60 protein-coding genes and 2 pseudogenes (1 of these 62 cut by a window edge) are annotated in these 55414 nt (G+C 67.1%); 31 read left to right on the forward strand and 31 right to left on the reverse strand.

The features are described from left to right. The first annotated feature begins 136 nt into the window (after positions 1–136). Positions 137–1555, forward strand: coding sequence for an alpha/beta hydrolase (locus AC5Y4S_RS25590; protein ID WP_500035379.1), 1419 nt, complete (start codon positions 137–139; stop codon positions 1553–1555). A 55-nt stretch (positions 1556–1610) separates the two neighbouring features. On the opposite strand, the gene AC5Y4S_RS25595 is transcribed toward AC5Y4S_RS25590, so the two are convergent. From AC5Y4S_RS25595 to AC5Y4S_RS25605, 3 genes are all read right to left on the reverse strand, one after another. Further along, positions 1611–2786 carry an acyl-CoA dehydrogenase family protein gene (locus AC5Y4S_RS25595; protein ID WP_500035380.1) on the reverse strand — a complete coding sequence of 392 codons (1176 nt, stop codon included), beginning with the start codon at positions 2784–2786 and terminating at the stop codon, positions 1611–1613. Beyond that, a complete protein-coding gene (locus AC5Y4S_RS25600) occupies positions 2770–3768 on the reverse strand; it encodes an acyl-CoA dehydrogenase family protein (protein ID WP_500035381.1) in 999 nt (332 codons plus the stop codon). The genes AC5Y4S_RS25595 and AC5Y4S_RS25600 overlap by 17 nt, the downstream gene beginning before the upstream one ends. Before the next feature lie 96 nt (positions 3769–3864). Next, complete coding sequence (locus AC5Y4S_RS25605; protein ID WP_500035382.1) at positions 3865–4515, reverse strand: nitroreductase family protein; 651 nt, start codon at positions 4513–4515, stop codon at positions 3865–3867. Positions 4516–4583: 68 nt separating this feature from the next. On the opposite strand from AC5Y4S_RS25605, the gene AC5Y4S_RS25610 reads away from it, so the two are divergent. Continuing rightward, on the forward strand, positions 4584–4964 hold the full coding sequence (locus AC5Y4S_RS25610; protein WP_500035383.1) for a carboxymuconolactone decarboxylase family protein: 381 nt from the start codon (positions 4584–4586) through the stop codon (positions 4962–4964). Positions 4965–4973: 9 nt separating this feature from the next. Beyond that, complete coding sequence (locus AC5Y4S_RS25615) at positions 4974–5876, forward strand: NAD(P)-dependent oxidoreductase (RefSeq protein WP_500035384.1); 903 nt, start codon at positions 4974–4976, stop codon at positions 5874–5876. Between the two features lie 141 nt (positions 5877–6017). Here AC5Y4S_RS25615 and AC5Y4S_RS25620 read toward each other — a convergent pair whose 3' ends face one another. After that, positions 6018–6677, reverse strand: a complete 660-nt coding sequence (locus tag AC5Y4S_RS25620; RefSeq protein WP_500035385.1) for a hypothetical protein — start codon at positions 6675–6677, stop codon at positions 6018–6020. Positions 6678–6944: 267 nt separating this feature from the next. On the opposite strand from AC5Y4S_RS25620, the gene AC5Y4S_RS25625 reads away from it, so the two are divergent. From AC5Y4S_RS25625 to AC5Y4S_RS25640, 4 genes are read left to right on the forward strand one after another with little or no spacing between them, the layout of a single operon-like run. Beyond that, positions 6945–8036 carry an amidohydrolase family protein gene (locus AC5Y4S_RS25625; protein ID WP_500035386.1) on the forward strand — a complete coding sequence of 364 codons (1092 nt, stop codon included), beginning with the start codon at positions 6945–6947 and terminating at the stop codon, positions 8034–8036. 38 nt (positions 8037–8074) lie between these two features. Then, the gene (locus AC5Y4S_RS25630; RefSeq protein ID WP_500035387.1) at positions 8075–9220 is read left to right on the forward strand and encodes an amidohydrolase family protein; all 1146 of its coding nucleotides are present in this window, start codon (positions 8075–8077) and stop codon (positions 9218–9220) included. Between the two features lies 1 nt (position 9221). Continuing rightward, the gene (locus AC5Y4S_RS25635) at positions 9222–9635 is read left to right on the forward strand and encodes a Rieske (2Fe-2S) protein (protein ID WP_500035388.1); all 414 of its coding nucleotides are present in this window, start codon (positions 9222–9224) and stop codon (positions 9633–9635) included. Between the two features lie 11 nt (positions 9636–9646). Further along, a complete protein-coding gene (locus AC5Y4S_RS25640) occupies positions 9647–10513 on the forward strand; it encodes an alpha/beta fold hydrolase (protein ID WP_500035389.1) in 867 nt (288 codons plus the stop codon). Positions 10514–10518: 5 nt separating this feature from the next. On the opposite strand, the gene AC5Y4S_RS25645 is transcribed toward AC5Y4S_RS25640, so the two are convergent. After that, positions 10519–11001: a hypothetical protein gene (locus AC5Y4S_RS25645; RefSeq protein WP_500035390.1), complete on the reverse strand. Its 483-nt coding sequence runs from the start codon at positions 10999–11001 to the stop codon at positions 10519–10521. Positions 11002–11032: 31 nt separating this feature from the next. Between AC5Y4S_RS25645 and AC5Y4S_RS25650 the strand changes: the two genes are divergently transcribed. From AC5Y4S_RS25650 to AC5Y4S_RS25690, 9 genes are all read left to right on the forward strand, one after another. Further along, positions 11033–12313 (forward strand): NADH-ubiquinone oxidoreductase-F iron-sulfur binding region domain-containing protein, encoded by a 1281-nt coding sequence (locus AC5Y4S_RS25650; protein WP_500035391.1) that lies wholly within the window; start codon positions 11033–11035, stop codon positions 12311–12313. Positions 12314–12321: 8 nt separating this feature from the next. Further along, entirely contained in the window at positions 12322–12618 is a 297-nt protein-coding gene (locus AC5Y4S_RS25655; protein ID WP_500035468.1) for a ferredoxin, read from the forward strand. A gap of 56 nt (positions 12619–12674) precedes the next feature. Then, entirely contained in the window at positions 12675–13553 is an 879-nt protein-coding gene (locus AC5Y4S_RS25660; protein ID WP_500035392.1) for a PE family protein, read from the forward strand. A gap of 127 nt (positions 13554–13680) precedes the next feature. Continuing rightward, positions 13681–15336 carry a thiolase C-terminal domain-containing protein gene (locus tag AC5Y4S_RS25665; RefSeq protein ID WP_500035393.1) on the forward strand — a complete coding sequence of 552 codons (1656 nt, stop codon included), beginning with the start codon at positions 13681–13683 and terminating at the stop codon, positions 15334–15336. Beyond that, a complete protein-coding gene (locus AC5Y4S_RS25670) occupies positions 15333–16220 on the forward strand; it encodes an alpha/beta hydrolase (protein WP_500035394.1) in 888 nt (295 codons plus the stop codon). The genes AC5Y4S_RS25665 and AC5Y4S_RS25670 overlap by 4 nt, the downstream gene beginning before the upstream one ends. After that, positions 16220–17035, forward strand: a complete 816-nt coding sequence (locus AC5Y4S_RS25675) for an NAD(P)-dependent oxidoreductase (protein WP_500035395.1) — start codon at positions 16220–16222, stop codon at positions 17033–17035. Before AC5Y4S_RS25670 ends, AC5Y4S_RS25675 begins: the two co-directional genes overlap by 1 nt. After that, on the forward strand, positions 17032–17832 hold the full coding sequence (locus AC5Y4S_RS25680; protein WP_500035396.1) for an NAD(P)-dependent oxidoreductase: 801 nt from the start codon (positions 17032–17034) through the stop codon (positions 17830–17832). The genes AC5Y4S_RS25675 and AC5Y4S_RS25680 overlap by 4 nt, the downstream gene beginning before the upstream one ends. 105 nt (positions 17833–17937) lie before the next feature. After that, positions 17938–19143, forward strand: coding sequence for a cytochrome P450 (locus AC5Y4S_RS25685; protein ID WP_500035397.1), 1206 nt, complete (start codon positions 17938–17940; stop codon positions 19141–19143). 11 nt (positions 19144–19154) lie between these two features. After that, entirely contained in the window at positions 19155–19355 is a 201-nt protein-coding gene (locus AC5Y4S_RS25690) for a ferredoxin (RefSeq protein WP_500035398.1), read from the forward strand. Here the strand turns inward: AC5Y4S_RS25690 and AC5Y4S_RS25695 are convergent. The 9 genes from AC5Y4S_RS25695 to AC5Y4S_RS25735 all read right to left on the reverse strand — a co-directional run bounded on the left by AC5Y4S_RS25695 (position 19352) and on the right by AC5Y4S_RS25735 (position 27031). Then, on the reverse strand, positions 19352–19648 hold the full coding sequence (locus tag AC5Y4S_RS25695) for a DUF1330 domain-containing protein (RefSeq protein WP_500035399.1): 297 nt from the start codon (positions 19646–19648) through the stop codon (positions 19352–19354). The genes AC5Y4S_RS25690 and AC5Y4S_RS25695 overlap by 4 nt on opposite strands. Before the next feature lie 30 nt (positions 19649–19678). Further along, positions 19679–19867, reverse strand: coding sequence for a ferredoxin (locus tag AC5Y4S_RS25700; RefSeq protein ID WP_500035400.1), 189 nt, complete (start codon positions 19865–19867; stop codon positions 19679–19681). Continuing rightward, complete coding sequence (locus tag AC5Y4S_RS25705; RefSeq protein WP_500035469.1) at positions 19864–21126, reverse strand: cytochrome P450; 1263 nt, start codon at positions 21124–21126, stop codon at positions 19864–19866. The genes AC5Y4S_RS25700 and AC5Y4S_RS25705 overlap by 4 nt, the downstream gene beginning before the upstream one ends. Before the next feature lie 132 nt (positions 21127–21258). Continuing rightward, positions 21259–21786, reverse strand: coding sequence for a hypothetical protein (locus AC5Y4S_RS25710; protein WP_500035401.1), 528 nt, complete (start codon positions 21784–21786; stop codon positions 21259–21261). Next, the gene (locus AC5Y4S_RS25715) at positions 21783–22397 is read right to left on the reverse strand and encodes a TetR/AcrR family transcriptional regulator (protein ID WP_500035402.1); all 615 of its coding nucleotides are present in this window, start codon (positions 22395–22397) and stop codon (positions 21783–21785) included. The genes AC5Y4S_RS25710 and AC5Y4S_RS25715 overlap by 4 nt, the downstream gene beginning before the upstream one ends. Positions 22398–22501: 104 nt before the next feature. Next, positions 22502–23647, reverse strand: a complete 1146-nt coding sequence (locus AC5Y4S_RS25720) for a thiolase family protein (protein WP_500035403.1) — start codon at positions 23645–23647, stop codon at positions 22502–22504. Continuing rightward, complete coding sequence (locus tag AC5Y4S_RS25725; protein WP_500035404.1) at positions 23640–24455, reverse strand: enoyl-CoA hydratase/isomerase family protein; 816 nt, start codon at positions 24453–24455, stop codon at positions 23640–23642. The genes AC5Y4S_RS25720 and AC5Y4S_RS25725 overlap by 8 nt, the downstream gene beginning before the upstream one ends. Continuing rightward, the gene (locus tag AC5Y4S_RS25730) at positions 24452–25618 is read right to left on the reverse strand and encodes an acyl-CoA dehydrogenase family protein (RefSeq protein ID WP_068107463.1); all 1167 of its coding nucleotides are present in this window, start codon (positions 25616–25618) and stop codon (positions 24452–24454) included. The genes AC5Y4S_RS25725 and AC5Y4S_RS25730 overlap by 4 nt, the downstream gene beginning before the upstream one ends. A gap of 114 nt (positions 25619–25732) precedes the next feature. Then, a complete protein-coding gene (locus tag AC5Y4S_RS25735) occupies positions 25733–27031 on the reverse strand; it encodes an amidohydrolase family protein (RefSeq protein WP_085184236.1) in 1299 nt (432 codons plus the stop codon). Between the two features lie 282 nt (positions 27032–27313). Between AC5Y4S_RS25735 and AC5Y4S_RS25740 the strand changes: the two genes are divergently transcribed. Genes AC5Y4S_RS25740 through AC5Y4S_RS25770 form a run of 7 tightly spaced genes read left to right on the forward strand, consistent with a single transcriptional unit; the run spans position 27314 to position 32966 of the window. Continuing rightward, positions 27314–27847, forward strand: a complete 534-nt coding sequence (locus AC5Y4S_RS25740) for a carboxymuconolactone decarboxylase family protein (RefSeq protein WP_500035405.1) — start codon at positions 27314–27316, stop codon at positions 27845–27847. 4 nt (positions 27848–27851) lie between these two features. Beyond that, positions 27852–29129, forward strand: a complete 1278-nt coding sequence (locus AC5Y4S_RS25745; RefSeq protein ID WP_500035406.1) for an aromatic ring-hydroxylating oxygenase subunit alpha — start codon at positions 27852–27854, stop codon at positions 29127–29129. After that, entirely contained in the window at positions 29113–29436 is a 324-nt protein-coding gene (locus tag AC5Y4S_RS25750) for a hypothetical protein (protein WP_500035407.1), read from the forward strand. The genes AC5Y4S_RS25745 and AC5Y4S_RS25750 overlap by 17 nt, the downstream gene beginning before the upstream one ends. Positions 29437–29439: 3 nt before the next feature. Next, entirely contained in the window at positions 29440–30654 is a 1215-nt protein-coding gene (locus AC5Y4S_RS25755; RefSeq protein WP_500035408.1) for a metal-dependent hydrolase family protein, read from the forward strand. Beyond that, positions 30638–31060, forward strand: a complete 423-nt coding sequence (locus AC5Y4S_RS25760; RefSeq protein ID WP_068107451.1) for a nuclear transport factor 2 family protein — start codon at positions 30638–30640, stop codon at positions 31058–31060. The genes AC5Y4S_RS25755 and AC5Y4S_RS25760 overlap by 17 nt, the downstream gene beginning before the upstream one ends. Positions 31061–31070: 10 nt before the next feature. Continuing rightward, positions 31071–32168, forward strand: coding sequence for an acyl-CoA dehydrogenase family protein (locus tag AC5Y4S_RS25765; protein ID WP_500035409.1), 1098 nt, complete (start codon positions 31071–31073; stop codon positions 32166–32168). Between the two features lie 51 nt (positions 32169–32219). Then, positions 32220–32966, forward strand: coding sequence for an acyl-CoA dehydrogenase family protein (locus AC5Y4S_RS25770; protein ID WP_500035470.1), 747 nt, complete (start codon positions 32220–32222; stop codon positions 32964–32966). Position 32967: 1 nt separating this feature from the next. Here the strand turns inward: AC5Y4S_RS25770 and AC5Y4S_RS25775 are convergent, their stop codons facing one another. Further along, positions 32968–33477, reverse strand: a complete 510-nt coding sequence (locus AC5Y4S_RS25775; protein WP_500035410.1) for a DinB family protein — start codon at positions 33475–33477, stop codon at positions 32968–32970. A gap of 24 nt (positions 33478–33501) precedes the next feature. On the opposite strand from AC5Y4S_RS25775, the gene AC5Y4S_RS25780 reads away from it, so the two are divergent. After that, positions 33502–33765 carry a DUF4190 domain-containing protein gene (locus AC5Y4S_RS25780; protein WP_068107480.1) on the forward strand — a complete coding sequence of 88 codons (264 nt, stop codon included), beginning with the start codon at positions 33502–33504 and terminating at the stop codon, positions 33763–33765. On the opposite strand, the gene AC5Y4S_RS25785 is transcribed toward AC5Y4S_RS25780, so the two are convergent. Both AC5Y4S_RS25785 and AC5Y4S_RS25790 read right to left on the reverse strand, forming a co-directional pair. Then, positions 33762–34286, reverse strand: coding sequence for an acyl-CoA dehydrogenase family protein (locus tag AC5Y4S_RS25785; protein ID WP_500035471.1), 525 nt, complete (start codon positions 34284–34286; stop codon positions 33762–33764). The genes AC5Y4S_RS25780 and AC5Y4S_RS25785 overlap by 4 nt on opposite strands. Beyond that, positions 34284–34937: pseudogene (locus AC5Y4S_RS25790) on the reverse strand (acyl-CoA dehydrogenase family protein); the annotation flags it as partial. The gene AC5Y4S_RS25785 and the pseudogene AC5Y4S_RS25790, both read right to left, overlap by 3 nt. Before the next feature lie 219 nt (positions 34938–35156). Between AC5Y4S_RS25790 and AC5Y4S_RS25795 the strand changes: the two are divergent. The 3 genes from AC5Y4S_RS25795 (at position 35157) to AC5Y4S_RS25805 (ending at position 37675) form a co-directional block, all read left to right on the forward strand. Further along, positions 35157–35807, forward strand: coding sequence for a TetR/AcrR family transcriptional regulator (locus AC5Y4S_RS25795; RefSeq protein ID WP_068179042.1), 651 nt, complete (start codon positions 35157–35159; stop codon positions 35805–35807). A gap of 169 nt (positions 35808–35976) precedes the next feature. Then, a complete protein-coding gene (locus AC5Y4S_RS25800; RefSeq protein ID WP_500035411.1) occupies positions 35977–36828 on the forward strand; it encodes a mycofactocin-coupled SDR family oxidoreductase in 852 nt (283 codons plus the stop codon). A 10-nt stretch (positions 36829–36838) separates the two neighbouring features. Further along, positions 36839–37675: an SDR family NAD(P)-dependent oxidoreductase gene (locus AC5Y4S_RS25805; RefSeq protein ID WP_500035412.1), complete on the forward strand. Its 837-nt coding sequence runs from the start codon at positions 36839–36841 to the stop codon at positions 37673–37675. Here AC5Y4S_RS25805 and AC5Y4S_RS25810 read toward each other — a convergent pair. The 9 genes from AC5Y4S_RS25810 to AC5Y4S_RS25850 all read right to left on the reverse strand — a co-directional run bounded on the left by AC5Y4S_RS25810 (position 37608) and on the right by AC5Y4S_RS25850 (position 47158). Next, positions 37608–38078, reverse strand: a complete 471-nt coding sequence (locus tag AC5Y4S_RS25810) for a hypothetical protein (RefSeq protein WP_500035413.1) — start codon at positions 38076–38078, stop codon at positions 37608–37610. The genes AC5Y4S_RS25805 and AC5Y4S_RS25810 overlap by 68 nt on opposite strands. A 62-nt stretch (positions 38079–38140) precedes the next feature. After that, positions 38141–40570, reverse strand: coding sequence for a CaiB/BaiF CoA transferase family protein (locus AC5Y4S_RS25815; protein ID WP_500035414.1), 2430 nt, complete (start codon positions 40568–40570; stop codon positions 38141–38143). Next, positions 40567–41688 (reverse strand): M24 family metallopeptidase, encoded by a 1122-nt coding sequence (locus AC5Y4S_RS25820; RefSeq protein ID WP_500035415.1) that lies wholly within the window; start codon positions 41686–41688, stop codon positions 40567–40569. The genes AC5Y4S_RS25815 and AC5Y4S_RS25820 overlap by 4 nt, the downstream gene beginning before the upstream one ends. Continuing rightward, the gene (locus tag AC5Y4S_RS25825) at positions 41678–42919 is read right to left on the reverse strand and encodes a M24 family metallopeptidase (RefSeq protein WP_500035416.1); all 1242 of its coding nucleotides are present in this window, start codon (positions 42917–42919) and stop codon (positions 41678–41680) included. Before AC5Y4S_RS25825 ends, AC5Y4S_RS25820 begins: the two co-directional genes overlap by 11 nt. Positions 42920–42929: 10 nt before the next feature. Further along, positions 42930–43991 (reverse strand): amidohydrolase family protein, encoded by a 1062-nt coding sequence (locus AC5Y4S_RS25830; RefSeq protein ID WP_500035472.1) that lies wholly within the window; start codon positions 43989–43991, stop codon positions 42930–42932. A gap of 160 nt (positions 43992–44151) precedes the next feature. Next, on the reverse strand, positions 44152–45396 hold the full coding sequence (locus tag AC5Y4S_RS25835) for a cytochrome P450 (protein WP_500035417.1): 1245 nt from the start codon (positions 45394–45396) through the stop codon (positions 44152–44154). 1 nt (position 45397) lies between these two features. Further along, positions 45398–45592 carry a ferredoxin gene (locus tag AC5Y4S_RS25840; protein ID WP_500035418.1) on the reverse strand — a complete coding sequence of 65 codons (195 nt, stop codon included), beginning with the start codon at positions 45590–45592 and terminating at the stop codon, positions 45398–45400. Between the two features lie 10 nt (positions 45593–45602). Further along, positions 45603–46280, reverse strand: a complete 678-nt coding sequence (locus AC5Y4S_RS25845; protein WP_500035419.1) for a TetR/AcrR family transcriptional regulator — start codon at positions 46278–46280, stop codon at positions 45603–45605. Between the two features lie 68 nt (positions 46281–46348). Then, positions 46349–47158, reverse strand: coding sequence for an SDR family NAD(P)-dependent oxidoreductase (locus AC5Y4S_RS25850; protein ID WP_500035420.1), 810 nt, complete (start codon positions 47156–47158; stop codon positions 46349–46351). Positions 47159–47295: 137 nt separating this feature from the next. Here AC5Y4S_RS25850 and AC5Y4S_RS25855 point away from each other — a divergent pair, with 137 nt between their 5' ends. The 4 genes from AC5Y4S_RS25855 to AC5Y4S_RS25870 all read left to right on the forward strand — a co-directional run bounded on the left by AC5Y4S_RS25855 (position 47296) and on the right by AC5Y4S_RS25870 (position 51363). Then, complete coding sequence (locus AC5Y4S_RS25855) at positions 47296–48063, forward strand: SDR family oxidoreductase (RefSeq protein ID WP_500035421.1); 768 nt, start codon at positions 47296–47298, stop codon at positions 48061–48063. Positions 48064–48086: 23 nt separating this feature from the next. After that, entirely contained in the window at positions 48087–48830 is a 744-nt protein-coding gene (locus tag AC5Y4S_RS25860) for an SDR family NAD(P)-dependent oxidoreductase (protein WP_500035422.1), read from the forward strand. A 7-nt stretch (positions 48831–48837) separates the two neighbouring features. After that, complete coding sequence (locus AC5Y4S_RS25865; protein WP_500035423.1) at positions 48838–49704, forward strand: ABC transporter substrate-binding protein; 867 nt, start codon at positions 48838–48840, stop codon at positions 49702–49704. An 81-nt stretch (positions 49705–49785) separates the two neighbouring features. Beyond that, complete coding sequence (locus AC5Y4S_RS25870; protein ID WP_500035424.1) at positions 49786–51363, forward strand: multicopper oxidase family protein; 1578 nt, start codon at positions 49786–49788, stop codon at positions 51361–51363. A gap of 3 nt (positions 51364–51366) precedes the next feature. Here the strand turns inward: AC5Y4S_RS25870 and AC5Y4S_RS25875 are convergent, their stop codons facing one another. The 5 genes and pseudogenes from AC5Y4S_RS25875 to AC5Y4S_RS25895 form a co-directional block, all read right to left on the reverse strand. Next, the gene (locus AC5Y4S_RS25875; protein ID WP_500035425.1) at positions 51367–52188 is read right to left on the reverse strand and encodes an alpha/beta fold hydrolase; all 822 of its coding nucleotides are present in this window, start codon (positions 52186–52188) and stop codon (positions 51367–51369) included. A 13-nt stretch (positions 52189–52201) separates the two neighbouring features. Then, positions 52202–53194: a cyclase family protein gene (locus tag AC5Y4S_RS25880; RefSeq protein WP_500035426.1), complete on the reverse strand. Its 993-nt coding sequence runs from the start codon at positions 53192–53194 to the stop codon at positions 52202–52204. Further along, positions 53182–54009 carry a coniferyl-alcohol dehydrogenase gene (locus AC5Y4S_RS25885; RefSeq protein WP_500035427.1) on the reverse strand — a complete coding sequence of 276 codons (828 nt, stop codon included), beginning with the start codon at positions 54007–54009 and terminating at the stop codon, positions 53182–53184. The genes AC5Y4S_RS25880 and AC5Y4S_RS25885 overlap by 13 nt, the downstream gene beginning before the upstream one ends. A gap of 20 nt (positions 54010–54029) precedes the next feature. Further along, positions 54030–55334 carry an LLM class flavin-dependent oxidoreductase gene (locus AC5Y4S_RS25890; protein ID WP_500035428.1) on the reverse strand — a complete coding sequence of 435 codons (1305 nt, stop codon included), beginning with the start codon at positions 55332–55334 and terminating at the stop codon, positions 54030–54032. Positions 55335–55337: 3 nt separating this feature from the next. Then, positions 55338–55414, reverse strand: a pseudogene (locus AC5Y4S_RS25895) (FAD-binding protein) (it continues 1676 nt past the right edge of the window).

Consider the following 55414-nt stretch of genomic DNA (forward strand, 5'->3'; position numbering starts at 1 on the left):
CCGCGTGGTGAGGGGCTTTTGTGTCTCCTCGCGGCCTGGGCCGGGGCTCCAAGAATTCGTAGAGGCTTCGTAGAGGCCGACGTCTAATCCTTCTCTCACACGCGCCGATCGCTGGCCGCCGGGAGGAGGAATCACGATGCAGCTCCTGAGTAACCACATCTCGTTGATGCACGGCTGGCTGCCGTTGACGGTCGATGCCGCCACCGCGCTCGCGCTGGGGCTCGCCATCGCGCGGCGATCACGCCGTTGGCTCCTGTGCTGGCTGCCCGTGGCCGTCGTCGCGGGCGGCGTGGCGGCCGCCGGGGCGCACTGGCACATCGGCCGTGTGGCAACCGAGCAGGCGCCGTCCGCGCTGTACGTGTGGATCGCACTGGCCGGAACGGCCGTGGCCGTCGTGATCCTGGGCTGGCGCGGCGCGCGCTGGTGGCGCCGCGCCGTATCGATCCTGTGCCTGCCGCTGTGTGTGCTCTGCTCGCTGCTGGTGCTGAACCAGTGGTTCGGATATGTGCAGACGGTGCAGAGCGCATGGGACCAGCTGACCTCCGCTCCGCTACCCGGCCAGACCGACAAGGCCACCGTCACCGCGATGGCGGCGAGCGGCGCCAGGCCATCGCGCGGCCGACTGGTGCCGGTGCAGATCCCTTCCGACGCGTCGAATTTCAAGCACCGCGAGGAACTGGTGTACCTGCCGCCGGCATGGTTCTCGAGCTCTCCGCCGCCGCAGCTGCCGACGGTGATGATGATCGGCGGCATGATCAACACACCCGCCGACTGGGTGCGCGCCGGGAACGCGGTGGACACCATCGACGCCTTCGCTGCCGCGCATGGAGGCAACGCGCCGGTGCTGGTGTTCGTCGACCCGGGCGGGGCATTCGACAACGACACCGAGTGCGTCAACGGAAGCCGCGGCAACGCGGCCGACCACCTCACCAAAGACGTTGTGCCCTACATGGTCTCGAATTTCGGGGTCAGCCCCGACCCGTCGCGCTGGGGCATCGTGGGCTTCTCCATGGGCGGGACCTGCGCGGTGGACCTGACCGTCATGCACCCCACGCTGTTCAGCACGTTCGTCGACATCGAAGGCGACTTGACCCCCAACACGGGCAGCAAGGCGCAAACCATCGCCGGCCTGTTCGGCGGAAATGGAGACGCCTGGGCGGCTTTCGACCCGACGACGGTGATCAGCCGCCACGGCCGCTACACCGGAGTGTCCGGTTGGTTCGCGATCACGTCGGGCGGTGCCCCGGCGCCGCATCGCGACCTCACCGTCGTCGACAGCACCGCGATGGCAGTCGCCGGTCGCGGCGCCGCCACCGACCCGGGTAACCAGGCCGCCGCAGCGGGAGCCCTGTGCGGCCTCGGCCGGGCGAACGGCATCGACTGCGCGGTGGTCGCCCAGCCGGGAAGGCACGACTGGCCCACCGCCAGCACAGCTTTCGCCACCGCGTTGCCCTGGCTGGCCGGCCGGCTGGGCACCCCGGACGTGCCCCGGATCCCGTTGCCCGGCACGGCGTCCCCCAACCACGCCGAGGTGGTCGGTCACGACCAGCGGTAGTGGGTTAACCCACGCCGAGCGTCACGCCAGCGTGACGTTGGGCGACCTTAAGGCCTCAGCCGCGGGGCAGGCCGAGCACGCGCTGCGCAATGATGTTGCGCTGGATCTCCGAGGTGCCGCCGGCGATGGTGCCGGAAAAGCTTCGGGCATAACGCTCGAACCAGCTGGCGAAGTAGTGGTCCAGGTTCATGTGCGCGTACGGGCCGGTCTGCCCGGGGTGGATCAGCCCGTCGGATCCCGCCGACGCCAGCGCGAGCTCCATGCCGCGCAGCTCGGCCTCGGACCCGAGCAGTTTGAGCACCGAGATCGCGGCCACGTCGTCTTCGCCGCGCGACGCGCGCGCCAGGGCAACCGAACCCAACAGGCGCAGCGCCTGCTTGTCCATGATCGTGCTGGCGTACTGGTCGCGCTCGACTTCGGTGCTCGGGCGAAAGTCGTCGATCATGTTGTCGAGTCGGTCGGCGAAACCCAACCACATCATCGTGCGCTCGTGCCCCAGCGACCCGTTGGCCACCCGCCAGCCCTGGTCGAGCTCACCGACCAGGTTCTCGGCCGGCACCCGCACGTCGGTGAAGAACACCTCGTTGAAATCCAGGTCGTCGGCACCGCAGATCGAGGGAAAAGGTCTGCGCACCAGACCCGGGGTGTCGGTGGGGATGATCAGCGCGCTGATCCCCTTGTGCTTCGGCGCATCCGGATTGGTGCGCACGAACGTCAGCAGGACGTCGGCATCGTGGGCGCCCGAAGTCCACACCTTCTGCCCGTTGACCACGAAGTGATCGCCGTCCAGCACCGCGCGGGTGCGCAGCGACGCCAGGTCGGAGCCCGCGCTCGGTTCGCTCATCCCGAGCGACGCGGTGATCTCGGCCCGCAGGATCGGCACCGCCCAGCGGCGCTTCTGATCGTCGCTGCCGAACGAGAGCAGCGACGCCCCAACGATATTCACGCCCTGCGGGTTGAAGCTGTGATAGATCCGGCGGCGGCTGAGTTCCTCGAGGTAGACGAACTGCTGAATCACCGTCGCGTTGCGACCACCGAATTCCGGCGGCTGGCTGGGCAGCAGCCAGCCGTTGTCGAAAAGCAGCCGCTGCCAGTCGCGCGCCCACTGCGGCATGTGCGACACCGACCGCGGGCGCTCCAGCGTTTCGCTTGCGTCGGGCAGGTTTTCGTCGAGGAAGGCCGCGAACTCCGCCCGGAACGCCTCGACGTCGGGATCAAAAGTCAGCTGCACGGTATTCCTCTGCGATGCGCGCCCGGTGTTGCGCCGCGCCGCCGAGCATCAGCTCGCCCGCCTTGGCCCGCTTCAGCGCGAACTGCAGGTCGTTCTCCCAGGTAAAGCCCATCGCACCGAAAAGCTGTAAGCCGTGCCGGAATACGAGCGACTGGCACTCCCCCGCGGACGCCTTGGCCATCGCGGCCGCCAGCCGGCGCCGCGGATCGTCGGCGGCGATCGTCAGCGCGGCGAAGTAGGCCAGCGCGCGGGCGCGTTCGACCGCGACGTGCATGTCGGCGGCCTTGTGCTGGACGGCCTGGAACGAACCGATCGGCACCCCGAATTGCTGCCGGCTGCGGACGTGCTCGAGAACCAGGTCGAGGATGCGTTGGCAGGCGCCGACCATGGTGATCGCCATGCCCGTCAGCGCGACGTGCTGGGCCCGTTCGGCGTCGACGGTGAGCCGCGCGCTGTCGGGTACCCGGACCTCGCCGAACGACAGGTCGGCGACGTGCAGGACGGGGTCGAATACCGCCGACCGGCGCGTCGACACCTGGTTGGCCGCGACGACGAACACCCCGGCGTCGGTCACCACCGCCAACCGGTCGACGCGATCGCCGTCGAGAACGTGGCGCGCCGTGCCGTCCAGCACCCAGCCGTCGGCGTCCCGGTGCGCCCACACCCCGCCGTACACCGCGGTTCCGGCCTCGTGCGGGTCGAATCGATCCTCGGCCAGCGGGGCGAACTGGCTCATCGTCGCCAGGAACGGGGTGGGATCGGTCGCGCGCCCCAACTCCTCGAGCACGATGGCCAGCTCGACGGCGCTGGCCGCATCGTTCAGCTCCGTCCAGCCCTGGTCGACGTAGGACTTCCACAGCGGGCTCGGATCCACGCCGTCCTCAGCCACGCTGCGCACCAGCGACGGCGGGCACTGTTTGGCGACGACGTCGCGAACGGTCTGCTGCCACAGCCGCTGATCAGCATCGAACTCCAACAGCATCCGGGCCGCCTCCTGTCGTCACCGCCAATCGCGAGAATATCATTCTCCCTGTCGGAAGTAATAATCTCGGAAAGCGGTTACGAGGTGTCCGAACGCCTACCCGGCACCCAGCAGCGCATCGGCCGGCTGGCCCCAGCGATCCAGGTTGACGAACTCGGAAAGCGGTCGTCGGCGCAGCGGCCCGTGCTTGCCCTTGGGCCAGCCGACCACGACGTGGCCGGCGACCAACCAGTCCTCGGGTATGCCGATGGCTTCGCGCAGCGGCCGCTCGCCGCCGTAGGAGGCCCAGCTGGTGAGGCATGCCCCCAACCCTTGGGCGCGCGCGGCCAACAGGAAGTTCTGCATGGCGGGAAAGATCGACCCGCCCAGCAGCAGCTCGGAGGCCGTCGGGTAGTGCTGTTGCGCGAACAGGACCGACGTGAACTCGCCTGCGCGGTCGTGCAATTCGTACGTGGCGCGGTAGGTGCGGGCGCGGCGGCTGTTGTCGCCGTCGGCGGGCCGGCTCATCCCATAGACGGGTTCGATCACCTCGAGGGCGTGGGCGGCCGCCTTGGCCACGACCGCGCGTTGCTCGGGCGAGCGCAGCACGACGAAGCGCCAGCCCTGCGCGTTGGCGCCCGACGGGGCCCACCGGGCCGCCGCGAGGCAGCGCGTGAGGGTCGCGTCGTCGACCGGCTCGTCGGTGAACCGCCGGATCGTCCGGGCGGTCGCCATGACTTCCCAGACGTCGCTGCTTGCGCCGGTCATTGCGTCTCCCTCGAGGCTGGGCTGTTACACAAGGTCTATCAGGATCACGTGGCGTAAGGAGAAGACCATTGGACGGCGAAACCTACCAGCGCGGGCTTGAGATCCGCTCGGCCGTATTGGGAGAAGAGTATGTCAGTCAAGCGCTGGCCGGCGCGGACGACTTCACCAAGCCGCTGCAAGACCTCGTCACCGAGTATTGCTGGGGCGCGGTCTGGGGACGCGACGGATTGGCCCTCAAGACCCGCAGCATGCTCAACCTGGCGATGATTTCGGTTCTGAACCGCCCCAACGAATTACGGACGCACATCAAGGCGGCGCTGACGAACGGAGTCACCCGCGATGAAATCCGCGAGATATTCCTCCAGGTCGCGATCTACGCCGGCGTACCGGCCGCCGTGGACAGCTTTCGCATCGCGCGCGAGGCGTTCGCCGAAGTGGACCAGGGCTAGGAGTCGGCGATGGAGCTCGGGTTCGTCGGGCTGGGAAACATGGGCTTTCCCATGGCGCGTCGCCTCATCGAAGAAGGCCACCATGTCGTCGCCTTCGACACCAACGCCGCTGCGCTGGATCGCCTCGTCAGCGTCGGGGCGCAGCCCGCGTCCTCGTCGAAAGAGGTCGCCGATCGGGTTGAGACGGTCATGGCCAGCCTGCCGACGCCGGCCGCGTCCGTGGAGGTGGCCACCGGCGCCGGGGGCGTGATCGAGGGTTCGCGCGTCAAGCGCTATGTCGACTTCTCAACCGTCGGCAGCCGAACGGCGGTACACATCCGCGACGCGCTGGCGAAACGGAACATCGTGGCGATCGACAGCCCGGTCAGCGGCGGCGTCGGCGGAGCCGAGAAGGGTTCGCTCGCAGTCATGGTGTCCGGGCCGCGCGACGAATTCGACGTGATACGAACCGCTCTCGAGGCGATCGGGCGACCGCTTTACATCGGGGAGAAACCCGGCTCGGCGCAGACGATGAAGCTTGCCAACAACATCTTGGCGGCCAACGTGTTGGTCGCGACGGCGGAGGTCGTCGCGATGGGCGTGAAGGCCGGTCTCGACCCGGGCGTGATGATCGAAGTGCTCAACGCGGGTTCGGGTGCGACGAGCGCGAGCCGCGACAAGTTCCCTCGCGCGATCCTGCCGCGCACCTTCGACTACGGCTTCGCCACCGGGCTGATGGTCAAGGACGTGCGGCTGTATCTCGACGAAGCGAAAGCGCTCGGCGCGCCGGCCGACGTCGCCGAAACGGTGGCCCGGCTCTGGGAGGCGGCCGCGCTCGAGGAGGGCCCGGATTCCGATTTCACGACGGTGATCAAGCCGTTCGAGAGGTCCGCCGGTGTCATCGTGGGTCCGGTGGGGCCGCTTCCGGGCTAATCGCGCTGAGTGTGCAGGGACGGCTTTGATTGTGTACCAGCTGAGGGAATTCGGCGATTTTTCCTGCCACGATTCACAGGCCAGGTCCACAGTTCACACGCGACGCCCGAAGGCCCGCTAGCGCTTGAATTTACTTGGCGATCACTGAATTTGGCTCTGCGGCTGGCGCGGGGGCCAGCCGAAAAGCCAGGCCGCCACGAGGAAGCACAGCGCGCCGAAGAACGTGCCGATGTTGGCCCACACCAGGCTGACGTCGGCCCCCGATTGCAGCACCAGCGCGCCGACGGCCGAGGCGAAAAACAGGACGGATCCCGCGAAGTTGAGGAAGGCGATGCGCTGCGAGGCGCTGGCAACGTGGGAGTGCCGCCGGGCCCGGACCTCGGGAACGATCGCGATCGCCGACGAGGCCAGGAACGCGACGGAGCCGACGATGTCGGGCACCCACACGTCGACGTCGATGAGCCCCGGGCGGGCACCGATGGTCACGGCGGCGTCCACCGTGTTGACGTTGAACAGCGCGGTGCCCACCAACTGAATGGCCGCGGACAGCCAGTCGGTCGTGCGCGCCCGCAGCGGCAGCGAGTGCTGCTCGGCCTCGGGCAGCTCGCGGCGAGCGAGGATCAGCTGAAGCGTTGCGGCCGCGGTGAAGAACGCCGCCCCCACCGCATAGGTCAACGCCGAGAGCAGCGGTGGCAACGCGGGAAGGAGCGAGAGCAGAACGCCGAGCGCGAATAGTGCCGCGCCGATGACGAACAGGAGGCCGATCCAGCGCACTATGGACGCGTGCACGGCCCTCACCACGCGACGGATCGTACCGTCCGCCGCAGGCCCGCTTCCGCGCTCGGCATCCACCGGTCGCCGTCCACCGACAAACGCGAGAATGCTATTATCCTTATCCAAGAACGCTACTTACCCGAATAACAGCAATACCGTTGCCTACCAGGGCCGATGATTAACCGAGACGCTTACCGAAAACACCGTTGATTGGCGACCGACGAGAATGTTAGTTTATCTATCAGATGCCCCCATCGGGCTCACTTTGGCTTCCCGAGCCGAGGGACGGCTTACTTGATCAAACACGCTGACGGAACCCGCACCCCGCTGATCGACGCGAGCGTGCACGTCTTCTTTTCGTCCAACAAGGACCTGCGCTCCTTCCTGCGCGAGCCCTTCAAGAGCCGTGGCTTCCCCGACTACGAGATGGACTGGTACGGCGCCCCGGGCGGCGAATACGCGCCGAACACCGAGGGACCGGACCGCCAGTATCCCGGCTCGGATCCGGAATTCGTTGGCAACGAACTGTTTTCGAAGCGCGGCGTCGACGTGGCGATCCTGCATCCGATGGGACGCGGAATCATGCCCGACCGTCACCTGGGCACCGCGCTGCACGCCGCCCACAACGAGATGATGGTGTCGCGCTGGCTGGAGTCGGCCGAGTTCGGCGAGCGTTTCCGCGGCACTATCCGCGTCAACCCCGACGACATCGCCGGCGCCCTGCGCGAAATCGAGAAGTGGCGTACCCACCCGCGCGTCGTCCAGATCGGCGTCCCGCTGCAATCCCGCGAGCTGTACGGCAAGCCCCAGTTCTGGCCGCTCTGGGAGGCCGCCGCCGACGCGGGGCTTCCGGTCGCCGTGCACATCGAAACGGGCGAGGGCATCGGCTTTCCCCCCACGCCGTCCGGGCACACCCTGACCTACGAGCAGTACGTCAGCTTCATGGCGCTGAACTACCTGTATCACCTGATGAACATGATCGCCGAGGGTGTGTTCGAGCGCTTCGCGAACCTGAAGTTCGTCTGGGCCGACGGCGCCGCGGACTTCCTCACGCCGTTCATCTGGCGGATGGACACGTTCGGCCGGCCCCACCTCGAACAGACGCCCTGGGCGCCGCGAATTCCGAGCGACTACATCCCCGGCCACGTGTATTTCGTGCAGGGCAGCCTCGACGGCCCGCCCGACGCCGACTTCGCCGGCGAGTGGTTCGGCTTCACCGGCAAGGAAGACATGGTGATGTTCGGCTCGAGCTATCCGCACTGGCAGAGCAACGACGTCGGCCGGGTGCCGGCATCGCTGTCCGCCGAACAGCGCGACAAGCTGTGCTGGCGCAACGCGGCCAACTTGTACGGGATCGACATTTCGGTCGACCTGGCAGCGGGCTAGTCGCAGAATTAAGGACAAGGGAGACGGAGGAGACCGAGATGACGCTGACTCACATACACGAACGGGTTCCCGCCGCCGAGCGCATAGCCGTCCGGTGCGTCGACTCCGACATCCACCCGGTGCCCCGGCGCGGCGAACTCACCCAATACATCCCGGAGCCGTGGCGCAGCAAGTTCTTCCTGGACCACAAGGTCGGCGAGCTGATCTACTACGACGCCCCGGATTACGCGCACACGTTCGCCATGCGTGCAGACGCCTTCCCACCGGACGGCGAGTTCGCCTGCAGCGACCCGGACATGGCTTTCCGGCAACTGATCATGCAAGCGGGCTCCGACATCGCGATCCTGGAACCCGGCGGGCGCACACCGCGGCTGGCCGAGGCGCACCAGGCGTTCTCGACCGCCCTCAACCACTGGCAGGCGAACCACTGGCTCGACAGCCACAACAACTGGCACGAGCGCTGGCGCGGTTCGATCTGCGCGGCGATCGAGGACCCGGAGGGGGCGGCGCGCGAGATCGAGACGTGGGCCGGCCATCCGTACATGGCGCAGATCCTGATCAAGGCCGAGCCGCGGCCGTCATGGGGCCACCCGAAGTACAACCCCATCTGGGAAGCCGCCACCAAGCACGACATCACGGTGAGCTGCCACCTGTCGCGCAGCAACTACGAGATGCTGCCGACGCCGCCGGTGGGTTTGCCCAGCTACAACCACGATTTCATGGTGACCTACTCGCTGCTGGCCGCCAACCAGGTGATGAGCCTGATCTTCGACGGCGTCTTCGACCGATTCCCGACCCTGCGCATCGTGTTCGTCGAGCACGCGTTTTCCTGGATCCTGCCGCTGATGTGGCGGATGGACGCGCTCTACGAAGCCCGCAAGTCGCGGATGGACATCAAGCGCAAGCCATCGGAATACGTCAAGGAACACATCAAGTTCACCACCCAGCCGCTGGACTACCCGGAAGACAAGACCGAGTTGACCCGGGCCCTGGAGTGGATGGAGTGCGACAAGATCCTGCTGTTCTCCTCCGACTATCCGCACTGGACGTTCGACGACCCGCGCTGGTTGGTCAAGCACCTTCCGAAGGCGGCCCGGGACGCGGTGATGTACAAGAACGGGATCGCGACCTACCACCTCCCGGAGACCGTGCCGGTCCTCGAGGGCCAGACCCGGGTGTTCTGAGTTGGGGTCAGAACAAGACGGGGCAACCACCAGGCCGCCCCAGCCCCGACTCGCTCAGGGTCGCGAACACGTCGTGGCAACCGTGGACGAAATCCCGCCCGGCAGCCACAAACTGGTGCCGATCGGACGACACGGCGTCGGCGTCTACAACGTCAACGGCGTTTTCTACGCCATTGCGAATTACTGCCCGCACCAGGGCGGTCCGCTGTGCTCGGGACGTGCCCGCGGGCGCACCATCGTCGACGAGACCGCCGCCGGTGACTCGGTCATGGTGCGCGACCTGGAGTTCATCTACTGCCCCTGGCATCAATGGGGTTTCGAGCTGGCAACCGGCACGACCGCGGTCAAGCCGGAGTGGAGCATCCGCACCTACCCGGTGCGAGTCGTCGGCAACGACGTTCTGGTGATGGCGTGACGGGAGCATCTGTGTCGACATTCGAGGTGAATGGCGGAAACGTTGTCTACGAAATCCTCGGTGATACAGGCGATCTCATTGCCCTGACGCCGGGCGGTCGGTTCAGCAAGGAGATCGAGGGCCTGCGCCCGCTGGCCGACGCGTTGGCCGCCGGCGGCTATCGGGTGCTGCTGTGGGACCGGCCCAACTGCGGGGCCTCGGATGTGCAGTTCTACGGCCAAAGCGAATCGCACATGCGGGCCGAGACGCTGCACAAGCTGGTGACGGGTCTGGGCTTCGAGCGCTGCATCCTCGCCGGGGGCTCCGGCGGCGCAAGGGATTCCATGCTGACGACGATGCTCTACCCCGAGATGGTAACCAAACTCGTGGTGTGGAACATCGTCGGCGGCATCTACGGCACCTTCGTGCTGGGCTCCTTCTACATCATCCCGAGCATTCTCGCGGTGCGCGGCACCGGAATGGACGGCGTGATGAAGGTGCAGGAATGGCGCGAGCGCATCGAACAGAACCCCGCCAACAAGCAGCGGTTCCTCGACTTTGACAAAGACGAGTTTCTCAAGGTGATGCTGCGCTGGCTCAATGCGTTCGTTTCCAAGCCCGGACAGACGATTCCGGGCGTCGAGGACGAAATGTTCGACCGCATCAAGGTTCCCACGTTGATCATTCGCGGCGGCGAGAACGACATGGATCACCCGAAGCGGACGTCGCTGGAGGTCAGCTGCCTGATCAAGGGCTCCAAGCTGATCGACCCGCCCTGGCCGGAGGACGCCTGGGAGCGGGCATCCGAAGACCGCGCGGCGGGCAGGGTGAAGCACTTCAACATGTTCGACACCTGGGTGCAGGCCGCCCCCGCCATCCTCGAATTCCTGGGTTCCTGATGCGTTTACACGGTGCGAATGTGGACCTCGCAGTTCAGCGACGCCTCGAGGGCCGTGTGAATCCGGCTTTCCGGAACGCGATCCAGGTCCGCCTCGCGCAAGGTCACGTGGACGATGTCGAAACCGTCGTCGCCGGGCGTCCGAACGATCTCGCCGGTGAGCCCGAAACCGGACAGCACGCCGTGCGCGTCATCGTCGGTTCCCCGGCTGATGAACGTCACCACGCCGGCCGCCGGCGCGACGTTGAGACCGCCAAAAGCTCTGCCGCACAACTCAAGCCCGACGCGCTTGACGGCATCGGCATCTTCCCCGGCGACGAGCACCTCCACCTCGCGCCGGCCGGCCGGCATGGCCGCGAGGTTGTTCTCGACGACTTCCAAGCCCAGCTCGCCGGCACGCTCGAGGAGTGCGGTCATGCCGCGTCCTAACTGTTCGGCCGTGAGGACGCCGGACGGATCCACGTTGACGCGCACTACCGCGGTTCGCATGTGCGCCAGACTAACGATGGGGAGCTAGGCGATGGATATCACCGTCACTTCCTGGCCCGGCTGTCCGTCGCGGCTGCTGGGCGATCGACCGGGCCACGCGAGCGAAAACTACCCGGCCTACCTCGAACTCGGCGGTTATCTTCCACTCGCCGACCCCGACGACCTGCTCGGTGAAGTCGAGCGCAGCGGGCTGCAGGGCCGGGGCGGCGCGGCCTTTCCGATGGCGGTGAAGCTGCGCGCCGTGCGCGACAACGGGCGCGCGGCGGGCGGCGCGGTCGTCGTCGCCAACGGTGAGGAGGGCGAACCCGCTTCGATCAAGGATCGATGGCTGCTGCGGCACCGGCCGCACCTGGTCCTCGACGGGCTGCGGCTGGCGGCGGCGATGGTGGCCGCCGACCGCGCCTATGTCTACCTGTCCGACGCGGAGTCGGCGCGCAGCGTGCAGGCCGCGCTGGCGGAGCACGCGCCCGGCGACGTCGCGATCGAGGTGGTCAACGTCGCCCCGGGGTACATCGCCGGCGAGGAGACCGCGGTCACCCGCGCGATCAACGGCGGACCGGTCAAGCCAACGGACAAGCCGCCGCGGCCATTTCAGCAGGGCGTCGGCGGGCAGCCCACCCTGGTGAGCAATGTGGAGACCCTGGCCAACCTGCCCTACCTGCAGCGGCACGGCTCGGCGGAGTTCCGCTCGCTCGGCACGCCGTCCTCGCCGGGCACCTTCCTGGTGACCTTGTCCGGCGGCGGCCGGCCGCCTGGCCTCTATGAGGTTCCGCACGGCCTGCCGTTCGCCGATCTGCTTGCCCTGCACGGGGTTTCGTCGGAGCGCATCCAAGGCGCGCTGCTGGGGGGCTACTTTGCCGGGCTGCTCAATCGCAGCGTGCTGGACGCCACGTTGGACCACGAGACGTTCCGTGGCCTCGGCAGCGGACTGGGCTGCGGTGCGATCGCGGTTCTCGCCGACGACTGCCCGGTGGCGGTCGCCGCGTCGGTGCTGGCCTACTTCGATCGCGAGAACGCGGGCCAATGCGGTTCGTGCTTCAACGGCACCGCCGCGATGGCCGCCGCCGCCGGGGCGCTCCGCGACGGCGCCGCCACCCCCGAGGACCTCGACCGGCTGCGCCACTGGTCGGTGACGCTGCGGGGGCGCGGAGCCTGCGCCACGCTGGACGCCGCAACCAACGTGGCCGCCAGCATGCTCGACCAGTTCCCGCAGGCGGTGGCCCAGCATCTCGACAAGTCATGTGAACCGTGCCGCGCCAACGCGTTTAGCGCCGGGCGACCCTACGAGGTGGAGGCGGTGGTCTACGCGTGAGCGAGGGCATGAGAATCCACCTGGACCGGACCCTCTGCGACGGCTTCGGCATCTGCGCCAAGCACGCGCCCGCATACTTCTCACTCGACGACTGGGGATACGCGTGCCTGATCGGCGACGGCACCGTGCCCGAGGCCGACCGCGATGCGGTCATGCGTGCCCTGATGGACTGCCCGGTGCACGCCATCATGGAAATGGACGAACGCCGACCGGACGACGTACCGCCGCAGCCGAGCACCGATGAGGACCCCGCCGCCCGCGTTAATACCGAGGCGAGCGAAGCCGAATGGGGTTTCACCCGTTGAGGGCTCGGCGACGTGCGGGTGTAGGGCCAGCCCCGGATCCGTAAGGGAGGTCAACGATGTCGTATCTCATTGCCGCGCCGGACATGTTGGCGGCAGCGGCGGCGGATGTGGCGAGCGTCGGCTCGTACCTGGCCCGGGCCAGCGGGTCGGCCGCGGCTTCGACCACCAGGGTGATTGCGGCCGGCGGCGACGAGGTGTCGGCGGCCATCGCGTCACTGTTTTCCAGCCAGGGCAAGGTGTTTCAGGCGCTCACCGCGCGGGCGGCAGACTTTCAGTCCCAGTTCGCCCAGGCCCTCAACGCGGGTGCGGGGGCCTATGCGAGCGCCGACGCCGCCGGTGCAGGGTCTATGCAGAGCGTGGCGCAGAATCTGCCCGCTCCGAATCTGGCCTTCTCGGTCGGCGGGTTCACGTTGCTCCGATTGGGCAGCGCCACCGCCATCTCGGACCCTCTCACGTGGGGCGTCGCGATCGCGTTCGGTGCCAATAGCACCGCGAGGGCCACCGGTTTTGCCGACGCACTCGCCTTCGGCACCAACAGCCTCGCCGAGGCCACCAACTTCAACCTCGCCACCGCCACCGGCGCCAACAGCGTGGCCATCGCCGATCAGGGCATCCTCAACCAGGCCAGCGCCCTCGGCCCGAACAGCGCGGCCTATGCCCGGACCGGCATCCTCCAGACCGCCAACGCCCTCGGCGCCAACACCACCGCCTACGCGGTCAACGGCGACATCGACCTCGCCCAGGCCATGGGCACCGGCAGCACCGCCTTCGCCAGCGGCGGCCTTTGGGACACCGCCGTCGCCGGTGGCGCGGGCAGCACCGCCGCTGCAGGTGGCAGCGCCGGCAATCTCGACTCCGCCGTCGCCATCGGGAACATGCTCGACGCGACGGCTACGGACACAAACTATCTCGTCAACGTCGTTTTCCAACCCTGATCGGCTGCCGACCTGGGCTTGACGGACCCGAGAACCTGGTTCGTGCCTACCCTGGAGTGATAACGTAATTCTCCAATTCGTATAACGGCCCTACCATTCAGGTCCGCACGGTTCCCCCGGAGGTGACGTGTCAGCAGCACCGGGACGCCCCCTGCCCCTGATCACTCAGGAAAACGAGTTCTTTTGGACTTCGGGCGCCGACCGCACGCTGCGGTTGCAGGAATGCCAGAGTTGCGACTCGCTGATCCACCCGCCGGCGCCGGTGTGCCGGTACTGCCGATCCCGGAACATGGGCGTGCGGGCCGTCTCCGGCCGCGCAACCCTCGCCGGGTTCACCGTCAACCATCGGTTCAGCCTGCCCGGGATGCCGGCGCCGTACGTCGTCGCCCAGGTGGCGATCGCCGAGGACCCCCGCGTGCGGCTGACCACCAACATCGTTGAGTGCGAACCGGATCGGCTCGAGCTCGGTCAGCAGGTGGAGGTGGTCTTCGAGCAGGTCGAGGATGTCTGGCTGCCGCTGTTTCGGCCGATTCCGGATGCCGCGCCGGCTCCCCTGCCGTCCGACGAGATCGCGCCTGAACGATTCGGGGAACACGTCCGCCCCATGCTCACGTCGGAGAAGTTCGAGGACAAGGTCGCACTCACCGGGATCGGCATGTCGCCGATCGGCCGCCGCCTGATGCAGCCGCCACTGGCCCTGACGGTGCAGGCCTGCGAGGCGGCGATCGCCGACGCCGGGCTCACCTTCGCCGACATCGACGGCCTGTCCACCTACCCCGGCGCGATCAACGTCGGCGGATTCGGCGAGGGCGGGGTCACCGCCCTAGAGGCCGCGCTGGGCATCCGGCCGGCATGGCACAACGGCGCCATGGAGACGTTCGGCCCGGGCGGCTCGGTGATCGCCGCGATGCTTGCCGTCGCCTGCGGCCTGGCCCGTCACGTGCTGTGCTTCCGGACGCTGTGGGAAGCCACCCACGGCGAGCTGATGAAGCAGGGCAAAATCGCACCCTCGATGGGGCGCATGGCCGGCTGGACGTTCCCGTTCGGCGCCACCTCGGCCGCCCACACGCTGGCGATAAACGCGCAGCGCCACTTCCACCGTTACGGCACCACGAAAGAGACGCTGGGCTGGATCGCCTTGAACCAGCGCGCCAACGCCGAACTCAACCCGACCGCCATCTACCGCACCCCGATGACGATGGACGACTACCTCAACGCGCGTCCCATCACTACGCCGTTTGGGCTCTACGACTGCGACGTGCCGTGTGACGGCGCGATCGCCGTGATCGTCTCGGCCGTCGACGCGGCCCGCGACCTGGCCAAGCCGCCCGTGCTAGTGGAGGCGATCGGAACCCAGATCGTCGAGCGAATCGATTGGGACCAAAGCACTTTGACGCACGAGCCGCAGGTGCTGGGCCAGGCGGCGCATGTGTGGACCCGCACCTCGTTGCGGCCCACCGATGTCGACGTCGCCGAACTCTACGACGGGTTTTCCTTCAACTGCCTGTCCTGGATCGAGGCGCTGGGATTCTGCGGCATCGGCGAGGCCAAGGAATTCCTGGACGGCGGCAAGAACATCGCGCGCGACGGACAATTGCCGCTCAACACCCACGGCGGCCAGCTCTCGCACGGCCGCACCCACGGCATGGGCCTGCTGCACGAAGCGGTCAGCCAGCTGCGCGGCGAGGCCGGTGACCGGCAGGTGGCCGACGCCCGCGTCGGCGTCGTCAGCAGTGGCGGCCTCACCCCCAGCGGCGTGCTCCTCTTGCGGGCAGACGCATGACGAGCGTCCGTCCGCGGCTGGTGATCGTCGACGGCGTGCCGATGTCGGCCCTGGTCGCCGAGGCCGACGAGCCGACGGCGGTGATCGTCGCCATCCACGGCGGAGGCACCACCGCGCTATATTTCGACTGCCCGGGCCACCCGTCCTATTCGTTGTTGCGCACGGGTGCCGAGGCCGGATTCACCGTGGTGGCCCTCGACCGCCCCGGCTACGGCAGCTCCGCGCCGTATCCCGAAGCGATGGCCTCCGGCGACCAGCGGGTCAACCTCGCCTACGGCGCGGTGGAACGCATCCTCGGCGAACGACCGCGTGGCGCAGGCGTATTCGTGTGGGGCCATTCCGGCGGCTGCGAATTGACGATGCGGATGGCCGCCGACGCGCGCGGCGCCGAGCTGCTCGGCATCGAACTGGCCGGCACCGGTCGCCACTACCACCCCGCGGCCAAGGAAATACTGAAAACCGCCACCCGCGAACGCCGCCCACCGGGCATGCGGGACCTGCTGTGGAGCCCCGCGGAGCTGTACCCGCCCGAGGTTCTCGGCGGCGCAACGGTTTCCCCCTCGGCGCCGGAGTACGAGGACCAAATGGTCTCCGATTGGGCGCGGCAGACCTTCCCGGAGCTGGCGCCCGCCGTGCGCGTCCCCGTGCACTTCAGCATCGCCGAGCACGAAAAGGTCTGGCAGGCCGATGACGCGGCGGTGACCCAGATCAGTGCGCTGTTCTCCGCGGCACCGCGATTCGTGGTACATCGCCAATCTGGCGCCGGGCACAACATCAGCCTCGGCCACACCGCCCCCGACTACCACGCGAAAGTCCTTGCGTTCGTGGCGGAATGCGCGGGTGAGCGGTCAACGGATTCGGAAGCCGATTTGGAGGCCGGTTGATGCGGGTTGGGTTCATCGGATTAGGCAGTCAGGGCGGCCCCATGGCGCGCCGGATCATCGAGGGCGGCTACGAGACGACGCTATGGGCGCGCAGGCCCGCGTCGCTAGAGCCGTTCGCCGACACGCCGGCCAAGATCGCCCCGACGCCGGCCGATCTGGCCACGGCGAGCGATCTCGTCTGCCTGTGCGTCGTCGGCGACGCCGACATCGAAGAACTCACCAGCGGCGGGGACGGCCTGCTGGCGGCCATGACAGGAGGCAGCGTCATCGCGGTGCACAGCACCGTCCACCCCGACACCTGCCGCGAGCTCGCCAAACAGGCTGAGGCTCATGGGGTTTCGATCATCGACGCGCCGGTCAGCGGCGGCGGCCCGGCGGCCGTGGAGGGCCGGCTGCTGGTGATGGTCGGCGGTGACGGCGATGTCGTCGAGCGCTGCCGGCCGGTCTTCGAAACCTACGCCGACCCCGTCGTGCACCTGGGCGACCTCGGATCCGGGCAGACCACCAAACTGCTCAACAACCTGCTTTTCACCGCCAACTTGGGCACCGCGGCCGCCACCCTGTCGCTGGCCGACGAGCTGGGCGTGTCGCCGGATCGCCTCATCGAAGTCGTCTCGCGCGGCAGCGCAAACAGCTTCGCGCTCAACGCCCTTGGCGGCATCGGCGGCCTGGACCGGCTGGCCGGCCTCGCGGGGACGCTGCTGCAGAAGGACGTCCGGTTGATCGTCGAACTCGCCGAGCGGGCTGCGGCCCGCGGGGGCGCCGTGCTCGACGCGGCCGACGCCACCCTGGCCCAGATGGGGCACCCCCGATGAAAGTCGGCTTTATCGGCGTGGGTCGGATGGGACGCCCCATGGTGGTCCGGCTCATCGACGCGGGCCACGACGTCCGGGCCCTGGCCCGGTCGGACGAACAGCGCCGCGATGTCGCGTGGCTCGGTGCCCACGCGGTGGGCGAGGTGGGTGAGCTCGGTCCGTGGGCCGACGTCGTGGTGGTCTGCGTGTTCACCGACGAACAGGTGCGGCAGGTCTGCCTGGACGGCGCCCTGCTACCCACGATGCGGCCGGGTTCCACGCTGGTCGGGCATACCACCGCGAGCCCCGAGACGATCGAGGCCATTGCCGCCCGCGCCGCCGACGTGGGCGTGGTCGACGCCCCGGTCAGCGGGGGCCCGCACGACATCGCCGCCGGCATGCTGACGCTCTTCGTCGGCGGCGCCGACGCCGCGGTGAACCGAGTGCGAACCGTGTTGGGCTGCTACGGCGATCCGGTCCTGCACGTCGGGCCGATCGGCGCCGGCCAGAAGGTGAAACTGGTCAACAATGCGCTGTTCGCAGGCCATATCGGGCTGCTCGCGGCGGCCATCCGGTTGGGCGAAAGCCTGGGCGTCCCGGAATCGACGCTGCTGGAAGCCCTCCCCCAGGGCAGCGCCACCAGCCGGGTGCTGGACATCGTCGCCGCCCGGGGCTCCGTCGGCTCGTTCATCGAGGTAGCGGGCGGATTCGTGGCCAAAGACGTGGCGGTCGTGCGTGACGTCGCCGCGGGACTGGGCGGTGACCTGGGCGCGCTGGAGCAAGTGATCAAAGTCGGCGGGGTTGGCGGGAAGGTCTGACCTGGTGGTGTTTTGGTCTTTTCGCCGCGTCACGAAAGCGCTACCGTTAGCGTTACAGTCAGGCAATCCGCTGTAACGGTTCAGCCCGCCGATGAGGAGCATGCAGTGACCAAGCCGAAGGTCGTGTTCGATCCGTTCTCCGAGGAGTTCTTCAACAATCCGTTCGACATCTATCGACGGATGCGCGAGGACGCGCCGCTGTACTACGACGAAAAAGAGGACTTCTACGCGCTGACCCGGCACGTCGACGTCGCGGCCGCGTTCAAGGACTTCGAGACGTATTCCTCCGCGCGCGGCTGCGACCTCGCGATGGTGCGGCGAGGGATCTCCCCCGAACAGAAGTCGATCATCTTCATGGACCCGCCAGAGCACCGCCACATGCGCAGCCTGCTCAACAAGGCGTTCACCCCGCGGGCCATTCAGTCGCAGGTCGAAACGATCATCGAGGTGATCGAGAAATACCTGGGCGCCGCAGACCCCGACAATTTCGATGTCGTGCAGGACTTCTCCGGGCCGTTCCCGGTGGAAGTCATCACCCGGATGGCCGGCGTTCCAGAGGAATACCGTCAACAGGTGCGCCACTGGATCGACACCAGCCTGCATCACGAACCCGGGCAGATCGAGATCAGCGAAGCCGGGATGCAGGCGAACATCGATACCGCGATGTACTACTTCGGCCTGATCCAGGAGCGGCGCGCCGAACCGCAGGACGACATGATCAGTCGGCTGATCGCGGCCGAAATCCCCAGCGAGGACGGTAACCCGCGCAAGCTCGACGACATCGAAATCACCGGCTTCGCCACCCTTTTGGGGGGCGCCGGCGCCGAGACCGTCACCAAGTTGCTCGGCAACGCGGCGGTGATCTTCGCCCATCATCCCGACCAGTGGCAGATGCTGCAGGACGACCGCAGCAAGATCCCGGGTGCGGTGGAAGAGCTGTTGCGCTACGAGGGTCCGGTGCAATACAACGTCCGCTACACCCTCAAGGAGGCGCACGTCAGCGGCGGCGTGATCCCGGCGGGCAAACCGGTGTTCCTCTGCGGGGCCGCCGCGAACCGCGATCCGGAAGCCTTTACCGACGCGGAAACGTTCGACATCGAGCGCAACCAGACCGAGGCGCAACACCTGGGTCTCGGCTACGGGATTCACAGCTGCCTCGGCGCGGCGCTGGCGCGCCTGGAGAGCAGGCTCGCGCTGGAGCGGCTGCTGGACTTCATGCCGCGCTACGAGGTGGACTGGGCGGGGTGCAAGCGGGTGAACATGCAGAACGTCGCCGGCTGGAAGAATGTACCCGTCAAGATACTTCGGTAAGGGGAATCGCGATGACGAAGAAGATCGAAGTCGACTGGGGGCTTTGTGAAAGCAACGGCGTCTGCATGGGCATCAACCCCGAGATCTTCCACCTCGGCGACGACGACATGCTGACCGTGCTGCAAGAGGAAGTCACCCCGGAGACCGAATCGGACGTGCGCGAGGCCGTCCGTCAATGCCCCCGGCAGGCGATCTCGATCGTGGAGGGCTAGCCGAATCCGGAGAGGATGACCGCGTTGCAGTCGGCCGCCGCTTGGCGTAGCCGCGCCGCCTTTTGGTAGGCCTCGGACTCGTACCAGGCCCGGGCCGCGTCCACCGATTCGAATTCCAGCACGACGGTCTGGTTGCCATGCCAGCTGCCCTCGAGGACCGTGGGGGCGGTGTCCACCGCAAGAACGTTCACGCCACCCATCGCCACTCCCGCGGCCCGGCCGTAGGCCTTCATGCCCTCCGGATCCTTGATGGCCTCGGTCAGAATGACGTACCCTTTCGGCCCCTCAGCCACTCGAATCTCCTTACCTGCGTGGGTGTCTGATTAGATCTTGCTGATCGCCTGCTCCGGGCAGCATTCGATGGCCTCCTCGGTGGCCGCCTCGAATTCCGTTGGGACGTCTGACGCTATCGCCTCGGCGTAACCATCGTCGGTCAGGCTGAAGACTTCCGGACACAGCGTCGTGCACACGCCGTGACCCCGACAGCGTTGGTCGTCGACCGAGACTTTCATGCGGGCGTGAACTCCAGGTGCAATTCCGTCAGGCCGCGCAGGATATACGTCGGAACGTATTGGTAGCGGCGGTCATTCGCCGGGCCGTGCACGCTCTCGTCGATCCTGATGTCGGATGTCCGGTCGAGCAGCCGCTCGATCGCCACCCGGGTCTCGGCCCGCGCCAACGGCGCGCCGGGGCAGCTGTGGATACCCCGCCCGAACGAGATGTGCTGGCGCGCGTTCTTGCGGGCCGGATCGAATGTGGTCGGGTCCTCGAACCGGCGCGGATCGCGGTTGGCGGCCGCCTGCACGATCATCACGGTGGTGCCCGCCGGTAAATCGACGCCGCCGACGTTGACGGGCACCCGGTTCAACCGGAAGTCGCCCTTGACCGGGCTTTCGTGGCGAAGTGACTCTTCGATGAAGTTGGGGATCAGGCTGCGGTCCCTGCGCAGCTGCGCCTGGATGTCGGGGCGCTCCCCGATTGTCTGCAGCGCGGCGCCGAGCAGCCGCACGGTGGTCTCCTGGCCCGCCGAAAAGACGTTGCTGGCGACACGGGCGACATCTTCGACGTCGGGGATCGAGCCGTCGGGGAAGGTGGCGGTCGCGAGGCCGGTCAGCACGTCGTCGCGGGGCTCGCGACGGCGGTCGCGGACATAGTCGGAGAACAGGCCGTAGAGGAATTCCAGCGGACTGTGCGCCAGCGACTCCTTACCGGTGCCCCCGACGCCGCCACCCGCATGCTCGGCGATGCCCTTGACGAACTTGTCTCGGTCCTCCATCGGCACGCCCAGCAGGTCGGCGATCACCAGCAGCGTGAACGGGCCGGCGAAGCCCTTGATCCAGTCGCCGCGGCCGGGCGCCAGGAAATCGTCGAGCGCTTGGTCGGCGAGCGCCCACATGGCGTCCTCGTTCTCCTTGAGGCGCTTCGGGGTGATCAGCCGCATCAGCAGCGAGCGGTGGTTGGTGTGGGTCGGTGGATCCAGCGTGGGCAACTGGTCGCTGAACGGCAGCTGGTCGCGGTGTTGCTCGATCAGCTCGGTGATGTCGCTGTCGCCCAACCCCTCGAGGCTGACCGGAAAACCGGGAAACGGTCCGGTCACCGAGTTGCACGAGGACCACGTCGCGGCGTCGTTGAGCACCGCGCAGGCTTCCTCCCAGCCGGTCACCATGGTGACGCCGTGGTGCTCCTCCCGGGTCACCGGGCACTGCTGCCGCAACGCCTCGTAGTAGGGGTACGGGTCCGCGATGAGCTCTTTGCCGCGGAAGAAATCCATCTTGGTGAAGTCGTTCACCGTGTCGCTCCGTTCGAATCTCAGCAGTGAGAATGAGCCTCTCAGAGATGAGTATTACATTTCCATACGGCCCAGTCGTCGTCAAACGACGGCTGCCGAGTTTGGAAGCGGTGACTAGCCGGCCGGGACCAGGTCGGCGGCCACCGATGGCCACGCCAGCAGCCCGCTGCGAAAGGTTTCGATGTAACCGATCGGGCCATGCGGTGCCTCGTCGCCGTTCAACGCCGCCGCGATGGCTTGACCCTTGAAGATCTTCGCCGCCATGCTCAGCCGGTGCTGTACCAGACCGACGCTGTCGTCCAGCTCGGCCGGCCAGCTCTCGCCCCACAGCGTGACCTCGGTGACGCCGTGGTCGAGAGCTTGCAACACGCCCTGCCGCACCCGGGAGTCGCATCCGAACAGGTCGGCCGCGGCCGCCAGCGCCTGGGGGTGCGGCCGCGTGTCCACCGTGGCCAGGGCGTCCTCGAGGTCGAGCGTCTGGGCGCCGATGATCTGCAGCGGCCGAACGTCGGGGCAATCGGCCAGGTCGGTCAGCAGGACGGTGACGTCCCATCCCGCCATCGAGCGGTCGAAGAGCCAGCCGCCGGCGAACCGCACCACGTCGGCGACGCTGCTGGCGACGACGTCGAGCCGGTACCTCATGTCTGCTCGCTCGTCTTCGGCGGCGCGAAGTCCCGCGCCAGCGCCTCCGCGTACTCCTTGAACGCGTCGGTCAGCGGTATCGAAGGGTCGAGCAACCATATTGTTTCCATTCCGTGGACGAAGGCGAGAATTTCGATTGCCTTGACGGCCGGGTCTATGTCGGTGCGATACCGGCCGTCTGCCTGACCGAGCCGGATGAGCTCGGCGACGATGTCGATCGCCTGCCGCTGCCGATCCAGCATGCGATCGTGCAGCGGGGCGTCGGGCAGGATGTTTTCGACCAGCAGCACGGTGAACGTGCCCACCATCTCGGGCGCCCGGCTGAAGCGATCGGCGACCCGGGCGATCTCGGCGAGCAGATCCCCGGCCCGGTCGGCGTGGGTGGCGTCATCCTGGTCGCGCGCGTCCAGCACGGCGTGCAGCAGCTGCTCCTTGGATTCGAAGTGGTGCAGCAGGCCCGCGGGGGTGACCCCGGCCTCGCCGGCGATCTGGGCGAGCGTGGTGTTGCGCCAGCCGTTGCGCAGGAGCAGGCGTTGCGCCACGTCGAGGATCCGCTGCTTGCGGTCCTCGCCCTTGGCGAGAAGCGTGTCGTATCGCCGCGCGACGGGCACCGGACTCCCTCTCGGCCAGCCGTTGTAACAACCTACTGAACACACAGTAGGTTGGTTTCCCCGCTGTGACAAGCGTCTCATCGGGGCCGTTCCTTCGGCGAGTGTTACGAGACCAGCTCGACCAGGGTGGCGTTGGCCGTGCCGCCGCCCTCGCACATCGTCTGCAGGCCGTATCGGATCCCGTGATCACGCATGTGGTGGGCCATCCGCGTCATCAGCACCGCCCCGGAGGCGCCCAGCGGGTGCCCAAGGGCGATGGCGCCGCCCAGCGGATTCAGCCGACTCGGGTCCGCTCCGGTTTCCGCGAGCCAGGCCAGCGGGACCGGTGCGAACGCCTCGTTGACTTCGAATACCCCCACGTCCGCCAGCGAGACGCCGGCCTTCGTCAGCACCTTCTCGGTCGCCGGGATGGGTCCGGTGAGCATCAGGACCGGGTCGGCCCCCGTGACGGCGCCGGCCCGGTAGCGCAACAGCGGCGTCAAACCCAGCTCGACGGCCATCTCCGCCGTGGTCACCAACAGCGCCGCCGCCCCGTCGGAGATCTGCGAGGAATTGCCGGCATGGATGACACCGTCGTCGACGAACGCGGGCTTGAGCCCGGCCAGTTTCTCGACGGTGGTGCCCCGGCGCACCCCCTCGTCGGCGACGACGGTCGCGTCGTCGGTGAACACCGGAACGATCTGATCGGTAAAGGCCCCGTTGTCTTGGGCCGCGGCCGCCCGCTCGTGCGACTGGACCGAGTACTCGTCCAGCTGGCCGCGCGAAAATCCCCACTTCTTCGCGATCATCTCCGCAGACAGTCCCTGGTTGAACGAGAAATCGTCATAGCGCTCAAGGACTTTCGGGCCGTACGGCATCCCCGACGCGCGGGCCGCGCCCAGCGGAACGCGGCTCATCACCTCCACGCCACCAGCCACGACCACGTCCTGCTGACCCGACATCACCGCCTGCACGGCGAAATCGAGCGCCTGCTGACTGGAACCGCACGCCCGGTTGACCGTCGTCCCGGGAATGGTTTCCGGCCAGCCGGCGGCCAGGACCGAGTAGCGCCCGATGTTGCTGGACTGGTCGCCGACCTGGGACACGCATCCCCAAACCACGTCGTCGACGATCTCCGGCCCCACGCCGGCGCGGTCCAGCAACTCGTTGAGGACCACCGCGGACAGGTCCGCCGGATGCATGCCGGACAACCCTCCGTTGCGCTTTCCTACCGCCGTCCGTACCGCCTCGACGATGACCGTCTCACGCATCTTGTTCTCCATCAGTTTTCGATAACGCCCACCGACCAGTAAACGACGGCTCGCGCCGTTCGGCGAAGGCGGCATACGCGTCCGCCGCGTCCGCCGTCGCGAAGTTGCCTATTTGTGCGCGCGCCTCGCTGGCCAGCGCGTCGCGCATCGTGCCATCGGCGCCCTCGTTCAGCAGGGCCTTCGTTTGTGCGAGCGCGAACGGCGGACCGGACGCGAGCCGGTCGGCGAGATCCCGGACGAAGGCGTCGATCTCGGTGGCGGAGACCACCCAGGTGACCAGGTTGAGGGCTTGGGCTTCGGCCGCGTCGATGGTCTCCGCGAGTAGCGCGAGACGCTTGGCCTGCTGCAGGCCAACGAGTTTCGGCAGCAGCCAGGAACCGCCCAGGTCGATGGAGAGGCCACGCTTGGAAAAGATCTGGCAGAAGGTCGATTCCGGTGTCGCGACCACCAGATCGCAGCCGAGCGCCAGGTTCCATCCCGCCCCCACCGCGACGCCAGTCACCTTGGCGATGGTGGGAATCGGGAGCTCGTGCAAGGCCAGGGCCACGTCCGTCAGGCGCTGCAGCTTGTATTTCGGATGAACGTCATCGGGCACCGAGATGTCGGCGCCCGAGCAGAAGCTGCCGCCTGCACCGGTGATGACCAGCGCACGCACGCGGCGGTCGCGCCCGGCCTCGACGAGGGCGTCCCGCAGAGCGAGCCACAGGTCGGGATTGATCGCGTTCTTGCGGCGTGGACGATTGAGGGTCAAGGTCCGCACGCCGCCGCGGTCGTCGACGAGCAGCGCGGGATCGTCGGGCGTGGTCAATAGCTCCTCGGCAATTTCAAGACGTTGGATCCCAGGAAATTCAAAATCATCTCCTGGCTGACCGGCGCGATCTTCATCAGCCGAGCCTCGCGGAAGTAGCGCGTGATGTGGTACTCCTCCGCGTATCCCATGCCCCCGTGGGTCTGCAACGCCCGGTCCGCGGCTGTGAAGCCCGCGTCCGCGCACAGGTATTTGGCGGTATTGGCTTCGCGCCCACAGGGTTTGCCGTTGTCGTAGAGCCACGTCGCCTTGCGCAGCATCAGCTCGGCCGCGTCGAGGCGGGCCAGCGAATCGGCGAGCGGGAACTGCAGTCCCTGATTCATGCCGATGGGCCGGCCGAAGACCTCGCGTTCGTTGCCGTACTTCACCGCCTTGTCCAGCGCCACCCGTCCGATGCCGAGCGCCTCGGCGGCGATCAGCATCCGTTCGGGATTCAGGCCGTCCAGGATGTACTGGAAACCCTTGCCTTCCTCGCCGATTCGGTCCTCGACGGGCACTTCGAGATTGTCGATGAACAACTCGTTGGAGCTGACGGCGTTGCGGCCCATCTTGCGGATGGGGCGGATGTCGACCCGGCTGCGATCGAGATCGGTGATGAACAGCGTCATCCCGTCGGTCTTCTTGGCGACCTCGTCATAGCTCTGGGTCCGGGTCAGCAGCAGGATCTTGTCGGACTCCATCGCCTTCGAGATCCACACCTTGCGGCCGTTGACGATGTAGCGGTCGCCGTCGCGTTTGGCGAAGGTGGTGATGCGCGAGGTGTCCAGCCCCGCACCGGGTTCGGTCACGCCGAAGCAGACGTGCACCTCGCCCGTCGCAACCTTGGGCAACGTGCGCGCCTTGAGTTCGTCGGAACCGTGCACCACCACCGGTTGCATGCCGAAGATCGACAGGTGGATCGAGCTCGCCGCATTCATGGCGCCGCCGGATTTCGCCACCTCCTCGAGCAGGATGGTGGCTTCGGTGATGCCGAGGCCGTGGCCGCCGTACTCGGTCGGAATCGTCATGCCGAGCCAGCCGCCGTCGGCGATGGCCCGGTAGAACTCGGTCGGAAACTCGTGCGCCTGGTCCTTTTCCATCCAGTACTGGTCGTCGAACTTCCGGGCCAGCTCGGCGACCGACCGGCGGATCAGCTCCTGGTCATCGGTCAGCTCGAAATTCATTCCACCGCCGGGCACTTCTGGGTCTCCTTTTCATCGCGAGCAGACGCAAAGTCGCACAATTACGGCCCGGACAATGCGATTTTGCGTCTGCTCGCGGGGACCGCGCCTGGCGCCTCAGTCCGTGTTGCCGGTGAGGGACTTCGCGTTGGCCGCAAATTCCGCGAAGGACGAACCGCCTCGGGAATCCTTGTCGTGGCCCTTCGCCCTGATGGACACGTCGTGCCCCTCGGCGGCCTTGCGAAGTGCGCCGACCGTCGCCTGTTCGCGCGAAATGTGAGTGAACGGGTCGAACGAGTACCAACGCATGGCGTTCTCGTAGGCCATCTTGTTGATCTCGTCGTCGGGAACGTTGTTGAGGGACAACACGTCCCACAGTTCTTCGGGCGCGCCCGGCCACATCGAGTCGCTGTGCGGGTAGTCGGCCTCCCATGCGATGTTGTCGATGCCGATCATGTTGCGCAGGGCGACGCCCACCTTGTCGCTGATGAAGCAGGTCAGGAAGTGCTCGCGGAAGACCTCGCTGGGCAGCTTGCCGCCGAAGTTCTGGTGGGTCCACGCGGAATGCATTTCGAACGTGCGGTCCGCCCGCTCCAGGAAGTAGGGGATCCACCCGGTGCCGCCCTCGGAGAGCGCGATCTTCAGGTCGGGGTATTCCTTGATCGGCCGCGACCACAACAGGTCCGCGGCGGCCTGCACGATGTTCATCGGCTGCAACGTGATCATCACATCCATCGGCGCGTCGGGTGCCGTGATCGCGAGCCGGCCCGAGGATCCGATGTGCACGTTCATCACGGTGTTGGTGTCGCACAACGCCTTCCACAGCGGGTTCCAGTACTCATCGTGGAAGCTGGGGTAGCCCATTGCCGCCGGGTTTTCGGTGAAGGTCAGCGCGTGCACGCCTTTCTTCGACACCCGGCGCACCTCGGCGGCGCACGCCTCGGCATCCCAGATCACCGGGATGGCCATCGGGATGAACCGCGCTGGATACGCCCCACACCACTCATCGATGTGCCAGTCGTTGTACGCCTGGACCAGCGAGATAGAGAAGTCGTGATCCTCGGTGACGAACAGCCGCCCGGCGAAACCGGGAAACGACGGGAAGCAGATCGAGGCGAGGATGCCGCCGGCGTTCATGTCCTTGATCCGCTCGTCGACGTTGTAACAACCCGGCCGGATCTCATCGAGCCCGGTTGGCTCGATGCCGTACTCCTCCTTGGGCCGGCCGGCGACCGCGTTGAGCGCCACGTTCGGGATCACCGTGTCGCGAAACTTCCACATGTCGGAGCCGTCGGGGTTGTGGACCAACCGGGGCGCGTCGTCGATGTACTTCTTCGCCAGGTGGTTCTTGAACATGTCCGGCGGCTCGACGGTGTGGTCGTCAACGCTGATCAGGATCATGTCTTCTTTGTTCATGGCCAGTCCTCTCCAAGTCTGATCCAGCTGAGCGATTCGGACGCGCCGCTCCCGCACAGCATCGGCGAATGATCGCCCGGCGCCAAGATCACTATTTTGAAAACTATCTTCTCGCGGAGCGAGAATCAACATCCAGCAACCCTCGCGGGGCCCGGCCAGCGCGGATCGCGGCGGTCGGCATTGACCAACCGACTGAATCATGCAACTCTATTGGTTGGAAATGAGAATATGATTCTCCTGGATCGAGAGTTACCCGCGAGAACGCCGAGAGGAGACGCGCGCATGCGCCTGCCGCCGCTGCCCGCGGACCAGTGGGACGAGGCCATAGAGCAGTCGCTTTCCGGCATGCTGCCCCCGGAACGGCGAAACCCCCGGGACGCCGGAACGCTCATGTCCACGCTGGCGCGCCACCCGAAACTCGCCCGGGCGTATCTGCGGTTCGGCGGGTACCTGCTGCTCGATTCCTCCCTACCCGCGCGCATCCGCGAGCAAGCCATCCTGCGAGTCGCCCATCGATGCGACTGCGCCTACGAGTGGTCCCACCACGTGGACATCGCAAAGAAGGTCGGACTGTCCGAAGCGGAGATCGCCGCCGCCAAGACCGGCGAGACGGACGACGAGTTCGATCGCGCCGTGTTCGCCGCCGTCGACGAACTCGACGAGAAGTCAAACGTCTCGGACCAGACGTGGGCCAGCCTCAGCGAGCGGCTCGACGAACGTCAGCGAATGGACTTCGTCTTCACCGTCGGCGGCTACATCGCGCTCGCGATGGCCATCAACACTTTTGGCGTCCAGCTCGAGAACGAGAAAGGTTAGAGCCTTGCCCCACTTCCCGAAACCAGCTGCCGGAAGCTGGACAGAAAACTACCCCGAACTCGGCACCGCGCCCGTCGATTACACCGATTCCATCGACCCGGCGTTCTTTGAGGCCGAGCGTGACGCGATCTTCAAGAGGACGTGGCTCAACGTCGGCCGTGTGGAGCGGCTGCCACGCACCGGCAGCTACTTCACCAAGGAGCTGCCCTCGGCGGGCAAGGGCGTGTCGGTGATCATCACCAAAACCAAGGAAGGAGCCGTCAAGGCGTTCCACAACGTCTGTCGGCACCGCGGAAACAAGCTGGTGTGGAACGACTTTCCGCACGAGGAGACCTCGGGCACGTGCCGGCAGTTCACCTGCAAATATCACGCCTGGCGCTACAGCCTGGACGGCGACCTGACCTTCGTCCAACAGGAAGACGAGTTCTTCGGCCTCGACAAGAGCCAGTACGGCCTTGCGCCCGTCCGGTGCGAGGTTTGGGAAGGCTTCATCTTCATCAACTTCGACGACAACGCCGCGCCGCTCACCGACTACCTCGGGCCGCTGGCCAAGAGCATCGAGGGCTACCCCTTCGGCGAGATGACCGAGACCTACTCGTACCGGGCCGAGGTCGGTAGCAACTGGAAGCTGTTCATCGACGCGTTCGTCGAGTTCTACCACGCGCCGATCCTGCACCAGGGGCAATACACCAAGGAAGAAGCCGCCAAGATCCAGAAGTACGGCTACGAGGCGCTGCACTACGAGCTAGCCGGACCACACAACCTGCAATCGACCTGGGGTGGTCAGGCGCCGCCGCCGGACATGTCGATGGTCAAGCCGATGGACCAGGTATTGCGCAGCGGTTTGTTCGGCCCCTGGGACAAGCCGGAGATCATCGAGAACCTCGAGCTGCCACCGGGTGTCAACGTGAAGCGAGTGCCGCAGTGGGGCATCGACTCGTGGCTCTTCTACCCGAACTTCATGCTGCTGATCTGGGAGCCGGGCTGGTTTTTGACCTACCACTACTGGCCGACGGCCGTCGACAGGCACACGTTCGAGTGCACGTTGTATTTCGTCCCGCCGCGCAACGCGAGGGAACGCCTCGCCCAGGAGCTGGCCGCCGTAACCTTCAAGGAGTACGCGCTGCAGGACGCCAACACCCTAGAAGCGACCCAGACCATGATCGGCACCCGGGCCGTCAAAGAATTCCTGCTGTGCGACCAGGAAGTCCTGATCCGTCATCTGCACAAGACGACCTCCGACTTCGTAAAGGAGTACCAGCGCAATGGCGTTACCGTCTGAATTTGCCGACCTGGAGCCCTATTTGGACTGGGATCTGGCCACCGAGCCGGAACGCTACGCCAAGCGGCTGGCCTCGACGATGTCCGAGATGCAGGCTTTCTACGATGTCGTTTTCCCGCGCCTCAACGACGCCATCGCCTACTGCGACAAATTCCCACTGGACGATCTGCCCGACGACGCAAAGAGTCTCATGCACATCATGCAGTCGCTCGTGATGGTGTCGTTTCCGATCGAGGCATGGAAGCAGCCGCGGGTGCCCGACAGCGGCGCGGCCTGGGTGGAGTGCATCCGGGAACCGGTGATCTAAGCGGTGTTGACGCTCAAGGCCGCCGGGCTGCTTGACGTCGACGCCGGCGAGGTCGTCTCCCCCGGCGTCGTCCGGATCGAGGGCGACCGGATCGCCGGCGTGGGCGGTGAGCCCGAGGGTGAGCTCATCGACCTCGGCGACCGGATCCTGCTGCCCGGGCTGATGGACATGGAGGTCAATCTCCTGATGGGCGGGCGCGGGGAGAAACCCGGCCTGTCCCAGGTTCAGGACGACCCGCCGACCCGGGTGCTGCGCGCGGTCGGCAACGCGCGCCGCACGTTGCGCGCCGGCTTCACCACGGTGCGAAACCTCGGGTTGTTCGTCAAGACCGGCGGTTATCTGCTTGACGTCGCGCTTGGCAAGGCCATCGATGCGGGCTGGATCGAGGGGCCGAGGGTGGTGCCGGCCGGCCACGCCATCACCCCGACCGGCGGCCACCTGGATCCGACGATGTTCGCCGCCTTCGCCCCCCACGTGCTCGATCTGACCGTCGAAGAGGGCATCGCCAACGGGATCGACGAAATCCGTAGGGCGGTGCGCTACCAGATCAAGCACGGCGCCGAGCTGATCAAGGTCTGTTGCTCGGGCGGAGTGATGTCGCTGACGGGACCGCCTGGCGCTCAACATTATTCGGACGAGGAACTGTGCGCGATCGTCGACGAGGCGCACCGGCGCGGGCTGCGGGTCGCCGCGCACACGCACGGGGCGGACGCGGTCAAGCATGCCGTCGCGGCCGGCATCGACTGCATCGAGCACGGCTTCCTGATCGACGACGAGGCGATCGCGACCATGGTCGAGCACGGCACGTTCCTGGTATCCACCCGGCGCCTGGCGGAGGGCATGGACGTCTCACACGCCCCGCCCGAGCTGCAGGCCAAGGCCGCGGAGATGTTCCCGAGGTCACGCACCTCGATCCTGGCCGCCCACCAGGCCGGTGTGAAGATCGCCGTCGGCACCGACGCCCCCGCGATACCGCACGGCAAGAACGCCGATGAGCTTGTCACCCTGGTGGAATGGGGCCTGCCGCCGCTGGCGGTGCTGCGCGCGGCCACGGTGACCGCGGCCGAGCTGATCAACTCGACCGACCGGGGCCGGCTGGTGCAGGGGCAGCTCGCCGATATCATCGCGGTACCCGGAAACCCGTTGGAAGACATCACCGTTACCCAGCACGTCAGCTTCGTCATGAAAGGCGGCAAGGTCTATGCCAACCAGAACTGACGATCTGGTCGAGATCCAGCAGCTGCTCGCCCGCTACGCGGTGACCATCACCCAGGGCGACATCGAGGGGCTCATCGGCGTCTTCACCCCGGACGGAACCTACAGCGCGTTCGGCGACACCTATCGGCTGGACAGGTTCCCCGAGCTGGTCGCCGCGGCGCCAAAGGGCTTGTTTCTCACCGGAACCGCCCTGGTCGAGGACATCGACGGCGATTCGGCCAGCGGCACGCAGCCGCTGTGCTTCATCGAGCACGCCACCCATGACATGAGGATCGGCTACTACCGCGACACCTACGCCCGCACCGCCGACGGGTGGCGGCTGAAGACAAGGGCGATGACCTTCATCCGGCGCAGCGGCGTGCACGACTCCGGGCGCCCGCACGCCGTCGGCCGTCCCCAGCCGTGAAAGCCGAGCGGTGAATGTCGAGGAGTTCCGGGCGGGCCTGTGCGCGTGGCTCGACGACAATGATCTGACCCCGGGACCCGATCACTCGCTGCGGGGCCATATGCAGCAATTCGCCCGCGTCAGCCGTGCGTTGTACGACGCCGACTGGATGCGCTACGGCTGGCCCGTCGAGGTCGGCGGCCTGGGTGGGCCCGCGGTGCTTCGCGCGATCGTCGGCGAGGAAGTGGTGGGCCGGCGGCTGGCCGAGCCCGGCCCGTACTCGATGCTCGAAGTGCTCGCTCCCACGATGATCGACTACGCGCCCGCCGAACTCGCCGCGGAAATGGTGCCGCGGCTGCTCAGCGGCCGCGAGCATTGGTGCCAAGGCTTTTCCGAGCCCGGGTCCGGCAGCGACCTGGCGTCGCTGACCACCCGCGCCACCCGGGACGGCGACAACTGGGTCGTCAACGGCCAGAAGGTCTGGACCAGCTTCGCGCAATTCTCCACCCGCTGCGTCCTGCTCACCCGCACCGCGGCGGCGCAGCCCTCTCATGACGGAATCACGGCGTTCTTCGTCGACCTGGACACCCCGGGCATCACCATACGGCCGCTTCGCACGATGCACGGGGTCGACGAGTTCTGCGAGGTCTACTACGACGACGTGGTGATCCCGTCAAGCCGCATGCTCGGCCGACCCGGAGACGGCTGGCGACTCGCGATGGACCTGCTGCCCTATGAACGCTCCGCCTGCTTCTGGCAGCGGATCGCCTACCTCTACTCGCGCTTCGACGAGCTCATCGCCGAAGCGCGGGAACCCGACGAATCCGCTTTGGGCTCGGCCTATCTGGCGCTGCACACGCTGCGCTGCCGATCCCGAGACACCCAGCACCGATTGCGCGACGGCGCGCGATTGGGACCCGACACCTCCATCGACAAAGTGCTACTGGCCACCGCCGAGCAACGGCTCTACGACACCGTCCGTGACCTGTTGCCCGGGACGCTGGAGCTCGATGACACGCCGTGGCGCTCGGAGTACCTGTACTCGCGCGCGGCCACCATCTATGGCGGCACCGCCGAGATCCAGCGCAACATCATCGCCCGCCGGCTGCTCGACCTCGGGAAGGAGTGAATCGTGGACGCCGAGGCGCTGCAGCTGCTGGCCGATTCCTTGCGCACCACCATGACCGCCGCGAGTGGGGCCAAGCTCGACGCGGCGCTGTCCGATCTCGGCTGGCACGACATGCTCGATGAGATACCCGACGTCGCAATACCTTTGGTGTTCCGGCTGCTCGGCGAGACCGGCGCGCACGCCCCGGTGCTCAACGATGTGGTGCTGCGAGCCGCCGGACGCGGGGACCGCGGAACCGTGCCCCTGCCGTTCGCCGGGGAGGCCTGGGTGGTGTGGGAGCGCGACGACCGGGCCACCCCGACGCTGGACGGGCTGCCGATACGCCATGTGCCGCAGGGCGATCCGGTTCCGCTCGCCGCGGGACGGCGGGCGCTGGGCTGGTGGCTGGTCGGCAGCAGCCGGGCGATGCTGTCGCTGGCGCGCCAGCACGCCGTGGACCGTGTTCAGTTCGGTCGGCGCATCAGCTCGTTTCAGGCGATCCGGCACCGGTTGGCCGAAACGCTCGTCGCGATCGAGGGCGCCGAGGCGACCCTGCATGCCGCCGCCCAGCCGGATGACGCCGACGGCCTGGCTTCCCTGCTGGCCAAGGCCGCGGCCGGTCAGGCGGCGCTCACCGCCGCACGCCACTGCCAACAGGTGCTGGGCGGCATCGGCTTCACCGCCGAGCACCAGCTGCACCACCACGTCAAGCGGGCGCTGGTCCTGGACGGGCTGCTGGGCAGCGCGCGGGAGTTGACCCGGGAGGCCGGGAGGACGTTGCGGGCCAAGGGCTTCGCGCCGCGGCTGGCGCAGCTGTAACCTACCGGCCCGTCACACCGTCGATCAGCTCGCGGAGGATGTCGGCGTGGCCGGCGTGGCGAGCGGTCTCCTCGAGGAGGTGAGCAAGGATCCAACGCAGCGTGACGTGGCCGCTGTTGTCGGCAATGACACTGACCTGGTCGAGGTTGGGGGTCGCGGCGATGATCGCGTCGACATCCGACCAGGTCCGACGATAGGCGTTCAGCGCCGCATCGACGCTGTCGTGCGACGGCGCCGGCACCCCCGCGGGCTCCTCGCCCCCAGCGAACCGATGAATAACCCATAGCCGTTCGGCACCGGCCAGGTGGCGGACGAGCCACAACAGCGTGGTCCCGCTGCTCACCGCCGATTGGCGTGCTGCGGCGTCATCGATGCCGACGATCTTGCGCGCCAACGATTCCCGTTGGTACTGCAGCAACGTCATCAACACTTCGCGCTCGTCGCCAAACGATCGGGGTGGCTTCTGGTCGGCGCCATGCCGCATATTGTCCCGCACGGCTTTGTTGCGCATCGGCGCGTGTCTAACATGGGAAACGTGAGTCGGCCCGATGTGCCCCGGAACGAGGTCGGCGTCGCCTCGCTGCTCGTGGGCATCGTCGCGCTCCTCACCTGCTGGCTGCTCATCGGGGTGCCCTTCGGCATAGCGGCGGTGATAACCGGCGACGTCGCCCGCCGACGAGTGCAGCGCGGCGAGGCCAACAATCCCCGAATCGCCTTGGCGGGCATGGTGTTAGGGGCTATCTCGATCGCCGCGGGGCTGGCGGCGATCGGTTACTACGCCTGGTTGGACGCGCGCTAGTTGCGGGGCAGGCCTAGCACCCGCTCGGCGATGATGTTGCGCTGAATTTCGGAGGTGCCGCCGGCGATGGTCGCGGCGAAGCTGCGCGCGTAGCGGTCGAACCAGCTGCGGTAGTGGCTGTCGAGGTTCAGCGGCGCGAACGGGGCGGTCACCGCGTGGTAGACGAGGCCCTCGGCGCCCGCGGAGTTCAGCGCGTCCTCGGAGGCGCGCTGCAGCGCCTCCGAACCGAGCAGCTTGAGCACCGACTGGGCCGGCACGTCCTCTTCCCCGCGGGCGGCGCGCGCCAGGGCCGCCGACCCCAGCAGGCGCAGCGCGTAGGAATCCATCACCAGGGTGGCGTAGCGGTCGCGCTCCAGTACCCCGGACGGACTGAAATCGACGGTCAGCTCGTGCAACAGGTCGACATACCCCATCCACAGCATGATCCGTTCGTGCCCCAGCGAACCGGTTGCCACCCGCCAGCCCTCATCGAGCTTGCCGACGAGATTCTCGGCCGGCACCCGCGCGTCGGTGAAAAACACCTCGTTGAAGTCGATTTCGTCGCCGTCGCACATCGACGCGAACGGGCGGCGCACCACGCCCGGGGTGTCGGTCGGGATCATCAGCGCGCTGATGCCCTTGTGTTTCGGCTTGCCCGGATCGGTGCGCACGAACGTCAACAGCACGTCGGCGTCGTGAGCGCCCGACGTCCACACCTTCTGCCCGTTGACCACGAAATGGTCGCCGTCAAGCACCGCCCGCGTTTTCAGCGACGCCAGGTCCGAACCCGCGCCCGGTTCGCTCATCCCCAGCGACGCGGTGAGCTCCGCCCGCAGAATCGGCACCGCCCATCGCCGCTTCTGCTCCGGGGTGCCAAAGGACAGCAACGACGCCGCGATGATGCCCACGCCCTGCGGATTGAAACTTTGATAGATGCGCCGACGGCCCAATTCCTCCAAGTACACGTATTGCTGCAAAAGCGTGGCGTTGCGCCCACCGAATTCCGGCGGATTGCCGGGCAGCAGCCATCCGCTGTCGAAGAGCAGCCGCTGCCAACGCCGGGCCCACTCCGGGACGTGTGAACTCGACCGGGGTCGCTCGATCGCCTCGGCGTCGGAGGGAAGATGCTCGTCCAGGAAGGCCACGAACTCGGCGCGGAACGCCTCGACGTCGGCATCAAAGCTCAGTTGCACAGCACTCCTGCGAAAGGCGGTTTCCGGATTCTCGGGGACGGCGTGGTTCGCTCTTGCGATTACGCTTCCCTACACACGTCTAAGAGAATACTATTCTCGTCGTGAGAAAGTTACAATCTCCGACACGGCGTCCATAGGGGGTTGAGCGCACCGATGGCACGGCGTTCTCCGGTAGAGTCCAATCATGTTCTCCCCACGCGGCAATCCTCTGAGCCGACCGTGACAAGCCCGAGCGAAGAGCCGGCCTGGAAGCAGCGCGCCGTCGAACGGTCGATCAAGACCGCGAAATTGCGTGCGGCACAGCGAGTTCAGCGGTTCCTCGACGCGGCACAGGCGATCATCATCGAGAAGGGCAGCACCGACTTTACCGTCCAGGAGGTCGTCGACCGGTCCCGGCAGTCGTTGCGGAGCTTCTACCTGCAGTTCGACGGCAAGCACGAGCTTCTGCTCGCCCTGTTCGAAGACGCCCTGAGCCGGTCCGCCGACCAGATCCGCGCCGCCACCGAGAGCCAGACCGACGCGCTGGAGCGCCTCAAAGTCGCCGTCGAGCTGCTCTACGAGGCGTCCCGCCCCGACCCGACGGCCAAGCGGCCGCTGTTCACCGACTTTGCGCCCCGTTTGCTGGTGACGCATCCTGCCGAGGTCAAGGTCGCCCACGCCCCCCTGCTGGCGTTGCTGACCGAGCTCATGGAGGCCGCCGCCGACGCCGGCAAGCTGCGCGCCGAGGTCAACCCGAAGCGGATGGCCGCCATGACCATGCAGACCGTCATGTTCATCGCCCAATCCAGCGGCGGCTCCGACGACGCGACGATCCATCCCATCACCGCCGACGAGGTGTGGGACTTCTGCTCACGCGGATTCGTCGGCTAGCACGCCTTACCGCCCCGTAGGGCCGAGCACATAGCGCACGCCATTGCCAGCGGAGAACCATGTTCTCTAATATCTAGAATCAGAATGCACCGAAACGGATCCGCCGTTGACGCCCGTCGGGCATGCCGGCTGTTCTGCGCCGAGCCACCGAGGAAATGAGGTAGGAGCAATGACTGGACGTGTCGAGGGCAAGGTCGCCTTCATCACCGGGGCGGCGCGCGGTCAGGGTCGCAGCCACGCGGTGCGGTTGGCGCAGGAGGGCGCCGACATCATCGCGGTCGACATCTGCAAGCCGATTCGCGAGGGCCAGGTGGAGGGCTCCGCGATCCCGGCGTCGACGCCGGAGGACCTGGCCGAGACGGCCGACCTCGTCAAGGGGCACAACCGCCGGATCGTCACGGCCGAAGTCGACGTGCGCGACTACGCCGCACTCAAGGCGGCCGTCGACAGCGGAGTGGAGCAGCTGGGCCGGCTGGACATCATCGTCGCCAACGCGGGCATCGGCAATGGCGGTGAGACGCTGGACAAAACCAGCGAAGAGGACTGGACGGAGATGATCGACGTCAACCTGTCGGGGGTGTGGAAGACGGTGAAGGCCGGTGTCCCGCACATCCTGGCCGGCGGACGCGGCGGATCGATCGTGCTGACCAGCTCGGTCGGCGGACTCAAGGCGTACCCGCACACCGGGCACTATGTCGCCGCCAAGCACGGCGTGGTAGGGCTGATGCGCGCCTTCGGAGTCGAGTTGGGGCAGCACATGATTCGCGTCAACTCCGTGCACCCCACCCACGTGAGCACGCCGATGATCATGAACGAGGGCACGTGGCGGATGTTCCGGCCGGACCTGGAGAATCCGGGTCCCGACGACATGGCCCCGATCTGCCAGATGTTCCACACGCTGCCCGTCCCGTGGGTGGACCCGATCGACATCAGCAACGCGGTGCTGTTCTTCGCCTCCGACGAGTCCCGCTACGTCACCGGCGTGACCCTGCCGATCGATGCCGGTAGCTGTCTGAAATAGGGTCCGTCCTATGGACGGATTTGAAGGACGCGCCGCTGTCGTGACCGGTGGGGCGAGTGGCATCGGCCTGGCTACCGCCATCGAGTTTGCCCGCCGCGGGGCCCGGCTCGTGCTCGCCGACGTCGACCAGCCCGCGCTGGAACAGGCCGTCGCGCACTTGCGTGGCGAGGGGTTCGACGCGCACGGGGTGACGTGCGACGTGCGGCATCTCGAGGAGATGGTTCACCTGGCGGACGAAGCGTTTCGCCTGCTCGGCCAGGTTGACATCCTCTTCAGCAACGCCGGCATCGTGGTCGCGGGTCCGATCGCGCAGATGACGCACGAGGACTGGCGCTGGGTGATCGATATCGACCTGTGGGGGTCCATCCACGCCGTCGAAGCGTTCCTGCCGAGGCTGCTCGAGCAGGGCACCGGGGGCCACATCGCATTCACCGCGTCGTTCGCCGGACTGGTTCCCAACGCGGGCCTCGGGGCGTACGGCGTGGCCAAGTACGGCGTCGTGGCCTTGGCCGAGACGCTGGCGCGCGAGGTCAAGGACGACGGCATCGGCGTTTCGGTGCTGTGCCCGATGGTGGTCGAAACCAAGTTGGTGTCCAACTCGGAACGAATCCGCGGCGCGGATTACGGCCTGGCGTCGACGCCCGACGTGACCGGTTCGCTCGGGCCGCTGCCGGCGCAAGACCAGACGCTGGGTGTCGACGACGTGGCGCGGCTCACCGCCGACGCGATCCTGGCCAATCGTTTGTACGTGTTGCCACACGAGGCGGCGCGCGCCTCGGTCAAGCGTCGGTTCGACCGCATTGATCGCACTTTTGACGAGCAGGCCGCCGAGGGCTGGGCGCACTAGCGGTTCGCACCGGACTGAACAGCGCCGCGGCGGCTACGACGAGCAGCGGCAACAGGATTCCGTTCAGCGCCGCGTCCCGGGTGTTGTACATCTGCAGCATCGACAGGTGATAGAGGCAGTGCAGCGTGTTGAAGACGAGCCAGGCGACGGCCGTGACCCGGACCAGGGTTTGGTTGGCGACCCGGACAAAGGTCACCGCGGTCAGCGCGGTCAGCGCCAAAAACATTGCCCCGACGTCCTTGACGAAGTGCTCGTTGTACGGGCCGAGTTGCGGGAGCCAGCTCATGCCGAAACCGGGAAAGTTGTCATACCAGTGCCGCGGCGCCGCGTAGGCCCACCCGCCCGTGACGGCGCCGCCGGCGCCCAGCACAACCAATGCGCCTCGATGAAGTAGTGCGTCCATACCGTTCAGACGCCGCGGCAGCCGGAAGTGTGACGACGGCGGCCGCGACATTGGCCAGCGGCCTACATCGCGGGTGCGCTGCCGATGACCCCGTCGGCTTCCAGGTCCGCGATCTCCGCCGGGTTCAGGCCCAGCGCGGTGAGCACCTCATGGTTGTGTTGCCCGAGGGCGGGCGCGGGAGTCGTGTGGAAGCGCCCGGGCCCTCCGGAGAACCTCATTGGCACGGTGCTGAGCCTGGCCCGGCCGTTCAGCGAGTCGTCGACCTCTTCGAAGAAATCGCGAAATGAAAGCTGCTGCAGCTCCGTCTGCCGGTGCGGCTGCATCACCTTGGCCGCCGGCACGCCGGCGTCCCACAGGCAGGTGACGATCTCGTCGCTGCCGCGCGGCTCGCACCACGCCGCGAGCCGCTCATCGATCAGGTCCTGGCAGGCGCGCCGCCCGGCGTGGCTCGACAGTTCGGGATCGGTTGCCCAGGACGGCGATCCGATCGCGGCGCACAGCCGCTCCCACTGATCGTCGGTTTCCACCGCGATGGCGACCCAGCTGTCGGGCCGGCCGAATTCGTCGATGTCGGCACTGCGGTAAAGGTTCTGTGGCGCCGCCGTCGGCCCGCGGTTGCCGGCGCGCTGCAGCAGCGCCCCGTAGGCGGTGTACTCGACGACCTGTTCGGCGGAAATGCTCAGCGCCGCATCGACCATCGCGGCCTCGACCAGCACCCCCTGCCCCGTGCGGCGCCTGTGCTCCAGCGCCAGCAGCAGTGAATTGAGTGCGTGCACACCGGCGTTGGGATCCCCGATGGAATACGGCTCGTACGGCGGCCGGTCGGGGTAGCCGGTGAGCCAGCTCAGGCCGGACGCCGATTCGATGGCATAGGCGAACGCCGGGTTGTCGCGCCAGGGCCCGTCGAGCCCGAACCCGGGCATGCGCAGCATCACCGCGTCGGGCCGAACCGTTTGAACCGCCGCGAAATCCAGCCCGATCTGGTCCAGCACCCTTGGGGTGAAGTTCTCCACGATCACGTCGCATGTCGCAATGAGCCGCAGGAGTACCTCGCGGCCTTCCGGACGCTGCAGGTCCAGCGCCAGGCCCCTCTTGTTGGTGTTCAGCGCCGCGAAGATCGGCGACTTGTCCCACCACTGCTTTTCGGTACTCGGTATCCCGGCGATGAGCCGGGTGCCGTCGGGCCGGCGGGCGGACTCGACGTGGATGACTTCGGCGCCGAGCATGGCCAGAAAGTGAGTGCAGCAGGGCCCGGCCCAGAAGGTGGTCATGTCCAATATTCGAAGTTCGCTGAACGGCAACGGCTTCGGCGATCGAGAGGTAGCCGGCGCGGGCCGTGGGGTGAGGGTCGCGGCCCGGTACCGCGCGGTGTGCTCGCCCAACCGCGGCGCCGCTGCCGGCCGGCGTAGCTTCGCGGGCCGCATCCGGTAGGGGTGGCTTGGCTGGTGGAAGTCGCCGCGCGGGTTGCGCACGAAGGATCCCCGCTCGACGAAGTGTTCCAACGACTCGATGTTGGCGCCGTTGGCGACCGGCGCATTGGGGATCCGGAACGCCGTCGCGAGGTCGCGGATCTCGTCGACCAGGTTGGCCTCGACCCAGGCGTAGATGTCTTCGGCGTGAACGTTGGCCTGCTCCGTGATGGTCAGCGGCGATTCCTCGTCGATCCACTCCGGGTGGCCGACCATCGCGCACAGGTCGAACCACTGCTGCGCGGTCCCGCAACCGAGGTCGACCAGGCCATCCTTTGCCTGCGCCACGCCCGGCACCGTGAGGCGCCGCGCGTCTCGCCAGGGCCGGCCGAGCATCTCGAAGTAGGTCACCGGATAGTAAGTCAGACAGAGGATCTGGGTCTCCAGCATCGACAGGTCGATGATCTCGCCGGATCCCGCCGAGCCTTCGCGGCGCAATCGCGACGCCAGGGTCGCGGCGCTGGCGTACGCGCCGGCCATGTACTCCCCGACCTGTCCGCCGACGAAGACGGGCGCCCGTTCGGGCAACCCGCGTCCCAGCCCGACGATCCCGCCCGACCATGCCTGCAGCGTGAATTCGGTCGCCGGCCGGTCTCGCCAGGGGCCCCGCAAGCCAAACGGCGTAATCGACGTGACGATCAGGTGTGGGTGCGCCCGATGGATCGCGTCGGGCGTGAACCGTGGGTGTTCGGCCACCCGCGACCCCCGAGACCACACCACCGCGTCCGCCGCGGCCAGCAACCGGGTGACCAGCTCGACGTCGTCGCCGGCCTCGGGGTCGGCGACGACACTGTGCTTCGACCCGGACAGGAAGGTGAATAGCGCCCCGTCGGTGTCGGCCGGGATGGACGCGCCAGAGGACGACCACCGCCGCAGCGGATCACCCTCCGGCGCTTCGACTTTGACGACGTCGGCGCCGCCGTCGGCCAGCAGCTTCGTGCAGTAGGCGCCGGCTATGCCGGTGGAAAGGTCGACCACCGTGCAGCCGGCCAAGGGGGATTCGGCCCTCGGTTGCTCACTCATGCCCGCCATGACGGGCTCGAGGTGGTCAGGACCTCGGGACCGTCGGCGGTGATCAACACCGCCTCGCGCCCGAACACCGCACCGATGCCCTGCTCCCACACGTAGCCCGTCACGGCCAAAACCATTCCCGGCTCGAGTCGTTCGTCGGCCGCGGTGTGAGGCAGGTGCTTCGACACAACCGGCGGGTCGAAGCCCAGGCCCAAGCCCCGGGCCACCGGCATCGGGGGCGCCGGTTCCCCGGCGGCCGCGTAGGCCGCCAGCAATTCGGCGGCCGCGGCGCCGGGCCGGCACGCGTCGATCAGCCTCGCCCACAGATGGCCCCAGCGCCGATACAGCTCGGGGGCGCCTGCGACGTCGCCCGCCGGCCAGGTGCGCCCGACCTCGCCCATGTAGCCGCCGGCCAGCACACCGGCCGAAAATGCCACCAGATCGCCGTCTTTCACGCGGCCGTCGCCGCTGACCCGTCGCCACGAGTGGTCGCGCGAGGTGATCCACGCGAATTCCTGATTGGACGGCGTGCTGACGCCCCCGGCCGCCATGGCCTCCAGCATGACGCCGGCCAATGTCTGCTCGCGCACGCCGGGGTGCAGCTCGGCCACCGCGGCGGCCAGGCCGGACTCGGCCACCGCACAGGCTTCCCGCAGCGCGACGATCTCCTCGGCGGTTTTGACCCGCCGGGCGGCGCGCATCGCCAGCTCGCCGTCGACCAGTTCGGCTTTGGGAAATGCGGTTGGCAACAGCTGCGCGAAAGCCGGTGAGAGCGCGTCGGTTCCGACGCGCCGCGCCGTGGCCGCACCGTCGATGCGTTGCAACGCCGACATGGTGTTGGCGGGGTTCCACGAGATGCCGTACAGGTTCTCGTGGGGAATGTCCTCCGGGACGCCCTCGTCCCATGTGCTGAGCAAGTGGATGGCGCCCGTCTCGCGAACCAGCACGCAGGACGGACCGAATGGCCGGGTGCCGGCGACCCACAGCTGCGGGGTCCCGGTGACGTAACGGGTATTGGCCTGACGACCCAACACCAGCACATCGAGGTCGTGCATCGCCATCTGGTCCAGGACGCGCTGACGGCGGCCCGATCGTAGCGCCCGCTCATCGGGCAGAACGTCAACGGACATGGGAGCCGTAGGGGGCATAGGGGTAGTCGGTCAATCGAGTCGAGCCTTCCTCGGTGATCACCACGACTTCTTCGCTGCGGTAGCCACCGGTGCCGTCCTCCCAGACCACCGGCTCGAGCACCAGCACCATTCCCGACTCCAGAACGAAGTTGTCGTCGAACTCCTGGCCGAGATCCGTTCCGATCATGGGCATTTCGGCCGCGTTGACGCCGATCCCGTGGCCGAGGTAGAAATGCGGCAGCCAGGGCCGGGTGCCGTCGTTGGCCGCGATGGCGGCCCTGCCCAGATCGCCGGCGGTGGCGCCGGCACGAGCCACGGCCTCGACGGCCGTCATGATGTTCTGCCACCGGTCGAACTGCGCCTGCTGGCGCGGCGTTGGCTCACGGCCGACGATCCAGGTGCGGCCGAAATCCGAGCAGTAGCCATGGTAGGTGATGCTGACGTCGGTCCACAGGACGTCGCCCTCGGCCAGTTCGCGCTCGGTGCTCAGCAGCGGCAGCGCCAGGTCGCCATGCGTCGTCCAGACTCCTTCGGCCTTGCTCGGCGGCATCACCTGCCAGATCGGCTCGAGCATGCTGGCCATGGCGCCCAACTCGAAGGCCCGCCGCAAAAAGCTTGCGGACAGGTCGGTCTGGCGGACGCCGGAGGCAAGGGCCTTGTGCACGTCGATCATCGCCTCGTCGGTGATCCGCACGGCGGTGCGGATGCAGGCCAGTTCGTCCGGGGTTTTGACGACCTTGGCGGCGCTGACGATGGGCGCCGCATCGGCGGGACCGCCGTTGGGGAACAACGACTTCGCGGCTCGTGACATCGCGCCGGTGCACTCGTCGACCGCGACCACCGCGCCGACCGGTATCAGATCGGCCAATCGACGAGCGAAATCGCCGACGCCCTCGTCGAATTCGAGGTAGACCGGTCCGTGCAGATGGTCAGCGGGAAGCTCCGACTCGTGCGCGACGCCCTCACGGAACGGCAGGAACAGGTGTGGCCACTCGTCGTCGCCGAGCACCACGGCCACCGGCCGCTCGACGTAGGACAGACCCGCATCACCCAGCGGCCAACTGGTTCCGGTGGCGTACACCACGGCGTTGTTGCCCAACAGGACCATCGCGTCGACACCGCGTTCGGCCATCGCCGCGCGCAACCGCGCGCCGGTCTCGCGACGCATCCGGCCCAGGTCCGGAGTTTCGGGGAGCACCAGACCGGCGCCCGACCGTGCCAGCGTCGTCATTACGCCACCCCTACAGGCCCAGGAATTTGGTGATGTTGCCGCTGACGATCCGCACCGCGTTTTCCGGTCCGACGGCCTCGACGACCGCGGCCAGTGACTTCTCCGAGTAGCCGTAGGTGCTTTCGTTGTGCGGGTAGTCGCTGGACCACATGACCTTGTCCACACCGATCTTGTCGATCAGCTCCAGGCCCAGCGGGTCCACCATGAACGAGGCGCTCATGTGGTTCTCCCAGTAGTAGCGCACGTCGTGCTGCAGCGGCCGGTTGAACATGTGTTGATAGGAGGCCACCAGGTGCTCGGCGTCTTGCAGGGCCCAGGGAACCCACGAGATTCCACCCTCGAACCACCCGATCCGCAGGCTCGGGTGGTCGTCGAGGATGCCGCCGAAGATGTACTTGGAGAACGTCTCCCGGAAGCCGTCGATGTTGATCATCATCCCGACGACGACGCTGTTGAATTCGCACGGGCTCTTCGGCGGGGTTTCGCCGATGTGGTGGGTGATCGGCAGCCCCGACGCCTCGATCTCGTCCCAGACGGCGCGCATGGACGTGCTCGAGTAGTCGATGGGGTTGCCGTCGTCGTCCTTGCCCGGGTTCAGCGGCATCAGGAATGTCTTGATTCCCAACGACTTAAGCTCGTCAAGCGTCTTGCGCGTGCCCTTGGGATCCCACCAGTTGATCAGCCCGGCGCCATAGAAGTGACCGCTCGAGCGTTCCTGGAGTTCGGCGATGTACTCGTTGTAGATGCGGAACGTGAGCTCGCGAAGTTGCTTGTCCGGGTAGTGGAAAAGCGCGAGCACCGCGTTGGGGAATGCCAGTTCTTTGTCGACGCCGTCGTCGTGCAGCTCCTGGATCCGGGCCTCGATGTTGGTGCTCGCGGCCCCGGGCAGGTCGTCGTACTGCATGAGCACCGCGCTGAAGTCGCCGGGGAGGAACGATTGTCCCTTGCGCCCGACCTGGTAGGCGCCGTCTTCATACCAGATTCGCGGCGCCTTGTCCTTGAGCTCGTCGGGGAAGCGTTGGTAGAAGATGTCGTCGGCCAGGGAGATGTGGTTGTCCGCGGAGAACACCACGGTGCCCTCCGGCAGGCCGACGTTGACCCCGCCGGCGTGCCCGCGGCGATCCTTTGGTGCGCCAAAGCCTTGGGGCGGGTAGAGCGACGGGGCGCTGGTCTGTGTCGTCATCGTTGACTCTCCGTTCGGATCGGCACTTCGGGCTGCTTGGAAAAAGTTTTCACCAGGTCACCGGCAGTTCGTACACGCCGTAGGCGAGCCGGTCCTCCTTGAACGGCACTTGCTCGAACGGGATCGCCAACGCCAGCGTGGGGATGCGGCGGAACAACGTCCGGTAGACGATCTGCAGCTCGGCACGGGCCAGCTGTTGCCCGACGCACTGATGCCTGCCATAACCGAACGCGACATTGCGATCGGCCCCGGACCGGTGCAGGTATAGCCGATCCGGCTCGGTGAAGGCGTGCGAATCCCAGTTCGCCGGAGCCAGGTCGATGATGATGCCTTCGCCGGCGCGAATCACCTCTCCGGCAATGGTGATGTCTTCCAGCGCCACCCGGCGCTGGCCGTTCTGGATGATGCTGAGGTAGCGCAACAGCTCCTCGACCGCATTGGCGACGATCTTGGGGTCATCGGCGTCGCGGATGACGGCCAACTGGTCGGGATTTTCCAGCAGCGCAAGCACGCCGAGCCCGATCATGTTTGCGGTCGTCTCGTGCCCGGCGATCAGCAAGCCGGTGCCGAGCTGGGCGGCCTCTTTCACGCTCAGCTCGCCGGCCTTCACCCGCTCGGCGAGGTCGGACACCGCGTCCTCCGCCGGGTTTTCCATCTTCGCCTCGACCAGCTGGCTCAGATATTTGTGGAGACTCATCGCGCCTTTGGCGGTGTCCTCCCCCGTCGCATACCGCGCGAGCCCGACGGTGGCGTGGTGCTGAAACATCTCCGCGTCTTCGTATGGCACCCCGAGCATCTGGCTGATCACCAGCGACGGGACCGGCAGCGCGATGGCGCTGACGATGTCGGCGGGCTTGGGCCCGGCCAGCATCGCGTCGATGTGGTCGTCGGTGATCTGCTGGATGTTGGGCCGCAATCCCTCAACCCGCTTGAAGGTGAAGGGCTTTGACAGCATCCGCCGGAAGCGCGTGTGCTCCTCGCCGTCGGAGGTGAAGACCGACCGCGGGCGCTTGTGCACCGTAGCCAACATGCCCGCGTTCCAGTGCGGAAACCCGGGCGCCCGGTCGTCGACGCTGACCCGGGAGTCGGAAAACAGTTCCCGCACTTGGTCGTAGCCGGTGATGAGCCATGGCGTGCTGCCGTCCCAAATCCGAACCCTGGACAGCGGCTCGGTCTCGGCGAGCGCCATGACGTCCGGAGGCGGCGCGAACGGACAGGTGGCATCGCGCGCCATCGGATAGTCGGGGATCTGCGGATCCGCTTTGGTCTGGGTGCTCGTCAGGGTGTCCGACATTTCATTCCTCAATGTGGATGGCCAGTGCGGGGCACGCCGCGGCCGCACGGCGTGCGCCCTCGGCCTGCTCGGCCGACGGATTCGGATTGAGCAACACGACAACCCCGTCGTCGTCACGCTGATCGAACACCTCGGGCGCGTTCATGACACAGTTGCCCGAGGACGCGCAAATGTTCTGGTCGACAATCACTTTCATCCGCAGGTCCCTACTCGTCCGGTGTCACGGGCGCCAGCCACAGGCCCACGATCGCGTCGATGAGGCCGGATGCGGCGGCGCGCCACGACGATTGATGCATCGTCGAACCCGCGGCCAGCGCGCGTTCCCGGTCCGCGCAGGTGTGCATCAACAGGTTGCGGGCCATGATGTTGCGTTCGAATCGCACCTCGGCCGGCAGGTCGGGCAGGCAGCCGTTGATTCCGTCGACGACCTGCACCAACGACGGCGAGCTGAGCGCGCCCTTGACGATGATGTTGTAGTAGGCCGGGTCGGTCATTGCCTGCGCGGCGAAGCGCGCGTACCAGGTGGGGTTTCCCAGCTCCGCCAGGTGGTCGGTGAGCGGGCGCACCAGGCAGGCCACCCAATCCCGCATCTGCGCGACCCGCCCGTCTTTGGTGCCCGACTCCAACAGCTCGGCCACCATCCGTTCGCGCAGCTCCTCGACGGGCCCGCGGTGCTTTTGCTCGATGGCCCGGACCAGGTCCGCCTTGGTACCGAAGTGGTAGCCCACCGCCGCGTTGTTGCCCTGGCCGGCGGCCTCGCTGACCTGGCGGTTCGACACGGCGAACATGCCGTGCTCGGCGTACAGCCGTTCGGCCGCCGCCAGGATCGCCTCCTGGGTCGAGCTGGCCCGCTCGGTGCGGACGGTCCTTCCTGCGGTGGTCATCCTGCCAGTCAACCCCGCCCCGCAGTTTAAGTCAAGCGCTTGATTTAAATTCCTCGGCGCAACCCCGGTCATTCCTTGCTCTTGGACCGAATCACCTTGCCCGCGGCCGTGCCGCCGTCCACCGGCAGCACGGTGCCTGTCACGTAGCGCGACCGGTCGCTGGCGAAGTACAACGCAGCCTCGGCGACGTCCTCGGGTGTGCCCTCGCGCTTCAGCGGACGGTCGTCCCGCATCGTCTGGCGGATCTTCGCCTCGAAGCGCTCGACCTGCTCCGGATCCATGTTCGCCGCCGACTTCGCCACCAATGGGGTGGGGATACTGCCGGGCGCGATGGTGTTGACCCGAACCTCATAGTGCGCCAACTCGATTGCCGCGCACTTGGTGAACTGGATGACCGCCGCCTTGGAGGCCCGGTAGGACATCACGCCGCCACCGGCCTGGATTCCGCCGATCGAGCTGATGTTGATGATCGAACCCCCGCCGTGGGCGGCCATGTGCCGGGCGGCGTCGCGGGTACCCGCCATCACGCCGAGAACGTTGACCGCCATGACGCGGTGGAAGTCGGCCAAATCGTCGTCGAAGAATCGCGGATGCATGGTGGTCGAGATTCCGGCGTTGTTCACCATGACGTGCAGCCCGCCGAACTTCTCGGCCGCCGCGGCTACCAGCGACCCCACCTGTTCTTGATCGGACACGTCCGTGCGCCGGAAGAAGGTGTCGGATCCCAGGGCCGCCGACAGTGCCTCACCCTTTTCGGTTTCGACGTCGGCGATGACGACCCGCGCACCCTCGGCCACAAACTTCTCGACGATGCCGCGGCCGAGCCCCGACGCCCCGCCGGTGACAATGGCTACCTTGCCCGCCAGATCGTTGACCACACGACGAGTTAATCGGCGTGCGCGCCGTTAAGTCAAGCAGCTGATTTAAGCGGTGCCGGTTTGGCCCTATCCGGGCTCGCATGAAGGTGGAATGCTGAGTTCGCCACTTCATCGGCCACCTCGGGAGGAATCGTTTTATGAAGGTCTTGGTTATCGGCGGCACCGGACTCATCGGTTCGCAGGTCATCGCCAATCTCACCGAGATGGGACACGAGGCGATTTCGGCCTCGCCGAGCTCCGGCGTCAACGCCGTCACCGGCGAGGGCGTCGCAGAAGCCATGGCGGGCGTGCACACCGTGGTGGACGTGGCCAACTCGCCATCCTGGGAAGACGACGCCGTGCTGAACTTCTTTACCACCTCGAGCCGTAACCTCCTCGCCGCCGAGCGCGAGGCCGGTGTGCAGCACCACGTCGCGCTCACGATCGTGGGCGCCGACCGTACCCAGGACAGCGGCTACATGCGGGCCAAGGTCGCCCAGGAGAAGGTGATCGAGGAATCGGGAGTCCCGTATTCGATCGTGCGGGCGACCCAGTTCTTCGAATTCGTCAGCGGGATCGCCGATTCGGCAGCCGACGGCGACACCATTCGCCTGCCGCATGCGGCGTTCCAGCCGATCGCCGCCAAGGACGTCGCCACGGCCGTCACCCGCGCGGCGATCGGCGATCCGACCAACGGCATCACCAACATCGCCGGTCCCGAAAAGCTGGGGATGGACGACTTCGCCCGCGCCAGCCTCGCCGCAGACGGCGACGCACGCCAGGTTGTCACCGATCCCACGGCCCCCTACTACGGCGCGGTGCTCGACGACCAGAGCATCGTCCCGATCGACGGCGAAGACCCGACGATCTACCCCACCCGTTTCAGCGACTGGAAGGCCTCCCACACCTCCAGCGGCGCACAGTAAGCCAACGCGGGGGATCGACGCTGATGCCTCGGGTCGCATTGATCACCGGTGCCAGCCGCGGCATCGGTGCGGCGACGGCAGGAGTTCTCGGCGAACGCGGATTTCGGGTGGTGGTCAACCACCGCGCCAGCGGCGAGCAGGCCGAGGAGGTGGTCACCGGCATCACCGCGGCCGGCGGCGAGGCCGTGGCGATTCGGGCCGACGTCACCGCGCCCGATGACGTCTCCGCCATGGCCGACGAAATCGCGCGGCGCTGGGGCGGGGCCGACGTGCTGGTGCACAACGCGTTGATTCCGTTCGTCGTCACCTCGTTCGCCGACCTGACCTGGGAGCAGCTGGGGGGCAAGCTGGACAACGAGCTGCACGCCGCGTACTCCCTGACGAAGGCCCTTGTGCCGGGCATGATTTCACGCGGGTACGGCCGGCTGATCTTTCTCAGCACCGGGCTGTCCCGCCGTCCGCGCGACGGGATGATCGCGCTGGGCACGGCTAAGGCCGCCTTGGACCAGTTCGTCCGCTACCTCGCGCTCGAGCTGGCGCCACACGGGATCACCGCCAACCTCGTCGCGCCGGCCACCGTCAGCGGAACGAAAGTGACCGGGCAGCTTTCGCCGGAGCGGGTGGGTCAGCTCGGAGAGGCTTCACCGATGGGACGACTCGTGACTCCCGACGAGGTGGCCAAGACGATTGCGTTCTTGGCAAGTGAGGATTCGGGTTTCACTACCGGACACTACCTGCCGGTCAACGGCGGACTTGCGATGGACTGAACCCGCTATGCAGACGATCGACCTGGCCTACGTCGGGCGCGGCATCCACGAGGAACTCGTCGCCTACGTCGCCGACCAGGAGGGTTACTTTGCCGATGAGGGTGTCCACGTCGCCGTGCGGGACGGAATCGCTTGGGACACGGAACGTCTGCGCTCTTGCGCCACGATCGGCCTCGGCCGTGCGGTCTTGTCGCGGTTGACCCAGGGCATCGAGTGGGCGGTGCTGACCGTGAACACCCACCGCCCATTGTTCTGGTTTCTGGGTGGGCCTGGCGTACCTTCCATGGCGGACCTCCGCGGGCGCCGGCTCGCCGTACACGCGCCGCACACCGCACCCGGTTGTTTCGCGCGAATCGTGTTGCGCCAGCACGGGCTTGATCCCGATCGCGACCTCGAGTGTGTGGTGCGGTCCCCGGGCGACTATCAGATGGACCTGCGGCGGCTGCGGGACAAGTCGATCGACGCCGCCTATGTCGGCAGCACCCTTGCGCCCGAGCAGGTCGCCGAGGAGGAAGGCTTCCACGTGCTGGCGTGGGTGGGAGATCACTTCCAGATCCCCACCGTCGGAGTGGCGGTGGATGCGGAACGCCTGGCGATCGACGGCCCGGCGGTGCAGGCCGTGGTGCGGGCCAACCGACGCGCCCTGCAGACGATGGCCGACCGACCCGATGTTGCGATCGATTACCTGGCATCGTTTTTGAACCGGCTGACGCGCGAGGAGGCCCGACGCCATTACGAGCGCTACATCGGCCCCCACTTCACCGCCGACGGCCGGGTGGACCTCGACGTCGCCCGGCGCGCGGTCGACGCCGTCGCGGCCGAACTCGGGGTGGCCTCGATCCCCGCCGACCAGATCTACCGGGCCGCCCGATAACCAGCCGGTACTTGCGTTCCCGCCAACCGCCGAGCACGGTATAAGTCGCCGGGGTGATTCGACCGAGACGAGGAGCGCTCCATGTCCGTCCCCTTCGACGCGACGCGGCTCACCCGTCGCGGCTTCATGGCCGCCGGCATCGCCGGTGGGTTGGCGCTGGCGGCCTGCAGCCAAACCAAGTCCCAGGGATCGAGCGCGTCCGGCCAAATGGCCGCCGCCATCGCCGCGGCCGAGGCGGTCCGGCCACACAGCGGGCGCACCGTCACCGCCAGCCTGACGGCGCAGCTGGCGGAGATCGACCTGGGCGGGCCGGTCGTCCGCACGATGGCGTATGGCAACGGCATTCCCGGACCGCTGATCCGATCCAAGATCGGTGACGAGCTCGTCGTCACGGTCGCCAACCGGTTGGACGTCCCGACGTCGGTGCATTGGCACGGCGTCGCGCTGCGCAACGACATGGACGGGGCCGCGCCGGCCACTGCGAACATCCCGGCCGGCCAGGACTTCACCTACCGGTTCTCCGTCCCGAATTCGGGCACCTACTGGGGTCATCCGCACACCGGCCTGGACGCCGACAAGGGACTTTATCTGCCCTTCATCGTCGACGATCCGACCGAGGGCAGCTACGACGCCGAATGGATTGTCGTCCTTGATGATTGGACCGACGGCGTCGGAAAAAGTCCGCAGCAGCTGTACAGCGAATTAACCGGCCCGAACAAGCCCAGCAGGTCGAACATGACCACGACCACCACGAGTCCGACGAGCTCGACCACCTCGACGACGCAGAGCGGCTCGCCGACCTCGACGACGTCCACCTCCGGTATGTCCGGGAACGGCGGCGGGAGAAGCGACCTGCTCGGCGGCGACGCCGGTGATATCGATTACCCCTACTATCTGATCAACGGCCGAATCCCGGCGGCGCCCACCACATTCACCGCGAAGCCGGGCCAGCGCATCAGGATCCGTTTCATCAACACCGGGTCGGACACCGCGTTTCGCGTCGCGCTGGCCGGCCATTCGATGACGGTCACCCACACCGATGGCTTCCCCGTCGTGCCCACTCCGGTCGACGCCCTGCTCATCGGCATGGCCGAACGCTACGACGTCATCGTCACCGCCGCCGACGGAGTCTTCCCGCTGGTCGCGCTCGCGGAAGGAAAAAATGGCCTGGCGCGGGCGCTGCTGTCCACCGGGGCCGGCAGCCCACCGGACGCGGGGTTTCAGCCCGCCGAACTCAAGCAGCGGGTCGGCACCATCGAGATGTTCACGGCCACAACGCCCGTCAACCTGGGTCGACCGCAGCCTGACCTCAACCTTCCGGTGGTGTTGGGCGGCGACATGATGCAGTACAACTGGATGATCAACGGCAAACCCTACAGCCAGACGGATCCGCTGCACGTGCGCGAGGGTGAACGGCCCACGATCACGTTCGACAACACCACGATGATGTATCACCCGATTCACCTGCACGGCCACACCTACCAGCTGATCAAGGCTGACGGCAGCCCCGGCCCGCGCAAGGACACCGTCATCGTGTTGCCCAAGCAGAAGGTGCAGGCCGTGCTGGTCGCCGACAACCCGGGTGTGTGGCAGTTGCACTGCCACAACACCTATCACCAGGAAGCCGGCATGCAGACCCGGCTCGAGTACGTCTTCTAGACTTCAGGCGGTTGCGAAGAACTCCAGCAGCAACTCGTTGACCGCGGCGGGCCGTTCGATTTGTGGGCAGTGGCCGGCCTTGTCCACCACCACCGAGCGGGCACCGTCGATCTGTTTCGCGATCTGGGCGGCCCAGCCGGACGGGAGGAGTTTGTCGTCCCCGCCTTCGATGACGAGCGTCGGCACGGCGATCCGCTCGTAGGCGCGCGCGCTCGACGGGGTCGCAGATGGCGCGGCGTCGGGGCGGCGAAATCGGGCCGCCGCCACCGCCTCCCACGCGCCGGGCGCGGTGCTCGACTCGTAGCGGCGCCGCACGTAATCTTCGTCCGCCGGGTAGCCGGGATCGTGAAACAGCGCCTCGACGATGCGCCGCATCGCCGGAAGCGTCGCGTCGTACTGCTGCAGCGCATCGAAATGCCGGTTCTGCTGGATCTCGCCTCCCCCGCAGATGATAACCAGGCTGCGGACCGGCAGCAGCGGCCTGTCCGAGGTGGCATCGGTGAGCAGGTTGATGGCGCCCATCGAGTTGCCGACGAAATGCGCGGAGTCGATGCCAAGCTCCTCGCAGAACCGCGCCACGTGCCGAATCCGCATCCGGCGCCCCTCGACGAAGTCGATGACCTTCGCCGACTGCCCGAACCCCAGCTGGTCCGGTGCCAGGACTCGGTGGTGCGCGGCCAGGGCGGCAATGTTGCGTTCCCAGCCGAGTTCCGCGCTGGCGCCGAACTCGCCGCCGTGCAGCAGCACCACCGGGTCGCCGTCGCCCGCCTCCAGGTAGCTGGTGAGCAGGCCGTCGACCAGCAGGGTCTTCCGATGAATCTCCAATCGACCGCCTTCTCTACTTGATCGCGATCGGGTTCACCGGGGAGCCCACGGCGCCAACGACTCTCAGCGGCGGTGCGACGAGCTGGAATTCGTACACGCCGTCGGCCGCGCAGTCGTCCGCCAGCGCGGTGAGGTCCCAGTACTCGCCGAACATCATCCCCATGTCACGCAGGCAAAGCAGATGCAAGGGGAAGGTGATCCCCTCCACGCCGGAGACCAGGTCCTCCACCTGGAGGTTGTCGGCCGCGACCGCCGCGATCTCGTGATCGTGCAGCCACGAAGCGCACCGCCAGTCCAATCCGGAGTAGCCCTCCAGCTTGTTGCCGGTCTCCAGAAACCTTGCCCACCAACCCGTTCGAATCAAGACGATGTCGCCGCGGCCGATCGTCACCCCCTGCGCGCGAACCACGTCATCGAGTTCCTCGGGCGTGATCGGGTTTCCGGCCTCCAGGAAGACCTGGGCACCGCGATGGCGGACCAGATCCAGCAGCACACCGCGCGAGGTGATGCCCTTGCCGTCGACCTTGTCGATGCCACAGTGGAATGCGCCCATGCTGGTCACCGAATCCGCCGGGAAGCCGTTGTAGAGCTGGCCGTCGTAGTAGACGTGCGACAGCGCATCCCACTGGCTGGCGGCCTGCAACGGCATGATGATCATGTCGTCGTTGAAGCGGAACGGATTGTCGGCCGTCATATAGCCGCTCAGTTGCTTGGCCAGCGGGTTACGCGCCCAATCGGGCCCGTATTTCGTGAGCGTGTGGACGTCCCCGCCGTCCACCGTCATGACATGCACAGGATTGTGCCGAAACTCGAAGGCGCCCTGCGGTCCCGAGGCGCCGAAGTCCACGCCGAGCGGAAAGACCTTGCCGTGGCGAACCAGGCTTGCGGCTTGCGCGACCTTTTCGGCGGTGATGAAGTTCAGCGTGCCCAGCTCGTCGTCGGCTCCCCACCGCCCCCAGTTGGAGACGTCGCGAGCGACTCGCCGGAAGTCGGTTACGTTGGCCACGGCGCTCCCTTCTCGAGCTCGCGCGCAATCGCCGCGCCCACGTTTCCGCCGTCGACCCACAACACCTGACCGGTAATGTAGCTGGCCGCTCGGCTGTTGAGAAACACTAAAACCGAGGCCTGCTCGGCCGGCTCCGAAACGCGGCCCAACGGCTTGGGGATGTCGTCGAGGAAGCCCTGTCCGTACGCCGTGCGCAGCTGGTCGAGGATCGGGGTTTCGGTGACGCCGGGTCCGGTGCAGTTGATGCGGATGCCCCGCGCGCCAAGGGGTGCGGCTTTTCGCATGGTGTACAGGATGATCGCCTCTTTGGACAATTGGTAGCCGCCGCCGGCCAACGCATCGGGATGCGCATGACACCAGTCGATGCCTTCGGCGATCGTCTCGGTGTTCAGCAGCGGCGCCACCGCCTCCAGGTGGTCGCGATACCCCGCCGCGGCCAGTGACGACACGCTGACAATGGACGACCCCGGGGGCATCGTGTCGATCAGCGCCTCGGTGAGCTGCCGCAGTCCGAGGAAGTTGATGGTGACGACCAGCGGGGGGTCGCCGATCCCGGACGAGACACCGGCCACGTTGAACAGCGCGTCGACGGGCCCCTCGACGGACGCCACCGCCCGGTCGATCGAGACCGGATCGGCAAGGTCAACCTCGTGAAAAGCGTTGAACTCGAAGGCCGGGCGGCGCTTGTCCAGCCCGACGACGTCGGCGCCGAGTTCGCTGAGCTGACGCGCCACGTGCTCGCCGATGCCCGAGGCACATCCGGTCACCACGGCGCGGCGGCCGTCGTAGCGCCACAGATCGTCGATCCGTCCCACGGCTCAATCCGCTTCCGGCGTCACTTGCCCTTCTGTTCCTCCTTGGCGCGGCGCGCCGCCAGAACGCGGCCCTCGTTGATCTCCGCCATGGCCTCGGGGATCTCGCTGGCGGTGAACTTGTCGCGCCCCGTGGGCAGGCCGCCGAAGGCGTAGGTTTCGTCGAACAGCGGCGCGGTCGACTTCGGCCGCCGAGCCTCCACCTTCTCGATGACGGGCTCGAGCCGCTTAGCCTTGTCGGCCACCGCCTTTGCGTCGCGTTCGATGAATTCGGGCAGCACCTCTTTGCCCATCAGCTCGATGGATTCCATGGTGCCCTCGTGGCTGCGCGGGTTGAGCAGCAGGATGATCTCGTCGACGCCGCTCTCCTCGTAGCCGCGCAGGAATTCGCGCACGGTGTCCGGGGATCCGATCGCGCCGCGTCCGGGGCCGTAGGCCAGCGTCGGATCCTTCTCGACCTCCTCGAGGTACCGCTTCCACACGCCGGTCCGGCCGGGGATGTGCATCCCGGTCATGTAGTAGTGCATGATTCCGAACGAAAAGAAGCCGCCGCCCTGCCCGAGGCGTTGCAACGCCTCCTCTTCGGTCTTGGCGACCATCATCGACAGGTCCCCACCGATGGCCAGGATGTTCGGGTTGATCCGCGGCGTGATGGGCACGCCGCTCTCCTCGAATTCCTTGTAGTAGCCGTTGACCCGGTCGGTCAGCGGCCCGGGACCCGTGTACGCGAAGCTCAGTGCGCCGATGCACTTTTGGGCGGCCATCTGTACGCTCGCCGGCCGCGTGCAGGCCACCCAGACCGGCGGATGCGGCTTTTGCAGCGGCTTGGGAATGACGTTGCGGGGCGGCATCTGGATTTGCTCGCCCTTGAAACCGGTGAACGGCTCCTCGATCATGCATCGGATCGAAACCTCGAGGGCCTCCTCCCACTGGGCGCGCTTGTCGGCGGGGTCGACATCGAATCCGCCGAGTTCGCCGACGGAGGAACCCTCCCCGGTGCCGAACTCGACGCGCCCGTTGGAGAGCAGGTCGAGGGTCGCGATGCGTTCGGCCACCCGCGCAGGGTGATTGACCGCGGGCAGCAGGTGCATGATCCCGAACCCGAGCCGGATGTTCTTGGTCCGCTGGCTGGCCGCGGCCAGGAAGATCTCCGGCGCCGTGGAATGGCAGTACTCCTCGAGGAAGTGGTGCTCGGTGAGCCAGACCGTCGAGAACCCCGCCTTGTCGGCGGCCTCCACCTCGTCCAGGCAGTCCTGCAACAGAATGTGCTCATCGTCCGGTGCCCACGGACGCGGCAGGGCGAACTCGTAGAACAGCGAAATTTTCATTGATTACCTCCCATATGAGTTAAGGGGTCTGTTTTTCAGGCTGGGCCGCAAGGTGTTTGGCGGCGACGTAGCCGAACGTC

This window comes from Mycobacterium sp. NGS64, assembly GCF_059812245.1.

Coding starts and splice junctions, on each gene's coding strand:
- AC5Y4S_RS25590 (WP_500035379.1), top strand. CDS start 137: ATGCAGCTCCTGAGTAACCACATCTCGTTGATGCACGGCTGGCTGCCG.
- AC5Y4S_RS25600 (WP_500035381.1), bottom strand. CDS start 3,768: ATGCTGTTGGAGTTCGATGCTGATCAGCGGCTGTGGCAGCAGACCGTT.
- AC5Y4S_RS25605 (WP_500035382.1), bottom strand. CDS start 4,515: ATGACCGGCGCAAGCAGCGACGTCTGGGAAGTCATGGCGACCGCCCGG.
- AC5Y4S_RS25615 (WP_500035384.1), top strand. CDS start 4,974: ATGGAGCTCGGGTTCGTCGGGCTGGGAAACATGGGCTTTCCCATGGCG.
- AC5Y4S_RS25630 (WP_500035387.1), top strand. CDS start 8,075: ATGACGCTGACTCACATACACGAACGGGTTCCCGCCGCCGAGCGCATA.
- AC5Y4S_RS25645 (WP_500035390.1), bottom strand. CDS start 11,001: ATGCGAACCGCGGTAGTGCGCGTCAACGTGGATCCGTCCGGCGTCCTC.
- AC5Y4S_RS25650 (WP_500035391.1), top strand. CDS start 11,033: ATGGATATCACCGTCACTTCCTGGCCCGGCTGTCCGTCGCGGCTGCTG.
- AC5Y4S_RS25655 (WP_500035468.1), top strand. CDS start 12,322: ATGAGAATCCACCTGGACCGGACCCTCTGCGACGGCTTCGGCATCTGC.
- AC5Y4S_RS25660 (WP_500035392.1), top strand. CDS start 12,675: ATGTCGTATCTCATTGCCGCGCCGGACATGTTGGCGGCAGCGGCGGCG.
- AC5Y4S_RS25670 (WP_500035394.1), top strand. CDS start 15,333: ATGACGAGCGTCCGTCCGCGGCTGGTGATCGTCGACGGCGTGCCGATG.
- AC5Y4S_RS25675 (WP_500035395.1), top strand. CDS start 16,220: ATGCGGGTTGGGTTCATCGGATTAGGCAGTCAGGGCGGCCCCATGGCG.
- AC5Y4S_RS25680 (WP_500035396.1), top strand. CDS start 17,032: ATGAAAGTCGGCTTTATCGGCGTGGGTCGGATGGGACGCCCCATGGTG.
- AC5Y4S_RS25690 (WP_500035398.1), top strand. CDS start 19,155: ATGACGAAGAAGATCGAAGTCGACTGGGGGCTTTGTGAAAGCAACGGC.
- AC5Y4S_RS25700 (WP_500035400.1), bottom strand. CDS start 19,867: ATGAAAGTCTCGGTCGACGACCAACGCTGTCGGGGTCACGGCGTGTGC.
- AC5Y4S_RS25705 (WP_500035469.1), bottom strand. CDS start 21,126: ATGGATTTCTTCCGCGGCAAAGAGCTCATCGCGGACCCGTACCCCTAC.
- AC5Y4S_RS25710 (WP_500035401.1), bottom strand. CDS start 21,786: ATGAGGTACCGGCTCGACGTCGTCGCCAGCAGCGTCGCCGACGTGGTG.
- AC5Y4S_RS25720 (WP_500035403.1), bottom strand. CDS start 23,647: ATGCGTGAGACGGTCATCGTCGAGGCGGTACGGACGGCGGTAGGAAAG.
- AC5Y4S_RS25730 (WP_068107463.1), bottom strand. CDS start 25,618: ATGAATTTCGAGCTGACCGATGACCAGGAGCTGATCCGCCGGTCGGTC.
- AC5Y4S_RS25735 (WP_085184236.1), bottom strand. CDS start 27,031: ATGAACAAAGAAGACATGATCCTGATCAGCGTTGACGACCACACCGTC.
- AC5Y4S_RS25740 (WP_500035405.1), top strand. CDS start 27,314: ATGCGCCTGCCGCCGCTGCCCGCGGACCAGTGGGACGAGGCCATAGAG.
- AC5Y4S_RS25750 (WP_500035407.1), top strand. CDS start 29,113: ATGGCGTTACCGTCTGAATTTGCCGACCTGGAGCCCTATTTGGACTGG.
- AC5Y4S_RS25760 (WP_068107451.1), top strand. CDS start 30,638: ATGCCAACCAGAACTGACGATCTGGTCGAGATCCAGCAGCTGCTCGCC.
- AC5Y4S_RS25770 (WP_500035470.1), top strand. CDS start 32,220: ATGACCGCCGCGAGTGGGGCCAAGCTCGACGCGGCGCTGTCCGATCTC.
- AC5Y4S_RS25775 (WP_500035410.1), bottom strand. CDS start 33,477: ATGCGCAACAAAGCCGTGCGGGACAATATGCGGCATGGCGCCGACCAG.
- AC5Y4S_RS25800 (WP_500035411.1), top strand. CDS start 35,977: ATGACTGGACGTGTCGAGGGCAAGGTCGCCTTCATCACCGGGGCGGCG.
- AC5Y4S_RS25805 (WP_500035412.1), top strand. CDS start 36,839: ATGGACGGATTTGAAGGACGCGCCGCTGTCGTGACCGGTGGGGCGAGT.
- AC5Y4S_RS25810 (WP_500035413.1), bottom strand. CDS start 38,078: ATGGACGCACTACTTCATCGAGGCGCATTGGTTGTGCTGGGCGCCGGC.
- AC5Y4S_RS25815 (WP_500035414.1), bottom strand. CDS start 40,570: ATGAGTGAGCAACCGAGGGCCGAATCCCCCTTGGCCGGCTGCACGGTG.
- AC5Y4S_RS25820 (WP_500035415.1), bottom strand. CDS start 41,688: ATGTCCGTTGACGTTCTGCCCGATGAGCGGGCGCTACGATCGGGCCGC.
- AC5Y4S_RS25825 (WP_500035416.1), bottom strand. CDS start 42,919: ATGACGACGCTGGCACGGTCGGGCGCCGGTCTGGTGCTCCCCGAAACT.
- AC5Y4S_RS25835 (WP_500035417.1), bottom strand. CDS start 45,396: ATGTCGGACACCCTGACGAGCACCCAGACCAAAGCGGATCCGCAGATC.
- AC5Y4S_RS25840 (WP_500035418.1), bottom strand. CDS start 45,592: ATGAAAGTGATTGTCGACCAGAACATTTGCGCGTCCTCGGGCAACTGT.
- AC5Y4S_RS25845 (WP_500035419.1), bottom strand. CDS start 46,280: ATGACCACCGCAGGAAGGACCGTCCGCACCGAGCGGGCCAGCTCGACC.
- AC5Y4S_RS25855 (WP_500035421.1), top strand. CDS start 47,296: ATGAAGGTCTTGGTTATCGGCGGCACCGGACTCATCGGTTCGCAGGTC.
- AC5Y4S_RS25860 (WP_500035422.1), top strand. CDS start 48,087: ATGCCTCGGGTCGCATTGATCACCGGTGCCAGCCGCGGCATCGGTGCG.
- AC5Y4S_RS25865 (WP_500035423.1), top strand. CDS start 48,838: ATGCAGACGATCGACCTGGCCTACGTCGGGCGCGGCATCCACGAGGAA.
- AC5Y4S_RS25870 (WP_500035424.1), top strand. CDS start 49,786: ATGTCCGTCCCCTTCGACGCGACGCGGCTCACCCGTCGCGGCTTCATG.
- AC5Y4S_RS25890 (WP_500035428.1), bottom strand. CDS start 55,334: ATGAAAATTTCGCTGTTCTACGAGTTCGCCCTGCCGCGTCCGTGGGCA.